Annotated in this window: 42 protein-coding genes (1 of these 42 only partly in view); 14 read left to right on the forward strand and 28 right to left on the reverse strand. The window is 57.1% G+C overall.

The features are described from left to right. On the reverse strand, positions 1–106 hold the 5' portion of the coding sequence (locus tag M3087_RS04190) for a calcineurin-like phosphoesterase C-terminal domain-containing protein (RefSeq protein ID WP_249093961.1). The gene continues 1,850 nt to the left of window position 1, outside the view; only the first 106 of its 1,956 coding nucleotides appear in the window; it begins with the start codon at positions 104–106; its stop codon lies beyond the left edge, outside the window. Between the two features lie 343 nt (positions 107–449). Between M3087_RS04190 and M3087_RS04195 the strand changes: the two genes are divergently transcribed. Then, a complete protein-coding gene (locus M3087_RS04195) occupies positions 450–1,544 on the forward strand; it encodes a tyrosine-type recombinase/integrase (protein ID WP_022384970.1) in 1,095 nt (364 codons plus the stop codon). Positions 1,545–2,236: 692 nt separating this feature from the next. Next, positions 2,237–2,497, forward strand: coding sequence for a hypothetical protein (locus tag M3087_RS04200; protein ID WP_249093962.1), 261 nt, complete (start codon positions 2,237–2,239; stop codon positions 2,495–2,497). A gap of 86 nt (positions 2,498–2,583) precedes the next feature. Here M3087_RS04200 and M3087_RS04205 read toward each other — a convergent pair whose 3' ends face one another. Together M3087_RS04205 and M3087_RS04210 are read right to left on the reverse strand one after the other, a co-directional pair. Beyond that, positions 2,584–6,282: a cell surface protein gene (locus M3087_RS04205; RefSeq protein ID WP_249093964.1), complete on the reverse strand. Its 3,699-nt coding sequence runs from the start codon at positions 6,280–6,282 to the stop codon at positions 2,584–2,586. A gap of 110 nt (positions 6,283–6,392) precedes the next feature. Beyond that, complete coding sequence (locus tag M3087_RS04210; protein WP_249093967.1) at positions 6,393–6,908, reverse strand: helix-turn-helix domain-containing protein; 516 nt, start codon at positions 6,906–6,908, stop codon at positions 6,393–6,395. A 349-nt stretch (positions 6,909–7,257) separates the two neighbouring features. Here M3087_RS04210 and mutS point away from each other — a divergent pair, with 349 nt between their 5' ends. Beyond that, entirely contained in the window at positions 7,258–9,876 is a 2,619-nt protein-coding gene (mutS, locus tag M3087_RS04215) for a DNA mismatch repair protein MutS (RefSeq protein ID WP_106483906.1), read from the forward strand. Between the two features lie 232 nt (positions 9,877–10,108). On the opposite strand, the gene M3087_RS04220 is transcribed toward mutS, so the two are convergent. Continuing rightward, positions 10,109–10,942, reverse strand: coding sequence for an alpha/beta hydrolase (locus M3087_RS04220; RefSeq protein ID WP_249093969.1), 834 nt, complete (start codon positions 10,940–10,942; stop codon positions 10,109–10,111). A gap of 220 nt (positions 10,943–11,162) precedes the next feature. On the opposite strand from M3087_RS04220, the gene M3087_RS04225 reads away from it, so the two are divergent. From M3087_RS04225 to M3087_RS04245, 5 genes are all read left to right on the forward strand, one after another. Continuing rightward, the gene (locus M3087_RS04225) at positions 11,163–14,447 is read left to right on the forward strand and encodes a SusC/RagA family TonB-linked outer membrane protein (protein WP_410796842.1); all 3,285 of its coding nucleotides are present in this window, start codon (positions 11,163–11,165) and stop codon (positions 14,445–14,447) included. Positions 14,448–14,459: 12 nt separating this feature from the next. After that, entirely contained in the window at positions 14,460–15,851 is a 1,392-nt protein-coding gene (locus M3087_RS04230) for a SusD/RagB family nutrient-binding outer membrane lipoprotein (protein ID WP_022384978.1), read from the forward strand. A 20-nt stretch (positions 15,852–15,871) separates the two neighbouring features. After that, the gene (locus M3087_RS04235; RefSeq protein ID WP_022384979.1) at positions 15,872–16,768 is read left to right on the forward strand and encodes an alpha/beta hydrolase; all 897 of its coding nucleotides are present in this window, start codon (positions 15,872–15,874) and stop codon (positions 16,766–16,768) included. A gap of 40 nt (positions 16,769–16,808) precedes the next feature. Continuing rightward, positions 16,809–17,324 (forward strand): hypothetical protein, encoded by a 516-nt coding sequence (locus tag M3087_RS04240; protein WP_022384980.1) that lies wholly within the window; start codon positions 16,809–16,811, stop codon positions 17,322–17,324. Between the two features lie 160 nt (positions 17,325–17,484). Beyond that, positions 17,485–17,907, forward strand: a complete 423-nt coding sequence (locus M3087_RS04245; RefSeq protein WP_022384981.1) for a DoxX family protein — start codon at positions 17,485–17,487, stop codon at positions 17,905–17,907. Between the two features lie 90 nt (positions 17,908–17,997). Here the strand turns inward: M3087_RS04245 and M3087_RS04250 are convergent, their stop codons facing one another. Then, the gene (locus M3087_RS04250) at positions 17,998–19,218 is read right to left on the reverse strand and encodes a M16 family metallopeptidase (RefSeq protein ID WP_022384982.1); all 1,221 of its coding nucleotides are present in this window, start codon (positions 19,216–19,218) and stop codon (positions 17,998–18,000) included. A gap of 212 nt (positions 19,219–19,430) precedes the next feature. On the opposite strand from M3087_RS04250, the gene M3087_RS04255 reads away from it, so the two are divergent. Next, entirely contained in the window at positions 19,431–20,381 is a 951-nt protein-coding gene (locus tag M3087_RS04255; RefSeq protein WP_249093973.1) for a DUF3089 domain-containing protein, read from the forward strand. A 114-nt stretch (positions 20,382–20,495) separates the two neighbouring features. On the opposite strand, the gene tatC is transcribed toward M3087_RS04255, so the two are convergent. From tatC to M3087_RS04315, 12 genes are all read right to left on the reverse strand, one after another. Next, positions 20,496–21,269: a twin-arginine translocase subunit TatC gene (tatC, locus tag M3087_RS04260; protein WP_249093975.1), complete on the reverse strand. Its 774-nt coding sequence runs from the start codon at positions 21,267–21,269 to the stop codon at positions 20,496–20,498. After that, complete coding sequence (locus tag M3087_RS04265) at positions 21,256–21,465, reverse strand: twin-arginine translocase TatA/TatE family subunit (protein ID WP_022384985.1); 210 nt, start codon at positions 21,463–21,465, stop codon at positions 21,256–21,258. The genes tatC and M3087_RS04265 overlap by 14 nt, the downstream gene beginning before the upstream one ends. A 45-nt stretch (positions 21,466–21,510) precedes the next feature. Continuing rightward, complete coding sequence (locus tag M3087_RS04270) at positions 21,511–22,017, reverse strand: ECF transporter S component (RefSeq protein ID WP_249093977.1); 507 nt, start codon at positions 22,015–22,017, stop codon at positions 21,511–21,513. A 14-nt stretch (positions 22,018–22,031) separates the two neighbouring features. Continuing rightward, positions 22,032–22,460, reverse strand: coding sequence for a DUF1893 domain-containing protein (locus M3087_RS04275; protein ID WP_249093979.1), 429 nt, complete (start codon positions 22,458–22,460; stop codon positions 22,032–22,034). Then, complete coding sequence (locus tag M3087_RS04280; protein ID WP_249093981.1) at positions 22,457–23,833, reverse strand: aldo/keto reductase; 1,377 nt, start codon at positions 23,831–23,833, stop codon at positions 22,457–22,459. The genes M3087_RS04275 and M3087_RS04280 overlap by 4 nt, the downstream gene beginning before the upstream one ends. Before the next feature lie 32 nt (positions 23,834–23,865). Next, on the reverse strand, positions 23,866–25,401 hold the full coding sequence (locus M3087_RS04285) for a 4Fe-4S binding protein (protein WP_249093983.1): 1,536 nt from the start codon (positions 25,399–25,401) through the stop codon (positions 23,866–23,868). Positions 25,402–25,610: 209 nt separating this feature from the next. Next, positions 25,611–26,921 carry a DUF58 domain-containing protein gene (locus M3087_RS04290; RefSeq protein ID WP_249093985.1) on the reverse strand — a complete coding sequence of 437 codons (1,311 nt, stop codon included), beginning with the start codon at positions 26,919–26,921 and terminating at the stop codon, positions 25,611–25,613. Positions 26,922–26,932: 11 nt separating this feature from the next. Continuing rightward, the gene (locus M3087_RS04295) at positions 26,933–27,928 is read right to left on the reverse strand and encodes an AAA family ATPase (RefSeq protein WP_022384990.1); all 996 of its coding nucleotides are present in this window, start codon (positions 27,926–27,928) and stop codon (positions 26,933–26,935) included. A gap of 5 nt (positions 27,929–27,933) precedes the next feature. Next, the gene (locus M3087_RS04300) at positions 27,934–29,361 is read right to left on the reverse strand and encodes a DUF4350 domain-containing protein (RefSeq protein WP_249093987.1); all 1,428 of its coding nucleotides are present in this window, start codon (positions 29,359–29,361) and stop codon (positions 27,934–27,936) included. Continuing rightward, positions 29,358–30,005 (reverse strand): DUF4129 domain-containing protein, encoded by a 648-nt coding sequence (locus M3087_RS04305; protein WP_249093988.1) that lies wholly within the window; start codon positions 30,003–30,005, stop codon positions 29,358–29,360. The genes M3087_RS04300 and M3087_RS04305 overlap by 4 nt, the downstream gene beginning before the upstream one ends. 6 nt (positions 30,006–30,011) lie before the next feature. Beyond that, positions 30,012–30,947 (reverse strand): hypothetical protein, encoded by a 936-nt coding sequence (locus tag M3087_RS04310; RefSeq protein WP_249093990.1) that lies wholly within the window; start codon positions 30,945–30,947, stop codon positions 30,012–30,014. Further along, the gene (locus M3087_RS04315) at positions 30,910–31,890 is read right to left on the reverse strand and encodes a stage II sporulation protein M (protein WP_249093991.1); all 981 of its coding nucleotides are present in this window, start codon (positions 31,888–31,890) and stop codon (positions 30,910–30,912) included. The genes M3087_RS04310 and M3087_RS04315 overlap by 38 nt, the downstream gene beginning before the upstream one ends. Positions 31,891–32,054: 164 nt before the next feature. Between M3087_RS04315 and M3087_RS04320 the strand changes: the two genes are divergently transcribed. From M3087_RS04320 to M3087_RS04340, 5 genes are all read left to right on the forward strand, one after another. Next, positions 32,055–32,774: an RDD family protein gene (locus tag M3087_RS04320; RefSeq protein ID WP_249093993.1), complete on the forward strand. Its 720-nt coding sequence runs from the start codon at positions 32,055–32,057 to the stop codon at positions 32,772–32,774. Positions 32,775–32,901: 127 nt separating this feature from the next. Then, positions 32,902–33,186 carry a hypothetical protein gene (locus M3087_RS04325; RefSeq protein WP_249093995.1) on the forward strand — a complete coding sequence of 95 codons (285 nt, stop codon included), beginning with the start codon at positions 32,902–32,904 and terminating at the stop codon, positions 33,184–33,186. Positions 33,187–33,523: 337 nt separating this feature from the next. Then, positions 33,524–34,954, forward strand: a complete 1,431-nt coding sequence (locus M3087_RS04330) for a DUF4992 family lipoprotein (RefSeq protein ID WP_249093997.1) — start codon at positions 33,524–33,526, stop codon at positions 34,952–34,954. 138 nt (positions 34,955–35,092) lie between these two features. Beyond that, complete coding sequence (locus tag M3087_RS04335) at positions 35,093–38,413, forward strand: SusC/RagA family TonB-linked outer membrane protein (RefSeq protein ID WP_249093999.1); 3,321 nt, start codon at positions 35,093–35,095, stop codon at positions 38,411–38,413. 13 nt (positions 38,414–38,426) lie between these two features. After that, the gene (locus M3087_RS04340) at positions 38,427–40,685 is read left to right on the forward strand and encodes a RagB/SusD family nutrient uptake outer membrane protein (protein ID WP_249094001.1); all 2,259 of its coding nucleotides are present in this window, start codon (positions 38,427–38,429) and stop codon (positions 40,683–40,685) included. Between the two features lie 196 nt (positions 40,686–40,881). Here M3087_RS04340 and M3087_RS04345 read toward each other — a convergent pair whose 3' ends face one another. From M3087_RS04345 to M3087_RS04395, 11 genes are all read right to left on the reverse strand, one after another. Continuing rightward, positions 40,882–41,658, reverse strand: a complete 777-nt coding sequence (locus tag M3087_RS04345; RefSeq protein WP_249094003.1) for a radical SAM protein — start codon at positions 41,656–41,658, stop codon at positions 40,882–40,884. Positions 41,659–42,166: 508 nt separating this feature from the next. Further along, positions 42,167–42,439, reverse strand: a complete 273-nt coding sequence (locus M3087_RS04350) for a YciI family protein (protein WP_157948133.1) — start codon at positions 42,437–42,439, stop codon at positions 42,167–42,169. Positions 42,440–42,468: 29 nt separating this feature from the next. Further along, positions 42,469–44,472 carry a ComEA family DNA-binding protein gene (locus M3087_RS04355; protein ID WP_249094006.1) on the reverse strand — a complete coding sequence of 668 codons (2,004 nt, stop codon included), beginning with the start codon at positions 44,470–44,472 and terminating at the stop codon, positions 42,469–42,471. 249 nt (positions 44,473–44,721) lie between these two features. Further along, complete coding sequence (locus M3087_RS04360) at positions 44,722–45,327, reverse strand: DUF4294 domain-containing protein (protein ID WP_249094007.1); 606 nt, start codon at positions 45,325–45,327, stop codon at positions 44,722–44,724. Positions 45,328–45,355: 28 nt separating this feature from the next. Then, positions 45,356–45,889 carry an RNA methyltransferase gene (locus M3087_RS04365; protein WP_106483928.1) on the reverse strand — a complete coding sequence of 178 codons (534 nt, stop codon included), beginning with the start codon at positions 45,887–45,889 and terminating at the stop codon, positions 45,356–45,358. Positions 45,890–46,513: 624 nt separating this feature from the next. Next, entirely contained in the window at positions 46,514–47,449 is a 936-nt protein-coding gene (nadA, locus tag M3087_RS04370; RefSeq protein ID WP_249094009.1) for a quinolinate synthase NadA, read from the reverse strand. A gap of 248 nt (positions 47,450–47,697) precedes the next feature. After that, the gene (locus M3087_RS04375; protein WP_249094011.1) at positions 47,698–48,279 is read right to left on the reverse strand and encodes a non-canonical purine NTP diphosphatase; all 582 of its coding nucleotides are present in this window, start codon (positions 48,277–48,279) and stop codon (positions 47,698–47,700) included. A 106-nt stretch (positions 48,280–48,385) separates the two neighbouring features. Further along, complete coding sequence (locus M3087_RS04380) at positions 48,386–49,291, reverse strand: YitT family protein (protein ID WP_199881848.1); 906 nt, start codon at positions 49,289–49,291, stop codon at positions 48,386–48,388. Positions 49,292–49,355: 64 nt separating this feature from the next. Further along, positions 49,356–52,193: a leucine--tRNA ligase gene (leuS, locus tag M3087_RS04385; RefSeq protein WP_249094013.1), complete on the reverse strand. Its 2,838-nt coding sequence runs from the start codon at positions 52,191–52,193 to the stop codon at positions 49,356–49,358. 809 nt (positions 52,194–53,002) lie between these two features. After that, entirely contained in the window at positions 53,003–53,671 is a 669-nt protein-coding gene (locus tag M3087_RS04390; RefSeq protein WP_369860849.1) for a DUF3826 domain-containing protein, read from the reverse strand. Positions 53,672–53,691: 20 nt separating this feature from the next. After that, a complete protein-coding gene (locus tag M3087_RS04395) occupies positions 53,692–55,434 on the reverse strand; it encodes a thrombospondin type 3 repeat-containing protein (RefSeq protein WP_249094015.1) in 1,743 nt (580 codons plus the stop codon). Positions 55,435–55,756 lie beyond the last annotated feature (322 nt).

The raw sequence follows: 55,756 nt of genomic DNA on the forward strand, positions 1-55,756 counted from the left end.
TGAGGGGATTCATGGAACCGGCCTCGTTGCCGCAGCCTGCCATGCCCGCACTCACGAGCAGCAGGCACACGCCGAGCCGCGTCCAGTCAAGAAGTCTTGTTCTCATCATACTATTCTTTAAAAGGTGTTAGAGTTTCCTGAAAGCACGCGCAAAAGTAGGGTGAGGGTATGACGGAACGATGTCCGGACGGTTACATTTCGGGGACATTTGCGTTACAAGCACGGACCGCTCAACGGGTTCCGTCCCCATCCTCCGGAAGTCGGTTTTCCGGTGCGGATGCGTCCGTCCGCCCCTCACCCTGACAAGCGACGGGTACACCGATTCCTCCGTCCATCGGAGCGACTTCTCGCATAATTCCCATATCATAAACGCACGAAAGCCCCCGATGCCTCCTCCGCGTGGGAGGGGACGGGCAGGGGCGGAACAATCACCTAATCAATTTACCACTATGGGAATTACTGTTGAAAAACGGAAGCTGGCAGGCGGACGCGTGGCGCTCTACCTGAACTTCAGCTTCGGACACAAACGCTGGCGCGAGTCGCTCCACCTGACACTGGAGGACCCCGTCGACACCGCCACACGCAAGCTCAACCGCGAGAAGATGAAGATGGCGCTCGCCGTACGAAGCCGCCGCGAACTGGAGCTCATCACCGAGCGCAGCGGCATCCGCACCACGAAGGGGAACGCGCACACCGACCTGCGCGACGTCTGTACCGCCTTCATCGCCCAGTACCGGCGCAAGGACATCAAGATGGTGCAGGCTGCCTTCGCACAGCTCGTCCGTTTCACCGCCAACCGTCCGCTCTACACCTGGCGCATCGACCGGACGTTCTGCCTGAAGTTCTACGACTACCTGCGCGAGCACCTCTCGGGGCACACACCGACGGGCTACTTCAACAAGTTCAAGCAGTGCCTGGACTTCGCCGTGGAGCAGCACTACATGGAGGTCAACCCCGCCGCACACGTCCGCCTCGTGCAGCAGAACGAGTTCACCAAGGCGGTGCTCACCCAGGACGAGATACGCCGCCTCGCCACCGTGCCCTGCCTGCACGCCGAAGTGAAGCGTGCCTTCCTCTTCGCCTGCATGACGGGGCTGCGCTGGTGTGACGTCGTGGCTCTGCGGACGGAGAGTGTCGACGAGGCAGGACGCATGCTCCACCTGGTGCAGCAGAAGGTGGAGGGACACTCCAGCAAGGCGGTCCTCCACCTGGCACTCAACGACTCCGCCCTGGCACTGCTCCGTGCCCGTCGTCCTGCGACAGACGGACGCCTCTTTGTCCTCCCCTCGTACTCCTACGCGGGCAGGGTGCTCAAGCGGTGGATGCGCAGCGCGGGCATCGACAAGCACATCACCTTCCACTGTGCCCGCCACTCGTTCGTGACGAACCTGCTCCTCAACGGGGCGAACATCAAGACGGCATCCGAACTGGCAGGGCACTCCACCATCCGCCACACGGAGAAGTACATCCACATCGCCGACGAGCTCAAGCGGAAGGCGGTCGACAGCCTGCCTACACTGGAGCTTGACCCGGAGTGGGAGTAACAGGTCCGGTCACCGGATGGTCACCTGCCCCGACGTTGCGGCAGTCCATCCTGCTCACCGGTAAAGGGTTCTCCGAAGGGGTGTGGTAGTGGGTACGGCTATTGCCCGCATCTGCACAGCCGCCTGACCCCTGCTACACGGAAGTCCCTCTGCAAGGACGTTGCAGCCCGTTGTCCCTTCCCGCCGGTCCTTCCTCTGATACATCCTAATCCCATCATTCATAGGAGCCAAACAGAGAATTAGTATCATATTTTTACAATTCATATACGTTAGATTAGGGGAATTATCGGATGCACGCATCATCCGATGTAAGAGAAAGCGAAAGACCCTGCACACTTCCGACTTTGGTCAGTGCATGGTCACCCGACGAGAACGGGCAGCGCGGGCTGTCCGTTCTGCTGCCTTTGACACTATGGAAGGATAAACCGCCGTTTTCCTTCCACATTTTCCCGATTGGACGTTTTCAGCTAACGCGTACTTTTGAAAAAACGGGCAAACCAGCGCGTAAAGGTTAAATCCGATTTGCAATTTCCTTCCTTATCGCCCATTCATTTTTGCTTTATTCACACGAAACACTTCTCTTTGACGTTCCAAACAATATTGTTTCACCCGTCAAACACTTGTGTTTGGTTCGTCAAACAATATTGTTTCACGACTCAAACAATATTGTTTCGCGATTCGATGTAAAGAATATGGAAAACCAATTCCAAAATAATGACATTGGCTCTCCAGAAGGTCTGCGGACGCATCATTTTTCAAACTATTATATGGCACATCTTTTACCCCTATACCTTGCCTGTTTGCACACCACGCACACTTCCGGGCAGACACAACGAAACGGAACAGCCTCCATCGGCGACAATGTGTATTTAGCGAATCGCCCGAGAAGGCCCTTCCCGGTCACCAACTCGTATTTTGGTGCAAGGAAGGCCTTTCTCGGGCGATTCGTTTGACACTTTGACATTTTGACAAATCGAACAAAGGGCGACCCCCTTGCGGGAATCGCCCTTCGTATGAATAGTCAGAATAAGTTCAGAACTTATTCACCAGCACCTGCGGGATTGACTGTGATAGTCAAAGTAGTTTCAGCTACACCCCATCCGTATTCGATAGAAGCCGGGATGTTGATCTTATAGCTGTAACCAACCGGAGTACCTACGTTCTCGTACTTAACGGTGTTGCCTACTTGAGTCAATGTTACAGTTGACGGAAGTTTGCCACCATTGTAGTCGAGGTCGGTAGTTGCGTTTGCAGTATCAAGCTTCAAGTCGCCGAATACACCGTAGAAGTCCCAGTATGCACCGTAAGAGGTTACTACCTGAGTATTTTCCTTGGCGATCCACTGCCAGCAGCCTACGATATCACCAGCCTTGCCTTCGTAGTTCGGTTTCACAGCTGTGTGAGCCTTTTCTACAATGACCTTAGGAGCGTAAGACTTCGTGATTGCCGGATAGTACTTGATAGACTCAATAGCTTTCACAGTTGTAATAGTAGCTACAATTTCATCTGTGTAGTTGTAAGCATCAGCAACGTGACCAGCGAATTGATATTCCAGACCAAATTCACCTTCAGGTCTTGTAGAATACATACCTTCGGTTACCAATGCATTCAAAGCTTGTTGTACAGCAGCTTCGCTATCATATCCACTAACTTCGTAGGTCTTTTCAACAGTCTTCTCACCACGATAGATGACACCGTTTGTCAGAATCCAATTGTAAGTAACCTTAACGCTACCGCCATAAACCTTTTCACCAGAGAGGATTTCAACATCCTTCAACTTGATATCCCAGTAAGCAGGCTTGATGGTTTTTACCCAACCCGGGATTACAATAGTCTTGTGAGCGCTGCGGTTGTGTTTCCAGAAGCCCCATTGAACGAGTTCAGTAGTAGTTTCAGGAGCAGTGATGGTGTAACCTCTCCAGTCGGTCAACATCTGGTAACCGCCGAAGTCAACCACGTCACCACCCGTCTTGGCATCCATTACGGTCTTGCCTTCAGGCATGTTCAAGCTAACCGGAGTTACGAACTCAACGTTGAAGGTGTTAGCAACTACAACGTCACCGTTATCAAATTGAACTACGTATTCAACAATTGCATTCAAACCATCTTCGCTGTTGAGGGCTGCCTTGATGGCTTCGTTGTCCTTCTTAAGCGTGATGATTTGGTCAGCAGCCGTGTTGCCTTCGATTTCAACACCACCGGTGGTCATCTTCTTCTCACCGTTGTAGATACCAGCCAAGCGGAAGTATTCAGCGTGGCACTCAGGCAGTTTCTCGTCGAACTTCACAGTTGCAAATGCATCAGAAAGTTTGGTCTGGAACTGACAGTTGCTAGCATAGTCGGTTTCGCTGGCAGGACGATTTACATTCGATACGAATGCAGTCTGAGTCTCGTTCCAGTAAACCTTATTGATGGTGAATTCAGGATTCAAAACCGGCAATGTCACATTTACAGTCATGGTCAATGTGATATATTCGGGGAATTCAGAAGCGGCAAGTTTGTTCTTCAAAGTTACAGAACCGATGAATACGGCACCGTCACCAATAGGACCAACTTGGTCATGTTGAAGAGTCCAAACAACTTTCTTAGTTGCTACACCGGCAGTTGCGCTACCATCTTTTACAGTAGGCATTTCACCATACCAAGGTTCACCGTCTTTCGTTACTTGACCACCAATAGTCTTATCGAATTCATACATGTTCCAGAATTCTTCGTGGCTCAAGGAAACATCACCTCTAGAAGACTCAATCTGACGGTAAACGTTTTCACGCATCCATTCCTCATCAAGTTCGAAGGTTGTTTCATCGTTTTCACATCCTAAGATCAGGTCTTTAACAATACCAGCAGTATAATTATCAGCCTTTTCAGCAACAACCTGTACTTTCACGAAACCACGACGAACAACGCGACCAGCCTCGTCAACCAATTCTACGCGGAGAATCGGGGTACGGCCGATGCTTTCACGACCGAAGCCGTCAGTGATAACGAAGATACCGTTTTCAGCATCCTTACATTGAACGACAGTCTGCTGGTTGGTAGTCGTAGAACCGGTAGTTACCTTGTATTCAGTTTCAGCAACAGCGAAACGATAGCTCAACTTGTAAGCCTCGATGTCCAATGCGTTGTGGAGGTCAGCATCATCGTCTTCCTTGTTCAGACAAGTAGCAATCAGCTCTTTCAAGTTGAATTCCTTGTCATAAATCATTTCGTAACGAACCGGTTCAGCCTGAGCCATAGTTACAACAGAAGCGAAGTGAGCCTTGTCACCTACAGTTTCCAGAGACTCCTTGTCAGCGATGAAGAGTTCTCTCTGGTCAACTACATCGTCATATACACGAACATACGGAGAAGTGATGACTACGTTGCTTTCGCCTTCGTCAACAGCATCACCCTTCAAAGTAGCTTGCAGGGCAACCGTGTTCACCTTGTCGAGCGCATTGCCATCGCTGGTGTTCGGAGTGTCAAGACGACGGAGCTGGAAGTCAACCGTACCCTTTTCTACGTTAGCCACGGGAGTGCCTTCAATCTGAAGCAAGTTCGTAGCGGCTACGTTCGAGCGGGTAGTGATCACTTCTACCTGACGGTCGATATATTGATAGTCAGCGTTGTCGAGGTTGAAGCTGGAAGGATTGAAGTGATAGCTTGCAGTAGCGAGGGCAGCGGTAGAATATTGAGCCGGCATGAAGTCTGCGTGCATACCGTTGTTACCGCTCATGTCAACTTTCACTTCTGTCGTTGTACCATCCGGATTTTCATACGTGATGGTTTCAACATCCTTGTATTCGTCGAGAAGGTCATATTTCTCATCGAACTTGCTCATATCACCATATTCGAGTGAGTTGAATACGATAGCCTCTACACCGTCAACGAATGCATTGGGAGCAAACGTGATGCTGTTCAGACGGGCAGCAACCAGGATGTGAAGCTGAGCCAAGTCACCGTTGATTTCAGTGATGTCTGAGCGGATGCCGGCAACATCGTTCTTCAACGTGTTGATGTCAGCTTTGGCAGCATTCAGGTCAGTTGTGTTAGCCTCAACTTTGCTCTTCAACGTGTTGATTTCAGCCACAGCGTTATCGATACGGCCGCTAACTTCAGTGATGTCAGCCTGCAAACCATTCTCAGACAACAGTGCAGCATAGTTCTCCAACGTTGCTTTTTGTACCTCCAAGTCAGTAGCACCGGCAGTCAAGGTAGCCAAGAGGTCCTTGATGTTGTTGATTTCGTTGGTGTTGCTGGTGATGCGGAGATCCAGGTTGTTGGTGATTTCGTCAGCCAATCCGCTTTCGATACCTTCGATCTTTCCAGCGAGATCAGCCAGTTCCTGAGCCAGTCTGGAATCCAGTTCATCCAATGCCGTAGCATCAGCCTTTGCGCCCAGAAGCTCTGTCACTTCTGCCTTGTAAGCTTCCAAGTCAGCAGCGGCAGCAGCGATGGCATCAGCCTTAGCCTGTTCTGCAGCCGATTGTGCAGCAGCAGCCTGTGCCTTAGCTTCGTCTGCAGCAGCAGCGGCAGCTTTAGCCTCGGCAGCAGCATTGTCTGCGGCGGTCTGAGCAGCTTGTGCGGCTGACTGCAATGTGTTCAGTTGCGTCTGTAAAGTCTCACCGAGAGTCGCGTTTTGGTTGATCAGCTCGCGAAGCTCATCAATGTCGTCATCGTAGTCTTTACATGACGTAACCACCCCTGCTGAGAGCAAGGCTGCGCTGAACAGGAGTGCATTCATAAACTTTTTGTTCATAATAACTAAAACTTTAAATTTAAAGATTTAACAATTAATTTAGTTCTCATTCTTACTTATTCGTGGTTGCTACCGGCTGAGGGAATTGCCGGTTGCCCGGATTGTCGGAGTCAGGTGTGAGCGTACTGTGAGGATGGGAGTCCCGGCTGTGCTGTGCTCTTCGAGGTCCGTCCGTCGGACACTTCTTCCAACTCCTCCAATCTGTCGGGGCGACGCTCCAGGACATACTGGTAAGGCGTGATACCCTCATATTTGCGGAAGGCGACGTAGAAGGTGCTCTTCGACGAAAATCCGCAGATGAAGGGGATGTCCTTGAGCTTGTACGTGTAACACGTCAACATCCGCTTGGCATACTGCACCCGGTACCAGTTGAGGAGTGATTTAAGGTTACATCCGAAGATTTGATTGACGGCGTTTGACAGATAGGTAGTATTCGTACCCACTATTGAACTGAACTTTGCCAATGACAGGTTACGGTCCAGATAAACGCGCTTCTGGTTCAAGTAATGGAGCATTTTACGGCATACTTCACCCCCTTTGCCTTCCGGGATGCTTTCGGGGAAGGAGGGAACCTCCACTCTGGAAGAGTCAACCGTCGTTTCTGCACTCATTTTTAGCCGTGACATAAGATAAAATTTTATGGCAGCAAATGTATAGCATCTGCTAACATCCGACAACATTTTTCCTAAGAAATAAAACCTATAACATCAAAGTTTTTAAGAAGTTGGAAAAATCATTAATCAGGATAAAAGATAGATATTACATAATTATTATATATACATAATATATTACTATTACTCCGTGTGGGCACACGGACGAAATTTGTCAATGAACGGTGGGGGAGGGAACGGCAGACCGGGAATCATTACCCGTGACAGGCAACAGGACACAACGGGGCTTCGCGAAAGAATTGCCGGTTGTCAATTGCCAATTGTCGATTGTCGTGTATCTTTGCGCTAAAAACAGATACTATACATGGCAAACGACGTGGTTCTTACGCCGATGATGAAACAGTACTTCGAGTTCAAGGCACAGCATCCCGATGCCGTCCTGCTGTTCCGTTGCGGCGACTTCTATGAAACCTATTCGGAGGATGCCATCATCGCCTCCGAGATACTGGGCATCACCCTCACCAAACGTGCCAATGGCGGACAGTCGAAAGTGGTCGAGATGGCGGGATTCCCCCACCATGCGCTCGATACCTACCTGCCCAAGCTCATACGCGCCGGAAAGCGCGTGGCCATCTGCGACCAGCTCGAAGACCCCAAGCTCGCCAAGAAACTGGTGAAGCGCGGCATCACCGAACTGGTGACCCCGGGTGTGTCCATCAACGACAACGTACTCAACTACAAGGAGAACAACTTCCTCGCCGCCGTGCACTTCGGCAAGCAGGCGTGCGGGGTGTCCTTCCTCGACATCTCCACGGGGGAGTTCCTCACCGCCGAAGGGACAACCGACTACGTGGACAAGCTGCTGGGCAACTTTGCTCCCAAGGAGGTACTCTTCGAGCGCGGACGCCGTCCGATGTTTGAAGGCAACTTCGGGTCGAAGTTCGTCACCTTCGAGCTGGACGACTGGGTGTTCACCGAGCAGACCGCCCTGCAGAAGCTCCTCAAGCACTTCGAGACAAAGAACCTCAAGGGCTTCGGCGTGGAGCACCTGAAGATGGGCATCATCGCCTCGGGCGCCATCCTGCAATACCTCGAAATGACGCAGCATACGCAAATCGGCCACATCACCTCGCTGGCACGCATCGAGGAGGAACGCTACGTGCGGCTCGACAAGTTCACCGTGCGCAGCCTGGAGCTGGTGAGTTGCATGAACGAGGGAGGCACAAGCCTGCTCGACGTCATCGACCAGACCCTCTCGCCGATGGGGGCACGCATGCTGAAGCGTTGGGTGGTCTTCCCGCTGACGAGCAAGAAGGCCATAGACGAACGGCTCGACGTGGTGGACTACTTCTTCCGCGAACCGGAGTTCAAACAGCTGGTCGAGGAACAGCTTCGCCTGGTGGGCGACCTGGAACGCATCATCTCGAAGGTGGCAGTCGGACGGGTGAACCCACGCGAACTGGTGCAGCTGCGCACGGCACTGCAAGCCATCGAGCCGGTGAAGCGTGCCTGTGAGAAGGCGAAGAACGACAGCCTGCGCCGCATCGGCGAACAGCTCAACGTCTGCGAGGTGATGCGCGACCGCATCGCCCGGGAAATCAATCCCGACCCGCCCGTCCTGCTCAACAAAGGAGGCGTCATCGCCGACGGGGTGAACCAGGAGCTGGACGACCTGCGCCACATCGCCTTCTCGGGCAAGGACTACCTGGTGCAAATCCAGCAGCGCGAAAGCGAGGAGACGGGCATCCCCAGCCTGAAAATCGGCTACAACAATGTCTTCGGCTACTACATCGAGGTGCGCAATGCACACAAGGACAAGGTACCCGCCGAGTGGATACGCAAGCAGACCCTTGCCAACGCCGAGCGGTACATCACGCAGGAGCTGAAGGAATATGAAGAGAAGATACTGGGAGCGGAGGACAAGATACTCATCCTGGAGAACAAGCTCTACACCGACCTCGTGTCGGCACTGACGGAATACATCCCGACCATCCAGGTGAACGCCAACCAGATTGCCCGGCTCGACTGCCTCCTCTCGTTCGCCAACGTGGCGGCAGCGAATCACTACGTGCGTCCGGTCATCGACGAGAGCGACGTCATCGACATCCGCCAGGGACGTCACCCGGTCATCGAACGGCAGATGCCCGTAGGGGAGAACTACGTGGCAAACGATGTGCTGCTCGACTCACAGAGCCAGCAGATTATCATCATCACCGGTCCGAACATGGCGGGTAAGTCCGCCCTGCTGCGACAGACGGCACTCATCACCATCCTGGCACAGATAGGCTGCTTCGTCCCGGCGGACAGTGCCCGCATCGGTCTGGTCGACAAGGTATTCACCCGTGTCGGTGCGAGCGACAACATCTCGGTGGGCGAGTCGACCTTCATGGTGGAGATGAACGAGGCATCGAACATCCTGAACAACCTGTCGCCACGGAGTCTGGTGCTCTTCGACGAGCTGGGACGAGGCACGTCGACCTACGACGGCATCTCCATTGCCTGGGCCATCGTGGAGTACATCCACGAACATCCGAAGGCAAAGGCACGGACCCTCTTCGCCACGCACTACCACGAGCTGAACGAGATGGAGAAGACCTTCCCACGCATCAAGAACTACAACGTCTCGGTGAAGGAAGTGGGCAACAAGGTGATTTTCCTGCGCAAGCTGGAGCGTGGCGGCAGCGAGCACTCCTTCGGTATCCACGTGGCAAAGATGGCGGGCATGCCCAAGAGCATCGTCCACCGTGCCAACGAGATCCTCAAGCAGCTGGAGCGCGACAACCGTCAGCAGGGCATCGCCCACAGCACAGTGCCGAAGGTAGAGACCGCCCCGTCAGGCGTACAGCTGAGCTTCTTCCAGCTCGACGACCCGGTGCTGAGCCAGATACGCGACGAGCTGCTCCACCTCGACGTGAACAACCTCACGCCGCTCGAAGCGCTCAACAAGCTCAACGACATCAAGAAGATACTGAAGGGGAGGTGATGGGATATCAAGTCAGAGGCACAAAGACACGGAATGATGACTTCGGTTCATATTCTCCGTATCTTTGTGCCTCTGTTTTATAAGTCTTTCAGCCACTTCTTACCACGTTTGGTGTGAATCCAAATGGCAAAGATTCCTGCAACAATCAGTGCAATCGTGTATACCATACTAAGCATTAACATAAGCTTCTCATTTTAGTATTCTATTACCTAACCAAGCAAATCGGACTTGTTCAACGGGACATAGGAGCCTTCAGCCAGTCGACCGCCAATGAAACGGCGTAGGAGAGGTTTGCACCGAAACCATGATTCTCGCCGGGAATGAGGTTGAGGGTACAAAAAGTCATCTCGCGTTGGAAACGTTCGCCGTAGGTGTAAGGCACCACACGGTCGTCCATACCGTGGATGACGAGGGCAGGACCGTCATAGCGTGCCGCCGTCTCATAGACAGGCAGACTGATGGCTGTTTGGATATAGGCACGTCCGAGTCTGACACCCGACGGTAGCTGCACATATTCCGGGGCATGCCACGGGTCGTACATGGCGCCCATCGTATTGCCACGCAAGGCATCGTCGCGCAGGACGGCGGCAGGAGCCATCATCACCAGCCTCTGCACGACACGGCTTCCCAACCGTCCGGCAGTCATGGCTGCGACGACACCTCCCTGGGAATGCCCGAGGAGAGAGATGCCGTCGGTCTGCGGGAGCTTGCGCACACAGGCAATGACCGCCATCGCATCGTCGATTTCGTTGAGGACGGTCATCTCCTCAAACTTGCCTTCGCTCCGTCCGTGAGCATTGAAATCGAAGCGCATCACCCCGAAGCCTTCCTCCAGCAGACGGGCTGCCAGTGCCCGATGGAGCGGTTCCTCCATGTTACCCGTGAATCCGTGGCAAATCACCACCACGTGACACTTTTCTCCCTGGGACAATGCAGGCAGCTGCAAGTGGGCAGCCAACCGCCCCATGGAACCTTTCACAAAGAAGGTAGAGTCGGTCTGTGCCGACGCTACGACGCCGCAGAGGACCATCACCAGAGCGGCAACCATGCTTTTGAGTCTCATCATAAATCGTTCGTTGTCTGTTTGCCTGCAAATGTAGCAAAGATGAAGTGGAGAAGGAAACAGACGCTGAAATATCTGTTGCACAACATGTAACAATTTTGATGCCTCCATGTAATCCACTTGATATAAGCCTGTCACACCGACATACTTCCTTTGCGGCATCCATTTAACACCTCTTATAAACAAACCCAACCTACTCATGAAAATGAAAAGAAGTCAGCGAATGCATCGCAACGGAACAGTTGTGCTGTCGGGCACGCTCCAAAGGCTTCTGTGTCTGTTCATCGTGTTATTCATCGCTACCGGGACCTACGCACAGAGCGTACTGACCGGCAAAGTGACCGACGCAGCACACGAACCTCTCATCGGTGCCACCATCGCCATCGAAGGACAAGAGAACAAAGGCACCATCACCGACATCGACGGCAACTACAAGCTGTCACTGCCTGCCGGAACCAAGCAGGCGGTCATCAAATTCCAGTACGTCGGTTTCATCACCCGCACCATCCGCTGGAAAGGCGAACAAACTCTGAATGTCACCCTTGAAGAAGAGTCGCAAGAACTCAACGAAGTGGTCGTGACCGCCCTCGGCATCAAGCGCGAGGAGAAGGGACTGGGCTTCTCCACCACCAAAGTGGACAACGACATGCTGAGCAGCGCCATGCCTGCCAGCTGGACATCGAGCCTGAGCGGCAAGGTTGCCGGACTGAACATCGTCACTCCGGGCGGACCTGTCGGAACGTCGCGCATCAACCTGCGTGGCGACGTGTCACTGAACCAGAATGGAAACAACGCCCTCATCGTAGTAGACGGCGTGCCACTGAGCAACACCATCACCAACTCGGGCTTCGCCTACGGTGCAGGAGCCAACACCGAGCTTCCGGTCGACTTCGGTACGGGATTCTCCGACCTCAACGTCGACGACATCGAGAGCATCCAGGTGCTGAAGGGCACCAGTGCCACTGCCCTCTATGGCTCACGTGCCGCCAACGGTGTCATCATGATTACTACGAAAACTGCCAACTCCGCTTCCAAAGGACTGGGCGTGTCGTTCAACTCGAACACCAGCTTCGAACAGGCGATGAACTTCCCCAACTACCAGTATGAGTTCGGACAGGGATACCCCGCCTTCAACAAGGACAACGAGCTTTACTACCTCTACTACCAGTCGGGCGGACAGCTCAACGGCATGAGTGACACGGGACACATCTCCGTTGCCGACTTCGGTCCGCGCTTCGACCCGAACAAATCATTCTACCAATACGACCCCGAAACGCAAGCCATGGGTGCGAACCCCACTCCGTGGGTCCCCTACAAGGACAACCGTACGGGACTATTCCAGACGGGCGTGACCTCGACCAACAGTGTCGCCGTGAGCAACAACTGGGGCAACGGCAACTCCGTCCGTGCATCCGTGACCTACACCGACAACAAATGGATTCTTCCCAACACGGGTTTCAACCGTACCGTGGCTTCCGTAAGTGCACGTACGCAAATCTCACGCAATCTGAGCATCAACCTGCGCTCCAGCTATACCCACCGCAAGATTGACAATACGCCGGGACTGGGCTACAACAGCAACTCCATCTCCTACTGGCTCATCTTCCAGAATGCCAACATCGACCTCGACTGGTTCAAGCCGCGCTGGTACAGCGGACAGGAGAACCTGCGTCAGCTGATGCCCTTCACCACCTATCTGGCCAACCCCTACGTCATCCTCTACGAGTCGACCAACTCCTCAAAGAAGGACGAATTCATCAATAGCCTTACCGCCAACCTGACGCTCTCGCCCAAGTTCGACCTCATGGTCCGCTCGGGCATTCAGATGTACGCCGACGAACGCGGACAGCGCCGCCCTATCAGCGACATCGTGTTTGCCGACGGCTACTACAAACAGGAGAAGGTGACTGACTATGAAATCAACAGCGACGTCCTGCTGACCTACCACGACTCCTATGCCAACGGGCTCTCCATCAATGCTTCCGTGGGCGGTAACCTGATGCGCCGCAACTACTCCTACCTGGGTGCATCGGTGACGGGACTTGTCACTCCGGGCATCTACAAGCTGTCCAACGGCGTGTCAAGCCCCTTCGTCACTTCAGAGCGTATCCGCAAGGCTATCAACAGTGTCTACTTCTCGGCAAACTTCAACTGGAAGAACCTCCTCTTCCTCGACGTGACGGGACGTAACGACTGGTCGTCGACCCTCCCGAAAGACAACCGCTCGTTCTTCTACCCATCCGTGTCGGCAAGTGCCAGCATGACGGATATCTTCACGCTGCCCGAACAGATCAGCTTCTTCAAGCTGCGTGCCTCCTGGGCACAAGTGGGCAACGACACCGACCCGTACAGCACGATGAAGTATTATGAGACGAGCAACTTCCCCGGCTCAGCCGTTAACCCGACAACGCTCTACAACACCGACTTCAAACCTGAAATCTCGACCAGCTTTGAGGTGGGTACGGACTTCCGCATGTTTGACAACCGCATCGGAATCGACCTCACCTACTACCAGAACGTGACGAAAAACCAGATTATCAGCTCACCGCTTGACGCCTCCAGCGGCTACACCAGTGCCATCATCAATGCCGGCAAAGTACGCAACCGCGGCGTGGAGGTCACCTTCAATGCAACTCCGGTCAAAACCCGTGATTTCACGTGGAACACCACCATCACCTGGTCGAAGAACAAGAACCGCATCCTCGAACTTGCCGAGGGCAGTGACGACTACCAGATCATCTCGCAGGTGGGTGCAGCCTACCTCGTAGGCAAAGTGGGCGGCAGCGTAGGTGATATCTGGGGCTGCAAGACCGTGCGCAACGAGAATGGGGACGTGCTCATCGACCCCGCCAACGGCCTGCCTGTACAATCCACCGAAATCGAATACGTCGGCACTGCCACCCCGAAGTGGAAAGGCGGCTTCTACAACGAGTTCCGCTACAAGAACTTCAAGCTGAGCTTCCTCATCGACGGACAGTGGAAGGGCATGGCTTACTCACAGACCCACCACAAGCTCACCGAACTGGGCAAGCTGGAACATACCCTCAACGGACGTCTGCCCGGCACACACTACTACATCGCCGGTGACGACCCGCGCCTGGCTGCTGCCGGACTGCCTGCCATCGGCGGTGTCTACATGATTGGCGACGGAGTCATTGACAACGGCGACGGTACCTATCGTCCCAACGATATCCCCGTAACCACCGAACGCTGGTACTACACCTACTACCGCCGTGCCAATGTCGAGGAGAATACCTTCGACACCTCCTTCCTGAAGCTCCGCGAAATGCGCTTCGAGTATGCCCTCCCGCAATCGTTCCTCGCCAAGACCCCCTTCAAGAAGGCAGTCCTCGCCCTCTATGGAAGAAATCTCTTTATCCTGAGTAACTTCCCTGCTTTCGACCCCGAAGTGGCAGCCCTCAACGGCTCCAGCATCGTGCAAGGCGTCGAGATGGGACAGCTGCCCTCCACACGCAGCTATGGATTCAACATCAACGTGGAATTTTAAACGCTTACGCTCATGAAACTGAAAACCCTGATACTCTCCTGCATGGCTTCAGCCGGTGTACTCACTGCGTGCAGCGACTTCGACGCCATCAACAAGAACCCGGACCTGCTGGAAACGGTCAATCCGGGCACCATGCTCGACCCCGTGCTCTACGACATGGCCATCTACAACTGGCAACGTTACAACAGCTTCACCGGTGAACTGATGCAATACTCCTCATCAAGCAGCTCGGGCGGATACAGCCGCTACTACTTCACCGAAAGCGCCGGAACGGGCGTGTGGAGCAATTACTATACGTGCCTCTCGAACATCAAGGAAATCGAGAAGCAGGCTGCCGTCTACAACGTGCCCAACTACCGTGCCATCGCACTCACGCTTCAAGGATGGGTGATGCAGATGCTCGTCGACACATTCGGCGATGTTCCCTACTCCGAAGCATGTCGTGCCGAAGAGGGCATCACACAGCCTGCCTTTGACGACCAGCGCAGCATCTACACCGCCATCATCGAGGGGCTGAAAGAAGCAAACGACCTCTACGACGAAAGCACGGCACTGACCTACAACACCTCGGGCGAGCTGCTCTATGGCTCTGACGTGGCAAAGTGGCACAAGTTCAACAACTCTCTGCTGCTACGTGTCCTGCTCCGTGCCGGAGAGACTGACCAGCTGAAGAGCATTCTGGAGAACCCGGACATGTATCCTGTCTTCGAGTCGAACGACGACGGTGCACTGCTCTCCATCAGCGGCACTTTCCCGCAGGAAGGCCCCGTGACCCGTCCGCAGGACTTCTACATCGCACGCAGCGCCACACAGTTCTTTGTCGACAACCTCAATGCCTGGGGCGACCCGCGTGTGGCACTCTTCACCACCCCGACTGAAGCGGGCGAATATGTAGGTGTCCCGAGCGGCTATGAGACAGCTCCCGACTACGACGTGTCGGGCCTCAACGTCGCCATTGCTACCGCACCGATGAAAATCAACCTGATGTCGTATGCCGAAGTGGAGTTCATCCGTGCCGAGGCTGCCCAACGCGGCATCATCGCTTCGTCAGAAGCCGGACCTGCCTACAATCGCGGCGTGCAGGCTGCCATCGAACAATGGGGCGTGGAGATGCCCGCCGGATACCTCGACAACCCTGCCGCTGCCTACGACGGCACTCTCGAACGCATCATGCTCCAGAAATACTACGCCCTCTTCTTCTGCGACCAGCAGCAGTGGTTTGAATACATGCGGACAGGACTTCCCGCCATCCCGCGCGGCGACGGTGTACCCGACGGCAATGAGATTCCCCATCGCCTGCTCTACCCTGCCTCGCTCCAACGCTCGAACATGAAGGGCTATCAGGCTGCCGTGGAACACATGGGCGGCGACGACTATGACATCAAACTATTCTGGCAACGCTGATAAAGAAAGGAGACAAGACTATGAGGCTTCTGTTTGTTATACTTTTCATGTTAGGCTCCTGCGCTCTCTTACGGGCGCAGGAGATTCCCTCGGAAGGCGGACGGGTCTACAACCTCACCATGCCGAGCACCCTCATGCAGGGTGACCGCAACTATTCCGTCTACCTCCCCGAAGGCTATGAGACCGATACCCTGCGCCGCTATCCGGTGCTCTACCTGCTCCACGGACTGGGCAACACGAACACCAAGGGGTGGGTCGAGCGCGGCAACGTCGAGGCCATCGCCAACCGGGTCATTGCCGAAGGGCGGGCCTGTCCAATGGTCATCATCATGCCCGATGCCGGCACCGACGGTCCGGGCTACTTCAACCGGGAAGGATGGCCCTACGAGGATTATTTCTTTCAGGAACTGATTCCCTACATGGAAAGCCATTACCGCATCCTGCCCGATGCCATGCACCGTGCCATTTCCGGACTGTCGATGGGCGGAGGAGGAACGCTGGTCTACGCCCTGCGTCATCCCGAACTGTTTGCTGCCGCCTGTCCGCTGAGTGCACTCGTCACGTTCCCCACCCGCAGCAACAACGACAGCGGCTGGATGGACAAGTATCCGCAGGTACGTGCCTGGGCAACGTCCGCCATGCAACCGGAGAACGCTCCGCTCGACCTTATCCGCAACGCCACTCCGGAACAGCTGTCAGCCATCTCCCGCGTACGCTGGTACATCGACTGCGGTGATGACGACTACCTTTATGAAGGCAACCTCGCTCTCTACATGCTGCTACGCGAGAAGCAGATTCCCTTCCAGTACCGAATGCGTGACGGAGCACACAACTGGCTCTACTGGCAGTCCGCCCTTCCCGACGTGATGACCTTCGTCTCACTTTCCTTCGGGGAGGCATCCTCCTTTATCCGATAAAAAAACATCCTCATCAAACAATCACTAAAACCACACAACAATGAAAACATTCATCGTATTCCTCAGCCTGACATGGGGCATCGCCCTGAGTATGAACGCAGCCAACACCTGCGGCCCCAATGACCCCGACAAGGTGGAGACCGCTGCCGGTTCCCACTTCTCGTTCACCGTCTATGGCAACATCCCCGAAGCACAGGTAGACTACGCACAGAGCCACTACCTGGGACAACCCGTAGAAGGCAAATGGAACACCTTCCTGAAAAACTATACCTTGGTGAGCGAACAGAGCATCGGCTTTGCTTCAACCAACGTACAGTTCAACAAGCCCGTCATCTACAATGCCGTGCAAAAGGTAAACAAACACCTGAAGAAAGCCGTCAAGAAAGGGCTGCTCAGCAAGGAAGAAGCCACACAAATCCTCTCACACGTGCTCGACTGTGCCAACGTCGTCTGCTTCGAGCCGGACACCGAAGCTTTCGAGGAAGCCATCTCTGAAGCTGATACACGCGAAGACATCATCCGTGTGTTCGAGAACACAGAGCTGGTCTTCAAGTAAACAACATTCGAAGAACTACGCATAAACCCCTAACCGGTCATCAGACTTAAGCGGTCTAATGGCCGGTTTGAGTTTCATTTCTTGACCTTCATCAATGCACACATTCCTGTCCGTAGCTTATCTTTGCAGCCGTAACAAGTTAATAAAAGGAGAAATACGTATGAAACTGAACAAAGACTTCCTGCGCTGCAACGACCTCGGACTGCTCGTGCTGCGCCTGACAATGGGCGGGCTGATGCTCTTCCACGGTGTACATAAACTGACTCACGGGGTGGGCTTCATCGGCGACATGCTCGCCGGGATGGGGCTGCCTTCCTTCATTGCCTACGGTGCCCTTCTGGGCGAAGTCGTGGCATCGCTGATGCTCATCATCGGACTGTGGACACGCCTCGCTGCCGTCGTCTTTGCCGGCAACATGGTGGTTGCCATCCTCATGGTACACCTGCCGCAATTCTTTGCGGTCGACCCCATGACGGGAGGATGGACTGTCGAACTGCCCATGCTCTACCTGCTCGGAGCCGGTGCACTCTGCCTCACCGGAGGCGGACGTTATGCCCTCACACGGGGTAGCGTGCTCGACTGAACCGTCCCTGTCAGACGGAAAAGAGGGAAGAACGGAACATACATGCCTCTGGGGCCATGTTCCGTTCTTCCCTCTTTGTGTTGTTCAGTCCTATGTATAAATGAGGGTCGACAGCGTCGACTCGTCAAACATCTCGTTGGCTATGTCTAGCAGCTCGGACGAAGTGAGTGCCTCGATGCGGGCATACAGCTCGGCACTGTCCTCGTAACGCCCGTAGTGGAGGAACGTCTTCCCCATGTCGAGTGCCAGGTTCTCGAAGTTGTCGCTCGCCACGGCAATCTGTCCGATGATCTGCTTCTTGGCTGCTGACAGCCGGGCGTCCGTCAACCGGACGTTGCGCAGGCGTGCCAGTTCCTTATAGACCAGCTCCAGGCAGGTACCCACGTCAGCAGGGTCACAACCGAAGTAGATGCTCATCACCCCCGTGTCGGTGTACGACGTCAGGTTGCTCTCCACGTTGTAGACCAGTCCGCGACGCTCGCGCAACGCCACGTTCAGCCTGCTGTTCATGCCCGGTCCTCCCAGGATGTTGTTGAGCAGGTACAGTCCCGTGCGTCGGTTGCTGTGTGCGTCGTAACTCCGTCTGCCCAGCATGACGTGTGCCTGGTGGGTGTCGCGCCGCAGCGTCTGTGAAGCAGGTTCGTAGGGAGGTAGCGGAAGGGTACGTCGGTTGGGCGTGCCCGGCTCCCGGTCTCCCGTCAGCTTCTCCAGCGTACGCACCACCCGACGGAAGTCCACATTGCCACGCAGGAAGAACACCATGTTGGAAGGCGTGTAGAAGCGGCGTGTCCATCCCAGCGCGTCGGCTGAACCGAAACCACGCAAGCGGACCGGGTCACCCAGAATGTTGCGCCCCAGCGGATGTCCGTGGAAGAGCAGCTCCTCGAAGTCGTCGAATATCAGCTCCGACGGACTGTCCTCGTAGCTCTGTATCTCGTCGAGAATGACCTCTACCTCGCGTCCGATTTCCTGAGACGGGAAGACACTGTGGAAGGTGATGTCGGCAAGCAGCTCTGCTGCCCGGGCAAAGTCGTCGGCGAGGAAAGCCGTATAGATGGTTGTCTCCTCCTTGTTCGTGAAGGCGTTGAGGTCTCCCCCGACGCGCTCCATCCGGTTCAGGATGTGCCAGGCACGACGCTTCTCCGTCCCTTTGAAGATGAGGTGCTCCACGAAGTGCGCCATGCCCTGTTCGTTATCCGCCTCGTCGCGCGTCCCGGCATCAATGGTAAAGCCTCCGTATGCCACGGGGGTAGCCGATGGTGCCTGAATGATGCGCAGTCCGTTGGGCAAAGTATGTTGATTCAGTTCCATGCTCTTTTCGTTCGGATCAGGTTTCAGCCTGCAAAGGTAACGCTTCCGCCGACAACGGGCAACGGAGGTCCGGCAAATCTTGACCGCCGGACAAGTGTTCCCACCACAAGGAGCAATCCTGATCGCATACTTTTTCTTTAGATTCGATAACTTTTGTTTGCACTTTCCGAAAGATATGACTACCTTTGCAGGCGAATAGTGAAGAAACACTTATGAAACAGCTCTCTCACATCCTGCTCACTGTCATCTTAGTGTGCATGGGGTGCTCGGACAAGACCGCGCACTACCTGATGCCGTCGGCACCTGACTATGGCGAAGAAAACGCCTGGTACAAGGAGCTGAATGCTCCGCAGGGGGACAACAACTCCACAGCCGACGTGTTCTACATCGCTCCCACGTGCGTGTGGGACTGGCACGACAGCCAGGGAAACACGATGCACTTTGAAGACGTCTACAACGCCGACCAGCGCGAGGCACTGCGTCCGTCACTGGAACTGGCAGCTGACATATTTGCCCCGACGAACAACTTCTATGCTCCCTACTACCGCCAGATTACATTGGAATCGTGGATGGAAGGGGAGGACACTGTCGAAAAACGGTTCCCCTATGCCATGAGCGACGTCAAACGTGCCTTTGACCACTACCTTGAACACGACAACGGAGGTCGTCCGTTCATCCTGGCAGGCTTCAGCCAAGGTGCCAAGGCGGTGGTCGAACTGCTCAAGGACATGCCAGCCGACGTACACAGCCGCATGGTGGCAGCCTACGTCATCGGCTACAACGTGAGCGAACGTACGGCGAGCTACTTCAAGACCATCCAGGCGGCACGCGATTCCATCGACACGGGCGTCACCGTCTGCTACAATTCCGTGGCAAGCCCTAAAGCGGTCTGTCCCGTCCTGGGAGAAGGCTCCCTGTGCATCAATCCCGTGAACTGGAAGACGGACGGCAGTCCTGCCTATCTCAACGACACCGTCACCGTCCGTGTGGACACGAAACAGCACGTACTGCTCGTCGAGGGCTTCAACCCACAACAATACTACCTGCCGTCACTCGGCTCCATGTTCCCCGTAGGCAACTACCATCTCCAGGAACTCACGTTCTACGCCGACTGCCTCCGCCGCAACGTGGAACAGCGCGTGCGCAGCTACTACCGCCGGTAGGTAAACCGGAACCTGATGTAACGCTTTACAAATTGTTTCCCCACACCCACGCATGACAATGAGTCCCCATACGAAATGTGTTCGGGGGATGTATGTATGAACGGTTGTGGGGAATCAATCTTTCACCAGGAAAGTACTCACCTCGTAGAGGAGGCAGATAGGGAGAGCGACGATGCAGAGGGTGAAGATGTCGGATGTGGGAGTGATGATGGCGGACACCACGAGGATGACTACCACAGCATGCTTGCGGTAACGGCGCATGAACGTCCGACGGAGGATGCCCAACTTGCCGAGCACCCAGCACACGATGGGCAGCTCAAAGAGGATGCCCAGGAGGAAACACATGACAAGCAGCGTGTCCATGTAGGATTGCAGGGTGATGAGGTTCTCCACGTCGGGACTGACCTGATAGGTACCGAGGAAACGGAACGTCAGGGGAAAGATGAGAAAGTAGCACAGCGCCACGCCGAGCAGGAACATGACGTAACCGGACACCACGGCACGCACCCCGTAACGACGTTCCTTCGGGTAAAGCCCGGGGGAGACGAAGCGGAACAGCTCGTAGAGACAATAGGGAGAAGCAGCCATGAGACCGACGTAGAGCGAGGTTTTGACGTGAATCTTGAATTGCTCCGCCAGCCCCGTATTGATGAGCTCGACGTGGAACGACGACGGTGAACCATCTGCCAGCCAGCTGTTCACGCCAGCCAGCAGACGGTAGAGGATAAAGTCATCGTGCTTCGGTGCCAGAATGGCGGCAAACACGGCATCCTTGAAGGCGAAGGCGACGACGGCACATGCCACCGTCACCACCGCCATGCGCAGGAGGGAGCCGCGCAGCACGTCGAGATGGTCCCAGAAGGTCATCGCGGAGTTATTGTCCGTCATGTTTCGGCTCTTCCGGGGTGGGTTTGTCGGTTTTCTTCTCGGACGGAGCATCGGGGTCCAGTCCGTTCATGCCGTCCTTGAAGCTGCGGACGCCTTTGCCCAGCCCTTTCATGAGTTCGGGGATTTTCTTGCCACCGAAGAGCAGCAGCACGATGAGGATGATGAATATGAGTTCGGGAGTTCCTATTCCAAACATGGTTTTTCGATTTTAAAGAATGAATAATGTATCGGCTTCAGATTCTCAACGGATGTATTTCACACACAGGTAGCCGCCCACGACTTGCAGCACCATGCCGGGAAGCCCGATGCGGAAGTCTTGCAGGGCAAGGAAAAGGTCGCCCTTCAACGCCCATTCGCCCAGGGTGCCCAGCACCTGGTAGCCCAGCACCACACCCAGAAGGAGAGGGAAGCTGACACGGGCAAAGCGGTGAGCGGTTCCTCCGGCGAGGAGGGCCAGCAGGCAGGACTTCAGCAGGATGGCGGGCAGGGCAGCCACAGGAGGCATGCCGAAGATCCACGAATTGACGAGTGGGGAGAGAACCGCCGTGAGCAGTCCGACGCGCCAGCCGAACTTGTATGCACCAACCAGGGTGAAGAAGTAGATGGGAAGCCACGTCACGCCACCTTGGGGGACGAGGTGGAAGAGTTGGGGCAGAGCGATGTTGCCTGCCACGAAGAGCAGGACGGCTACATAGGTCTTGATGCTGTCACAGGGCAGCGAGTAGAGTCGTACGTTTGTTGTTTCCATAAGTTTCTTTCGGTTTAAAAAGTCGTTTGTTTCCGGTGAATGAACGCGCGAATGGCGTCGACCATCTCGTCGATGTTGTCCAGCGGACGGCAAAGTCGTTCGACAGGGCACCAGTCCGTCCCGTCACGGTTCACGATGTGGTCGGTGAGGGTGTCATACGTCACGTCGATGCCTGCCCGGCTGAGCAGGTCGAGGGCGGGACGGGAAATCAGGTCGGTGTGCAGTGCCGCCACGCCTCCCTTGACGAGGAGTGCCGCGGCGCCCTTGCCCACCACCTTGTCTGCCACGAGTGCGCCGTGCAGGAAGGCGGGGTCGTTGTCGGTCAGGTCCATCAGGTCCGCCACTCCCCGACGTGTGAAGAGGCGGACGTCGTCGCCTTGTGCCACGACGAGGGTGCAGCCGCCTTCATGGAGGCGTCTCACGAGGGTGTCAAGGGGCGTCATAGGGTGTTCTGTTTGAGGCGTTCCACATAATCATCGATGCGATGCAGCTCGGCAGGGATGTCGATTGCCTGCGGACAGTGTTCGACACACTGACGGCAGCCGATGCAGTGGCTAGCCTGACGCAGACGGGGCACGCTGCGGTCATAGCCCACAAGGAAGGCTCGGCGGGCACGGCGGTAATCGGGGTCTCCGGACGTCGTGGACAGGTTACCCTCGTTGACGCACTTGTTGTAGTGTACCAGTACGCCGGGGATGTCTATTCCGTAGGGACAGGGCATGCAGTACTTGCAGTCGTTGCACGGGATGGTCGGGTACTGCTTCATCAGGTCGGCCGTCTGCTGGAGGAACTCGTGCTCCTCTGCGGTCACGGGCTTCAGCGGAGAGTAGGTCTTCAGGTTGTCCTGCAGGTGCTCCAGGTAGGTCATGCCGCTCAGGACAGTCAGTACGCCTGCCGGTGTCCCGGCAAAACGGAACGCCCAGGAGGCGACGCTCAGCTCAGGAAGGCGCTGTTTGAGGCGAGCCACGATGTGTTCGGGCACCTTGGAGAGGCGTCCGCCGAGAAGCGGTTCCATGATGACGGCGGGGATGTGCCGTTTCTCCAGCTCGGCATAGAGGTAGTCGGCGTTGACATTGTTGCCCGAGGCATAGCGCCAGTCGAGGTAGTTGAGCTGTATCTGCACGAAGTCCCAGTGTACCCGGTCGTGCATGGCGAGCACCTCGTCGAACACGTCCTTCGTGCCGTGGAAGGAGAAGCCCAGGTTGCGGATGCGTCCTGCCTTGCGCTCCTCCATGAGGTAGTCTATCATCCCGTTCTCAATGTAGCGCTTGCGGAAGGTCTCGATGCCTCCGTTCCCGATGGAATGGAGGAGGTAGTAGTCGATGTAGTCGACCTGAAGCTCCTCGAACGACCGTCGGTACATGGCGATGGAGTTCTCACGGGTGTAGTTGGAGAAGTTCGACAGCTTGGTGGCAACGAAGAACTTGTCCCGCGGATGCCGCTTGAGAGCGAGTCCGGTGGAACGTTCGGACCATCCCTGTACGTAGACGGGGGAGGTGTCATAGTAGTTCACGCCGTGTGCCATGGCGTAGTCAATCAGTTCGTTCACGGCGTCCTGGTCGATAACGTTGCCCCCCTTCTCCGGGGCAGGCAGGGTGGGCCAGCGCATGCAGCCGTAGCCGAGGAGGGACACGCGCTCGCCTGTCTTGGGGTTGGTGCGGTAGTCCATCTTGCCCACGGGCACGGTGCCGGCACCTGTTTCGTTGTTTCCCGCGCCTTTCGGTCCGCATCCTGCCAGGGTCGCCGCAGTGGCGGTGGCGGTGCTGATGCCGACAATCTTCAGGAAGTCGCGGCGGGACATATCTTTTTCGTTCATGTTCTTAATGGGTTGAGGGTTGATGTTGCATGCTAGACGGTCCGGTGGCGCACGTGTCCTTCCACATAGATGGCACTGAAGGGACGGGCGGGACAGAGGTTCTCACAGGCGCCGCAGCCGATGCAACGCTCGGTGTCGACCACGGGAATCCGGCGCGAATCGGGCCGCGAAGGCTCGGAGGGCACCATGGTGATGGCTCCGGTGGGACAGTGACGGGCACAGTTGCCGCACTCCTGACCGTCGGTGAGGGGGATGCAGTTCTTGCGTATCCACACGGCATGACCGATTTGCGTGGCGGACTTGTCGGCGGTGGTGATGGGGTGGATGGCTCCTGCGGGACAGACGTCGGCACACTTCGTACACTCGGGACGGCAGTAGCCGCGCTCGTAGCTCATCTCGGGCTGCATGAGCTTCATCAGGTCGGTCGAGGGACGGAGCACCTCGTTCGGGCAGACCGAGACACAGAGCAGGCACGCCGTACAGTGCTGGGCAAAGTTGGCCGCGCTGAGTGCGCCCGGGGGCACGATGGGGGTAGCACGGTGGGGGACCTGCTTGTCGATGATGGTGGCAAAGCCTCCGTCCACCTTCATCTCCTGTGCCAGGGCTGCCGAGCCGACGGCAAGTCCGGCGGCGGAGAGGAAAGAGCGCCGGGAGAAGGTCGTCCGGGTGCCTTCCGCCGTTCCGGCAGGGGCGGGGGCTTCAGCCGCCTGCAAGGTCTCCGTCCGGAGAGGGGCACGGAGGGGTGCCGGCTTGTGGCCGTAGGTGATGGCGCCCTGACGACAGACGTCCAGGCAGTCCATGCATGCCACGCAGCGGGTGTAGTCGATGCGGTGATTCTTGAAGTCTATGCACGATGCCTTGCAGGAACGGGAGCAGAGTCCGCAGGCGTTGCACTTGCCGGTGTCCATGACCGGCTTGAACCAGGAGAAGCGGGCGACGTAGCCCAACACGGTCCCTACAGGGCAGAGGGTGTTGCAATAGGTGCGTCCGTTCCGCCAGGCAAGGATGAAGAGGATGACGAGCGTTGCCAGAGCGATGAGGAAGGTGGGGAGGCTCTTCAGCCAGACACCCGTCTTATAGAAGGCGTAGCTGTCGGCGCGTTCCGCCAGATAAGCCAAGACATTGTTGCCCCACGCATAGAAGGGGGCGAAGAGGTTTTGGGCGATGCGTCCGAAGGCGCTGTAGGGAGCCAGCAACGCCACGAACGAGCCGACTCCTGCCAGTAGGGCGATGACGAACAGTGCCAGTACGCCAAGGCGTAACCAGCGTTTCTCGGGTGAGTAGGTGAAGCGGCGGCGGCGTTTCTTCGTGCGTCCGCCCAGCCACCCGGCAATGTCCTGCATCACGCCCAGCGGGCAGATGACCGAACAGTAGACCCGTCCGCAGACCAGGGTCAGCAGGAGCAGGGCAAGCACCACGCCCACATTCATTGCCAGCACGGCGGGCAGGAACTGCATCCGTGCCATCCAGCCGAACCACGCATGCACCGTCCCCGTGAAGTCGAGGAAAAGCAGGGTGATGCAGACGAAGAAGACGACGGCAAGCGTTAGTCTGAGTTTGCGTAACATAATGGATACTCGTTTAAAAGGATAAGGGTTAGTCGGTCGGGGACCGTATCACGTAGTGTGGCAAAGTTAGGTAAAAATCGTACGCTGGAAGTACCCGAATTACAGATTCTGCCACCCAAAGCACGGAAATGTGACGATTTCCCGGTTCGGGAGGTGAAAACAGGAGAGTCTGTTACTGCGGAAGGGACCGACGGGGAGCGTCAGCCGGCTCAGATGCCGCGCCGCTTCAGCTCGATGTACTTGTTGACCACGTCGACAGTGAGGCGGGAGGGGGAGGTGAGGAGGGCGGTGATGCCGTGCTGACGGAGCAGGGCGACAATCTGCCGCTTCTCGTAGACGAACTTGTCGGCGATGACGTGCCGGTAGTAGTCCTCGGTCGTCCGGGCAGGCGAGGTGGCATACGCCTTCACCTCGTCGTCCTCGAAGAAGACCACGAGCAGGCAGTGACGGCGTGCAAGGTTCTGCAGGTAGGGCAGCTGGCGGCGTACCTCGACGAGGGTCATGAAGTTGGTGTAGAGGATGGCGAGGCTGCGCTTGGTCACCCGCTTGTCCAGGTGGGCGCAGAGGGCGGAATAGTCGGTCTCCCGGAACGACGTGCTCTCCTTGAAGAGGGAGTCGGCGAGGAGGGTCATCTGTCCCTCCTGACGGGATGCCGGGACGAAGGTGTCGAAACGGTGGTCGAAGGTGACCAGCCCCGCCTTGTCCTCCCGGCGGACTGCCACGTAGGACAGCACCAGGGCGGCATTGATGGCATAGTCGAGGAGCATCATTCCGCCGAAGGCCTGCTGCATCACGCGCCCCTTGTCGATGAGGCTGTAGACCTGTTGCGAACGTTCGTCGCGGTAGATGTTCACCATGAGCTGGTGGCGGCGGGCGGTGGCTTTCCAGTTGATGGTGCGGTAGTCGTTGCCGGGGACGTACTCGCGGATGTGTTCGAACTCCGTCTGGTGCCCCACGCGGCGGATGCGCTTCTGTCCCTGCTCGACCAGGCGGTTGTGGATGGCCTGCAACTCATATTGCCGCAGCAGCAGGTACGAGGGGTAGACCTTCACGTCGACGGGCCGTCCGGTGGTGAACCGCCGCTCGACGAGCCCCAGCCGGGTACGGGCGAAGAGGCGGATGTGACCGAACCCGTAGATGCCGCGGCGCACGGGGTGCAGCGTGTAGGTCAGCGAACGGCTGCCGCGGGGAGGCAACGTCAGGGTGAACGAGAGGTCGCGCCGCTGGAAGATGGCGGGAATCTCGTCGATGACAGTCAGGCGCAGCGTCTGCCGGTAGGTGCTCGCCAGCTCCAGTGTCACGGGGTTCTCGTCGCCGTTGGAGAAGCGTTCGGCGCAGTGCCGCTCTCCCGTCAGCCTGCCGCCCCCAACGTAGAGGAGTCCGGCATCGAGCAGCGTCGCCGCCACCCACAGGCACAAGGCTGCCTGCCCCGCACCGAACAGAGGAGCAGCCCAGTAGCCGCTGCCCAGCAGCAGGACGACGGCGAGTGCCACGAGATAGAACCTACGGGTCAGAAACATGGGCGGAAGGGTTATTGGGGTACTTCTACCTTGTCTATGAGGCGGCGGACCGCCTTCACGTCCGACCATCCCTCCATCTCCGCCTCGGCGGTGAGCACGATGCGGTGTTGCAGGACGTAGGGCGCCACGAACTTCACATCCTCGGGAGTCACGAAATCGCGTCCTTGCAGGCAGGCGTACGCCTTCGACGCGCGGAGCAACCCGACGCTGGCACGGGGCGACGCGCCCAGGTAGACTGCCTTGCTGAGGCGTGTCTGACGGACAATCTGCACGATGTAGTTCAGGAGCGACGGCTCCACGTAGAGGCTGTCTGTCCTGCGGCGCAACTCCTGTACGTCGGCGCGGGTCAGCACGGGGGCGATGTCCGTCAGCTTCACCAGGTCATGCCGCTCCTGGTGGCGGCGCAGGATCTCCAGTTCCTCGTCGGCAGACGGATAGTCGACGGTGACCTTGAGCAGGAAGCGGTCGAGCTGTGCCTCGGGGAGCTTGTAGGTCCCTTCCTGCTCGACGGGGTTCTGGGTGGCAATGACGAGGTAAGGCTCCTCCATGGGATAGGTCACCCCGTCGACCGTCGCCTGGCGTTCTTCCATCACCTCGAAGAGGGCGGACTGGGTCTTCGCCGGGGCACGGTTGATTTCGTCCACGAGGATGAGGTTCGCGAACACCGGGCCGCGGTGGAACTCGAACACGCCTTCCTTCATGTTGAGTACCGACGTGCCCAGCACGTCGCTCGGCATGAGGTCGGGCGTGAACTGGATGCGGCTGAAGTCGGCGTCGATGAGGCGTGCCGTCAGCTTGGCAAGCAGGGTCTTCGCCACGCCCGGCACGCCTTCGAGCAGGACATGACCGTCGGCGAGGATGGCGGTGAGCAACAGGTCGACCGTCTGTCGTTGGCCGACGATGACGGAAGCTATCCGCTCCTTCAGCAGGCGGATGCGTTCCTGCAAGTATTCCGCACGGGGCGCATCATCGTGCGCGGCTGCGGGTTCCAGTTTTGTCTCTTCCATAAGCTTTATTGTTCCTTCCTGTCCTCTGTCGTGGGGAGGGGGTCCCGTGCGGGGAACAGGGAGTCTGGTTCATTCTGTGATTGTATGGTTTCTTTTCCGGCGGAAGGCGTCTGCCGTCCGGGTGCTGACGGGGCACCGGGCGAGGACACCGCGGCGAGCAGGTCATTCATCCGGTCGACCAGCCGTTTCATCTCCTCGTCGTCGGCACGCAGGGGGCTCTCCGCGCGGATGGCATCGAGGCGCGTCAGCAGTGCCAGGAGCTGTGTGCGGTCGGCTCCGGTCTTCTCCGCCAGGCGGTCGGCACGTTCATCGGCGGACGTCTCCGAGAGCAGGTCGACCCCCGTGCGGCGTTGCAGCTCGTCGGCGAAGTAGACATACTTCTTGCGCAGCAGGGCGGAGGGGGTCTCACGCTGGTAGTAGAGCGTGCCGATGAGCTTCACGAACTCCAGGCTGCGGTTCTCCGGAGGCGACATGACGGGGATGGGACGCTGACGTCGCCGGGCGGTGAAGCAGCACAGCAGCACGACGGTCAACAGCGACACGTAGAGCGCCCACTGCAGGGGCGGATGGCTCAGGAAGTAGCCAAACGGTCCCCGCGCCCGTCCATCGGCAAGGCTGTTCCAGTCCATGCCTCCCGAACTGAAGGCGTAGGCATCGGTCCGCACCAGCGGAGCGTCCTTCAGGCGGTCGGCGAGGCGCAGCACGTAGTCCTTGAGGTCGCGGTGGAGGATGCCGTAGTTCGTCAGGACGAAGGGCGAGCGCATGAGCGTCAGTTCACCCTTGCCGACGCGGAAGCTGACGGTGTTCATCCTCCGGGCGACGTAGCCGGAGTCCGCCGCATACACCCGGTCGTGGTGTTGCCATGCCAGCACGCGGAAGGGGTAACGCCCGAGGCTGTCCGTCGGCTGGAAGCCCGTCGACTGGAAGGAGGAACGCACCGGGAAGTCGCGCCGGGGATAGCGCCCCGGCTCTTCCACCCACTCCAGCGTGTCAATCGCCGGGCGGAGTGAGGGAACCCCGTCCAGCCCGTCCAGCACGAAGCCGTCAGCCTCGGTGATGCCCAGCGAGTCGAGCAGGGCGTCGCTGAACCAGTCGGCTGCCATCAGCACGCTGGCTCCCCGGTGCAGGCGGAGGAAAAGGGAGTCCACGTCCTCGTCGCTCAGCCAGCAGTATCCACTGACGAAGAGGAGGTTCTGACCGCCCACCGTGTCGTTCTCCAGGAAGTCGTCCAGAGTCTCCGCCACGGGGCGATAGCCGGCAGGGAGCGTGAACGCCATCACCGAGTCGAACACGGCACAGCCGAAGGGTCCGGTGTCCTTGTGGTCATAGGTCGCCGTCCAGTCGACAGGTCGCGGCTGTGTGAGCTGTAACCAGAGTCCCACCGCGAGGAGGGCGATGATGCAGCCGATGTAGATGAGCGTGCCGCGCCTCATGGCTCACCTCCTTCCGTGTGCAGGAGCCGACGGACGAGCGCGTCGCGAAAACGGCACATCCCGTCGTAGAAGGCGCGCGTGGCGGTGTAGTTGCCATAGCGCACGCGCAGGAAACCGTTGGTCAGCGCACGCAGGTCCTCGGCGCTGTCCGCCTCCCGCAGTTCGTAGACATAGTCGGTGGGGGTCTTGTAGCTCTGCCAGCTGATGAGTCCGGCATCGTCGAGCTGCCTGAGCATATATAAATAGGTGTAGCGCACGGCAGCCGTATAGTCCTCGCGCGACGTGGCACGGCGTATCTCCTCGGGAAAGTCGATGCCGTAGATGGTGTCCTCGTCCGTCGCTGCGGAGGGTTTTCCGGCACGTCCCACCCGGCGGAACAGCCCGGGGTGCTTCCACCACAGGTAGGCGACAATCAGCAGGAGGACCACGAGGGCGGCGGCGACGAACACCCAGTTGACCTCCGAGTCGGTCAGTGTCCAGTCGAACCACTCGCTGAGCTTCCAGTCCAGCCAGGAGCGCAGGCGGTCCCACCACGTGCCTTCCGCCGCATGCAGGGCACGCTCGTAGTCATACGCCGGGTCGGTCCACCAGCGGGCAAGCCGGGCGGTGTCGCAAGTCAAGGTATCGGTAGCTGCCGGGTGCATGCGGTATCAGAGCTTGTCGAAGTTCTCGATGTCCTCGTCCACGGTCACGGCGTCCATCTTCTCGCGGATGTGCCCGTACTGGTAGGTCGCGCCCAGCAGCACGACGACCGTCGAGAGGTAGGAGGCGTAGAGCATCAGGACGGACGTGAAGTACTGCAGCACGTCGAACAGCATGCCGCCGTCAGCCACCTGTCCGCTGGCTCCTACCAGGAAGGCACGGACGATGAGCACCACGTACATCGGCACGGAGAGGAGGCCGCCCAGCACGCTCGTCAGCAGGTAACAGACGAAGAGGATGAGGAAGGTGCCTCCCCAGCACTTGAAGCCGTTGCGCATGCTCCACAGGAAGGTGTTCCAGATGCCTGCCGACCGCTCGTCGAGCATGTAGGCGGGATAGAATATCATGAGCGGGACCAGCCCTGCCAGCAGTAGGGGAACCGTCACGATGAGCGTGGCGACTGACAGGGAAGCGAGCAGGACCATCAGCACCAGATACAGCACCATCAGCAGGATGATGAAGCCGAAGCACGTGGCGCTCCGCTTCAGGCAACGCAGGAACTCGGCTGACAGCGCACTCCAGGTGACGCCCCGCAAACCTTTCTCCCGCCTGTCATAAGTGATGAACAGGGCATAGAACACCGCGTAGAGCAGGATTCCGCCCAGCAGGGAGAACACGATGAGGAACAGGTAGGGGAGTCCCAGGAGAGCCAGCATGCCATTCTCCTCCGCTCCGGACGAAGCGTAGAGACCTGCCTTGAACGCGTTGTCCATGTACGCGCTCATGCTGAAGCCCTGCAGGATGGCTATGGGCAGGAGGAATGCCGTGAGGTACTTCAGCAACGGTTTCCAGTTCTCACGGATGAACTGGAACGTGACGGTAAATTTCTCTCCGAAGTCGCGCCGTTTATACAGCACGATTCCGGATTCTCTCATTGTTTCCATAAATACGTTTTTTTGGTAAGTAGATATAGTAGTATGCGATAAAGGCAGCTGAAAGTGCGATAAGCCCGAAGCGCAGGACGGCAGGGGCATGGGTGTGGCGCGTGAGGAAGCTCTCGATGAACCCTGCCACGATGAAGACGGGGACGGTGCCCACCACAATCTTCATCCCGCGCCGTGCGGCACGCCGGAAGGACACCAGGCGCGGATAGGTGCCGGGGAAGAGCCACCCGTTGCCCATGGTGATGCCCGCCGCTCCGGCAATGATGACGGCGGAAATCTCGAGCGTCCCGTGCAGCCAGATGGCAAGCATCGACTCGCCGAGCACCCCGTGCTGGGCAAAGAAGGTCTGGAAGCAGCCCACCATCACGCCGTTGGTGAAGAGCAGCCACCCCGTGCCAATGCTGGTGAACAGCCCCGCGGCAAAGCAGAGGAACGACACGCGCACGTTGTTGATGGTGATGGCGAGGAACATCGACCCCTCTTCGCCGCCGCTGTAGACCGCCATGGGGTCACCCTTGGCAATGTTGCGCAGCGTCATGTCCACATACCCGTCGCCGAGGATGGTGCGTGCGAAGTTTTCATCGCCCAGCTGGGAGACGACGCCCACGAGCACACTCGTCAGGAAGATGAGGAAGGCATGGAGCAGTTCGCGCCGCGCCCCGTAGACCGCCAGCGGCACCTCGGTGTGCCAGAAGGTGAGTATGCGGCTCCACTTCTCCCGCTTGTTGCGGTACAACTCGTTGTGGAGCGAGGACGCCAGGTTGTTCAGGTAGAGGGTGATGCGCGAACGGGGGTAGTGGGTCTGCGCGAAAGCCAGGTCCGACGTGAGGTCCACATAGACATCCGCCAGGTGGTCGGGCGACTGCGAGGCGGCACTCTCGACCACCTGCTCTGCCCGGCGCCACTTCTCTATATTCTGACGTATGAAGACGACTTCTTTCACGGTTCCGGCTTTTTCTGGATGATGGAGTGGACAAATGTATGGGTTTTATTATACATTTGCAAACCACGGGGCATAAGTTTGTGCATCCGTCCGCATTTTGTCCGCCTGTCCTGCCGACAGCGGCATGACACCCGGCGGCACCCGTCCCCTAAACAGATTATCCTATGTCACACGACATCATCACCGGACAATACGTCCGCATCGAACAGACCCCGGCGAGCATAGGCACACGGCTGCTCGCCCTGCTCATCGACGACGCCCTGATTGCCGTCGTCCTCATCGGCCTCTCCACGCTGGACCGGATGCTCAAGCTGACGGGAGCGGCAGAGACCGCCGTCATCCTCCTTGCCCTCGCCTTCCTCGCCTTCTACTCGCTGCTCTGCGAGGTGCTCAACAACGGGCAGAGCGTGGGCAAACGCCTGATGCACCTGCGTGTGACCCGGGTGGACGGGAGCGAACCGACCATCGGCTCCTACCTCCTGCGCTGGCTGCTCTATCCCGTCGACGTGGGCTCCGGCGGCGCCATCGGCCTGATCTCCGCCCTCTCGACGAAGAATCACCAACGTCTGGGCGACCTGGCAGCCGGGACCGTGGTCATCAAGGAGCAGGACTACCACCATCTGCACGTCAGTCTCGACGAGTTCGCCTACGTCAGCGAGGACTACCGGCCCACCTATGTGCAGGCGGCCGACCTGTCGCTCGAGCAGGTCAACGTCATCACCCGTACGCTCGACACGCGCGGCAAGGACCGTGACGACCGCATCCTCCAGCTGTCGCGCAAAATCATCGGGACACTCCGTCTGCCGGCTGACACCCGTCCGGGAGAACCGCTCCTGCAGACGCTCCTGCGCGACTACCAGTACTACGCACTGGAGGAGCTCTGAGCAATGGACAATGGATAATTGACAATTGACAATGGGGGCCTTCGTCCCCTCTTCCAACAAATCTTGACAACCGGAGTCCATCTATCCCTACCTCTTTTCGTGGGAAAACAGGCGTTGCGCCGTACGGATGGGTTCCCACGTTCGTACGGACGCGTCGCCACGCTCGTACGGACGCGTCCGTACGGTCGTAGTCACGCGTCCGTACGAAGCCAGGAATATCCCCCTACGAAAGCCACTGACTGTCAATTACTTGCAAAACGCCATTCCGGCAGCGTTCAACGGACGCATCGGTCCTTCAGAAAACACGACATCTCATTTCAATAATATCGGACGTTACGAACGCTCCGGACTGGGTCGCAGGCAGGCTGCAACGGGAGAAATCACACCGGTGGACGGACTCGTGGCAAAGTGACTATTTGTTCGCTGTTTTACATTTATTCACAGCCAAAAGAGTCTCTTCGGGGCAAAACACGGCCTTTATACAACATTTCTCTACTCTTTTGAACCAAAAATACTCCCGTACCACCCTTTTTCGTCCTAACTTCGTAGTGCTGTCAGAGGGACGACCGACGTGACCGGACGCCACGATGTACCTCCTACGCAAATACCCAAAACCGATGTTGCGAAATTACTTACTCTACCATCACATATTTCCAAACATCCGGGCGTCTCACGGCGCATGAAGGGAATCCCCCTGACAGTTTTGTTTTCAGACTCTGACGGACTTTATTTAACTTAAATATAATTGTATGAAAATGAATCGTTTCTTATCTCTGAGGAGTATGTGTGGTGTGACGGCTGCGTGTACGACGCTGCTCCTTGGTTCCTGTATCAACGGGTACGACGACGACTGGACCTTCTCGTCGGGCGTGTCGGGCGTCACCCTGACGTCGCCGGCTGCCGACGGGGTGAAGTTCACCCAGAATCCCGAAGGTACGGAGGTCACTGTCGAGTGGCCCGTGGTCATGGGTGCAGGCGGCTATGAGTTCACAGCCTACAACGTCGACGACCCCGAAAATCCCGTCCCGGTAGGCCGTCCGGACACCATCGACGGCTGTTCGAAAAAATTCGCCCTCAAGGAGGACACCAGCTACAAGTTCTACATCCGCTCGCTCGGCAACGAGGAGGCTGGCAACAAGGCTGCCGAGAAGGCGACCGAACTGTCGTACTCCACGCTCCTTGCCACCTATGCGGAAATCCCCGACGGAACCGACCTCACGGAGTGGTTCAAGCAGAACCCCATCCCTGACAGCAGCGAGGAGCTCGCCTACAACCTCGTCCCCGGCGGACACTACACGATGAGCGGAGAGACCGACTTCGGCAGCCACCGCATCACCCTGCGCGGCAACAAGGTGAAGCACCCCATGGTGACCTGCGGTGCGGACGGGACCCTCGCCACGGCGGCAGGCTTGAAGGTCAAGTTCATCGACTTCGACTGCAACGCCAACACCTCGGGCGCCTTCCTCGCCCTGAGCACGACTCCTGACGAATCGACCAAGGTGGCAAGCGGCGAGTATGTCATCAAGGACCCCATCGCCCTCCAGTCATGCCGCATCCTGGACGTGAACAAATACCTCATCTACGACAACAACAAGCAGAAGTACGCCGTGGAGAACCTCTCGGTGAACGATTGCTACATCCGCATCAACCAGACGGATGTCCTCGTCCTCTTCAAGAAGAGCAGCACCATCAACCTTACGCTCAAGGAGAGCACGCTCTACAGCACGGTGAAGGCAGGGAAGTTCTTCGCTCAAATCAACGGGTCGCGACCCGACAAGATTACCGGCTACGTCGGCGGCTCGTTCAACATCAACTCCTGTACGCTCTATAACGTCTCCAACGGCAAGGACTTCGTCAACTGGAACCAGTACCGCGGACGCAACACGATGACACTGAACATTGCCAAGAGCATCATCGTGGACAGCGGCAACACCGGGGACAACAACTTCACCAACAAGATTATGGGAAACGCCAACATGGTGCACAACTTCCGCCTGAACACCTACTGGTGGAACGGTGCCGCCGGAACGGACAAGTTTGACACCTCCACGCTCACGACCGAACCGTTCGTCTACAACGGCGACGGACAGTTTACCGTGACGGGCGCCGACCAGCTTGCCAACCGCACGGGCGACCCTCGCTGGCTGCCTGCCGACACGGAGGACGACTCCGCCGAGTGAACGGACAGGGCTGTCACCCTACCTTATATATAACAGACAGAAGTTCCGCTCGCGCCCGACGCCCCGGCAGACCCGGCATTCCTCCGACGTCTTCCAGCCGTCCCGCCCGCGGAAACAGAATTAAAGACCTGAATTCTTATGCAAACAAGATATATTCTCTACAGTGTATGCCTCGCGGCAATGTGCGCGTCCTTCTCTCCCCTGGAAGCACACGGAAGCAATGCCCCGGCAACCCAACAACAGCACACAAGGACCATCAAGGGTACGGTGGTCGACGAGACGAGCATGCCCGTCATCGGTGCATCGGTCAAGGCTGAAGGCACCACCGCAGGTGTCATCACCGACATCGACGGACACTTCACCCTGCAGGTGCCTGCCAATGCCAAACTCGTCATCTCCTACATAGGCTATATCTCCCAGACCGTCGCTCCGCAGGACGGCATGAAGGTGACCCTGCGCGAGGACATGATGAAACTCGACGAAGTGGTCGTCGTGGGTTACGGTACTCAGAAGATGAAGAACGTCACGGGTGCCATCGAAGTCATCAAGCCCGACGAAATCAAGGACCTCTCGGTGGGCAACCTCAGCGCCGCCCTGGGCGGACTCATCAACGGACTCAGCTCCAGCGGTGGCTTCGGCCGTCCCGGTGAGGCTGCGACCCTGCAAATCCGCCAGGCAAAGGTGGCTTCCGCCTATGCCGGCAAGGGTGGAGAGACCAGCGCGTCGCCGCTCTATGTCATCGACGACTTCGTGACCGACGAAGAGGCGTTCAACAACCTCGACGCCGACGAGGTGGAGAGCATCACCGTCCTGAAGGACGCTTCGGCTGCCGTCTACGGCGCCCGCGCCGCACAGGGTGTCGTGCTCGTGAAGACCAAACGCGGGCAGGTGGGCTCCCCGAAGATTTCCTACAGCGGACAGTTCGGTGTCACCGACGCCGTCTACCGCACGAAGATGCTGTCCGCCTATGACCAGGGCGCCATCTGGAACGCCATACGCGCAGCGCGTACTTCCACCGACGAAGAGTCGTCGGAAGTGCAGAAGGACCTCTTCCAGGCAGACGAACTGGCTGCCATGCGCGGCCTCAACTATGACCTCCTCGACCAGGAGTGGAAGGCTGCCTTCACCCAACGCCACAGCCTCAACATCAACGGCGGTACGGAGAAAGCCACCTACTTCGCCGGCATCTCCTACTTCGACCAGGACGGTAACATCGGCCGCCTGAACTACGACCGCTGGAACTTCCGTGCCGGGGTGAACGCCAACATCAGCAAGTGGTTCAAGGCTTCGCTCCAGCTGTCGGGCGACTACGGCGAGACCAACAAGGCAAAGAACGGACTCTCCGGCGGCGGCACCGACCTGGACTTCAACACGCTGCTGACCCATCCGCGCTGGGTGCCCGACTACGTCGGCGGGATGCCCCTCGTGCAGTCGGGCATGCAGAATGAGCCTCCGACGGACCTGAACCTCTACAACTTCAGCGCCGTACAGAACTCGCCCGACAACATCGAGAACCAGTCGTCGAACATGACCATCAACAGTTCCGTGGAGTACGACTTCGGCTGGAGCAACCTCCTCAAGGGCCTGAAGCTCAAGGCTACCTACTCCAGGAGCATCAGCAACGACAAGGGCAATGAAACCGGTACGAGCGTGACCGTCTACCAGATGCTCAACCGCACCGGCAGCGGAGCGCACCTCTACACCGGCGCTGACGCCGATTACTCGGAAAACAACCTGCGCCCCATCGAGGTGAACAACGGCAACAACCTCAGCCGCAGCAACATCAAGAGCGACAACTACCAGGTGAACCTCACGGCAAGCTACGCCCGCGAGTTCGGCCTGCACAACGTGAGCGCCCTGTTCTCCATCGAGAAGAGCGAGGCGGAGACGGAGGATGTGCTCGCCCGTGTCAGCGACCCCTATAAGTTCACCGACGGCTCCTCGAAGTCAGCCTACGGCTCTCCCTACGCCAACTTCGGACGCAGCGAGTCGGGCATGCTCTCCTACGTGGGACGTCTGAACTACTCGTATGCCGACCGCTACCTCTTCGAATTCCTCATCCGCTCCGACGCGTCGACCAAGTTCGCCCCGAAGAACTACTGGGGCACCTTCCCGTCGTTCTCCGCCGGATGGGTTGTGTCGGAAGAAGGTTGGTTCAAGGACCACGTGAAGTTCATGGACTTCCTCAAGGTGCGCCTCTCCTTTGGTATCCTGGGTAAGGACAACATCCAACCGTGGCGGTGGACCCAGCTCTACAACGTCGACCAGGGCAAGGGAGCCGTCTTCGGCAACAACAGCCAGATGAGCGACAAGGGTCCGGGCTCCAAGACCGGCGATGCCCCCAACCCCGACGCACACTGGGACAAGAGCTACAAGACGAACCTGGGCTTCGACATGCGCTTCCTCAACAGCCGCCTGTCGGTGAACCTCGACGCCTATCTGGACAAGAACCGCGACATGTTCATGAACCGTACGGGAGCCTCCAACTTCCCGTCCACCGTGGGTACGCAGCCGACGGCAGAGAACTTCGGCGCCATCGACGCCTGGGGTGTGGAACTGTCACTGGGCTGGCGCGACAACATCGGCAAGGACTTCAAGTACCACGTGAAGGTGAACACCGGCTATAGCGACAACCGCATCAAGAAGATGGCATGGCCCGACCGCATCGAACTGGACGGCGCCCGTCCCAATGAGCGTTCCGACCGCGGCACGTGGGGCTATGAGTGCATCGGCATGTTCCGCAGCTACCAGGAGATTCAGGAGTACTTCACGACCTACGGCATCACCAACTACCTGGGCAACACCATCAAGGACGTGCACCCCGGTATGCTCATCTACCGCGACATACGCGGCGCACAGAACCAGGACGGCACCTGGCAGCCGGCAGACGGCATCATCAACGACAACGACCGTATCGAAATCTCCCACCGGGCTAGCAACACCTACGGCTTCACCGTGAACCTCGGCGCCGAGTGGAAGTCCCTCTCGCTGAGCGCGCAGTTCAACGCGAACTGGGGCGGCTATGACCTCGTGGACAAGTCGGCATACTACCTGAAGAAAGGCTACAAGGACGTGCTCTACACCAACATGCCCTCGTTCTGGAGCGACATGTTCGTCTATGAGGACATCAAGGACGCCCAGGGCAACGTCACCGTACCCGCCAACCGCGACGCACGGTTCCCGAACCTCCGCTACATGGATGTGAACAGCCAGGCGTCCACGTTCTGGAAGGTGAGCGCAACCTCCATCAGCCTGCGCAACATTACCCTTGCCTACACGCTGCCCAAGGACTGGACATCCCTTGTGGGCATCGAGAGCTGCCGACTGAACTTCACGTGCCAGAATGCCATCAGCTTCACCAGCCCCTATCCCGACCACTTCATGAACCCGTGGGCAGGAGCATACGGCAAGTATCCCAACCTGCGCAAATACACGTTGGGCGTAAACATCTCATTCTAAAAACAACGACACTATGAACAACTACAACTATAAGGGCGCCGCCGCCCTCCTGTGTGCAGCCCTCTGCCTGGGCAGCTGCAGCGACCAGTTCCTGCAGGACAAGAAGTCCTACGGCAGTTTCGGCGCCGCTACCATCTATGAAGACTACGACGGTGCAAAGACACGCATCGACTACCTCTACAACCTCCTGCTGCCCGTCTCCGCCAGTGGCATAGACTACGACACGCCCAGCACGGGTGTGGCGGACATCTACTCGAAGTCAACCGAGGAGTTCGCCGGACTGTCCGCATTTGTCAACCCGGAGACCATCGTCGACTATACCAACGTGCAGGACCTCATCTTCCGCGAGACCAAGAACGTCAGCCCCTACGGACGCATCCGCGAGTGCAACTACATCATCGAGGGAGTGGAGGGCAGCAAGTCCCTCAACGAGGAGCAGAAGCACGAACTGCTCGGCCAGGCGTACTTCTTCCGCGCCTGGTGCTACTACCGCCTGGTGAAAGTCTACGGCGGTGTGCCCATCATCGACCACGTGCAGAATCCCATCGTAGGCAATGACGGCGGAAACGAACTCGTCGTACCCCGTTCGACCACGAAGCAGTGCATCGACTTCATCTGCGCCGACCTCCAGAAGGCCGCCGACTACCTGCCGGCAGCATGGCCCTATGCCGGGGAAGACTTCGGACGGGTCACCGCAGGGACGGCGCTCGCACTGAAGGGACGCACCCTGCTGCTGTGGGCGAGCCCGCTCTTCAACCGCGCCGACGACAAGCAACGGTGGGCAGACGCCTACGAGGCAAACAAGGCTGCCATCGACAAGCTCGACGAGAGCGGTGTCTTCGGCCTTGCCTACGAGGGAAACCCCGGCGTGAACGCCACGAACTGGGGCAAGATGTTCGTCAACTACACCGGCTCTGACGGCTCGAAGTCCGAAGCGGTCTTCGTCACCCTGTACAACAAGATTCCGTGGGTCGAAGCATCCGACTACCATAAATACAACAACTGGGAACACACCGTCCGTCCGAAGAACGCCATGGGCGGCGGAGGACTGACACCGACGTCCGAAATCGTCGACCTCTTCCCCATGGCAGACGGCAAGCGCGCAGGCGAGTCGGCCTACACGTACGACAAGCAGTGCTTCTTCCTCAACCGCGACCCGCGTTTCTACCGCACCTTCGCCTTCCCGGGCGTACGCTGGCGCTTCACGGGCAACCCGTCCGCCAACAGCAAACCTGCCGGGAACAACGGACAGGTGTTCGACTATCCGTACAACGGTGAGGACTATGCCTTGTGGAACTATGCCTGGTACGAGGACGAGAGCAACGAGCAGAACCCCGGCAAGAGCGGCTTTACCGCCGACGGACTTGCCGGCTCACATACCGGCGTGTATGTCAACAAGCGCAGCGACGACCTCGATGTGAACGAGACGCCGCTCTACACCTTCAACATCCAGGCAGCGTCCAACGGCGCCCCGTCCGGCTTCAAGCAGTCTGCCGCTCCCTACATGGAGATACGCTATGCCGAGGTGCTGCTCAACCTTGCCGAGGCTGCATGCGGTACGGGCGACGCCGGACACATGAACGAAGCCTACGAGGCGTTGAAGCGCATCCGCTCGCGTGTCTATCCGTCAGAGCTGGCAGCGAAGGATTACGGACTCGATGCCTCCATCCGGAGCGACCGTGCCCGTCTGTTCTCAGCCATCCTCTACGAACGTCAGCTGGAACTTGCCTACGAGGGCAAACGCTTTGACGACATGCGCCGCTGGATGCTCTGGGACGGCGGTCAGGGTCAGGAGGCCCTGAAGGCATCGTGGAAGCTCACGGGCTTCGGCGGGAACACCTGCCAGTACCTGGGCGTGGCTCCGCTCAACGGCACACGCCGCCACACCATCGAGGTCTACACGGCGAAATTCACTGCCGAGGAAAAGAACGGCGCGGACCCGCTCTACACCCTGCGTCCGTCTGCCATCAACCTGACCCGTGCCGGACTGACGGCAGAGCTGACAGGCAACGCTGCCGAACCGGTGAAGGAACTGACCGACAAGAACGTCCTCTCGCTGGTGAACTTCTACCGCAACAACCAGCTGACGCGCAAGGACTACAACGCCGACGGCAACTCCGTGGAGAACGTCATCCGCTTCAAGCCCAACTGTTACTTCATCGGCTTCAAGCAGAACATGATGCAGAACAACACGACACTGGAACAGACCGTCGGCTGGACCGACATCAACCGTGGCGGTGCTGACGGTACGTTCGACCCTCTGGCGGAGTGAAAAGGGGGAAAGACTTGAAATAATACGTAAGATGCCTCTTACGTTTGTATGACAAAAGTTCAAAAAGTAGAAAAGCCCTGTCTGTGAAGATGGGGCTTTTCGTTTGTTGGTCAACGGACGCCGGAAGGCGGGAATCCGGTCCGTCCGTGCAAGTAGCTTGGCTCTCCGGACTTGCAGACAAATGCCTGCCGGGTGCTCAATAGGAGACGGAGACCTCCATGCCTGCTTCCCGGACGAGGGCGGCTATGCGGTCCAGCTCCTCGGGAGTTGCCTTCTGCAGGTTCTGGTCGGGTGTCTCCCGGTCGATGGTGTAAATCATCACCTGACGGGGAGCAATGTCGCGCACGGCATCGAGCCAGGGGAGGACGTAGTGGTCCGTCGTGTTGTCCACCGAAAGTCCGTCGTGCGTGCCCTTCATGAACATGGTCTGGATGATGAGCTGCCCCTCGAACGCCTTCATCCGGCTGATGATTTCGTTCACATCATAGGCTCCCGTCGGCCGGTCCACCCGGCGGATGTATTCAGGGTCGACGGTGTCGAGCTTGAGGATGTTGTTGTCGATACGTTTGAGTGCCTCCACCACTTCGGGACGAAAGAGCATGGTTGAGTTACTGAGCACGCTCACCTTCGCTTTCGGGAAGTAACGGTCGCGCAGCGCCAGCGTGTCGTCGATAATTCCGGCAAAACGCGGATGGGCGGTCGGCTCTCCGTTCCCGGCAAAGGTCAGCACGTCGGGTGCCGGTCCGTTCGCCTGCATGTCCTGCAGACGGGCCTCGAGCGCCTCCCGCACTTCCTCCCTTGTCGGTCTTCGCTGACGCGGACGGAAGTCGGCATTGAATCCACACTCACAATACACACAGTCGAACGTGCACACTTTGCCGTCGGCAGGCATCAGGTTGATGCCCAGTGAGACTCCCAACCTGCGGCTGTGTACCGGTCCGAAGATGGGAGCAGGATAGATAATGGTTGACATAGTAGCATCAGTTTATTAAGTTCGCGGAACAAAGAAACGGCTTTTTCAGGAAAAGTCGTGCAGGGGAGGGAGGGAAAATGCGTATTTACCTTATCCATCTCCAAACAGACATGAAACCTGATTTGAAGAACTACCTTCCCTTTCTCCCTTTTCTTCCTTCCTCATCCTCTCACCAACACCTTCCTCAACCCCACACCGACGCCTTGCGCATCTCCTTTTGCCGAGATGAGCAAGACGGTAGTGACGCTTTGAGCAAGACGACGCGGCGAGATGAGCATGCCAGAAACAGGGCTTATGCACGGAGTGACAACGGATTGCTGAAAAGGGAGACAGGGGGAAGCGCATCTCCTTGTGACGAGATGAGCAAGAGGGGAGTCTGATGATGGGGAAAAAGAGGGGTAAGGGGGAGTTTTGCAGGCGGATTGCTGCGGAAGGCGATACAAAAATAGACATTTCCCGGGATAAAACCAAGGAAATGCCTACATCCGCCGTACCTCAAGTTCGAGCCTCAGAACCTTCCGTAGTGGATATTGATTTCCCGGACGACATAGTCCTGCGCTCCGGCACGATGGAAAGGCTCGTTCGCGTAGAACGCCTCGACCTCCTCCTGCGTATCCGCAAAGACAATGTTCACCACGCCCGTCATGTCGGCATAGAGCGCACTCATCACGATGCGTCCGGCATCCATCCACTGCTGCGTGTATGCCATGTGGGTCTGAAGCAACTCATCGTTGATTTTCTCGGGAGCGATGAGGACTCCCGTCACTAAAAACTGTTTCATGTTGAATCGATATTTAAAGTTCATAAGACTTAAAACGTCACCTTCAGTTGGACATACAGGTCCTGCTTGTTCCTCCCCTCGATTTCCTGCGTTCCGGAGCCGATGCGGTCGCGGTCAAAATAGCCGGTATAAACATACTTGACAATGACTGTCAACAAACTGTTGATATCGTACCTTCCCCACAGGTATCCGTGGACACCCTCTCCCTCGTATGCAGGGAACGAGTAGGTGTAGAGCAAGCCGCGTTCGTAGGCATAAATCCTTGTATCATAACCGTCTGTATGAAAATAGCCTCCACCTGCCTCGCACTCCCATTCTCCGGCAGAAGGCTTCAGGTCGATTGCCTGTGTCAGCTGGTAGCCCTGTTCATTTCCCTTGTCCGACGCCCCGTTTTGAACATAGTCCAGCGTCGTTTTCAACAGGCACGCCGACGTTGCCTGCCACCGCCATTGTCCCTTGCCCGTATGCCGACGGACGGTAACCGGTCCTTCCGCTGATTCCTTCCGGTCCGCCAGGACATCCCGTTCACGCTGCTTGTAGCGATAGCGCAACAGCCAGTCGCTCTTCTTCCCACACTTCCCGACGAGTTGCACGAAGGCTTCCGTGCCCTTGCTGCATGGGAAGGAGACCCGGTAGCGCGGAGCCGGAAAGCGGAACCAGTCGGTGTATGCCGTCAGTTTCAGGTCTCTTCCCGGCAGCCATTCCAACCCGGCGTACAACCCGTCTTCATTGCGCACCTGGCTCCCTTCGCCGAACGAACGTGCAAAGATGCCCTCATAGTCCTTCGCATAGTGTCTGTGGAGCAGGAGCAGGTGGAGTGCCGTCAGCGGACGGTAAGCCAACGTGTGGAGTGCCGCCACCGCTCCATTCCCGCTCACTGCCGTCTCTCCCGCGAACGACCAGCGGTGCAGGTCCAGCCGGTAGTCGGCACCGACGGCTGCGAACTGCCGCCCGCGAGGGTCATGCTGCTGGTAGTAGAACTGTGGTTTCAACACCTTGTCGAAAACGGTATAAACACCTGTCAGTCCGATGTGCCAACGGACAGCGTCGTATGATAAATGGATTCCTGTCAGCTGATTATGTACGTCGTGTTTCTTCTCCATCTCGGAGCGTGTACGGTGGAGTCCGTCAGTTTTCAACGCAGTTATGAACCCATGCTTCAGGGTGGCATCCTGACGACGGAACGAGTAGAAGGCTGCCAGTCCCCAGCCTCCCTTCTGCCAGGCGACCGCCAATCCGCGCAAGTAATCCTGCTCATTGGTCGAGGCATGCCGGGTGATGCCTTCGCTGCGGCTGCCTGCTCCGTCCATGACGGTCTGTTTTCCCGACGCGAAGCGTGTGTTTACGACCAGCCCCTGCCCGAAACGCAGGCGGTAGTCGCCCAGCGCCACCGTGTGCAGGGGACCGACATCGTGCAGGAGCACGTAGGCGGAAGCATAATCATAGCCTTTGTTGCCTGCCGCGAAGAAGGGTTCTCCGGCATCATTCTCCAGGGTGAACCCTGCCGTCAGCCGTTCACCGGACGCCAGACGGTAGCGCAAGGAGTGGTAGAACCGGCTGCCCAGATAACGCCGGTTCGGATAGCGTTGCAGCACCTCGGGCGGATAGGTGTAATAGCCTTTGCGGTAATAGAAAGGGATATCGACACGTGCCACTGCTTCCTGTCGTCCGTGTCGCAACACCTCGCGCCAGGGGAAGGAGACGGCACCTTTCTCCTCCACCGGACGGCAGACGACAAACAGCGACAGCATGGCACGTGTCTCGTAGTCCACGCCTGCGACCAGCTGCAGCTCGGAGAAGTCCATCAGGGGACCATACGTATGAAGGTAAGTCAGGATATGGCTGATCTGAACCGGGGAAAGAAAGGGAAGCTGTTCGAGCTGTTCCCGTGTCGCCGTGTTGAGATTGAACGGGTGTGCATGGAGTTCGGCAAGTTCGTCCCATTGGTCTGCGGACGTCTCTTCGTCCACCGTCAGCCGTTCGAGGAAGTCCTCCCACTTCATGGTCTGTGCGCACAGCTTATCAACAGACATTGACAGCAACAGCACACTTATCAACAAGCCTTTCAACAGGAAGGCGGACGGTCGTAGGAATCGGACTGAAAGCTCTCTATTCATGAGGATTAGGTTAAAGTGGAAGTACCCGGATTGGCAATGTCATGCCCGGTTATGAACGTCACGATGCGTTCATGTTGACCAAGCACTGTTCAAAGTTAGCCTTAGTCCGTAAGATAGCAAAAGTTTCAGGGCTGAATTTCAAGTGCGGGCGCACTTTCCGGCGGGTCAGAGCTGTCCGCTCTCCACCATGAGGATGACGCGCTCGGTCAGCGCATCGTCTGCGTCGGGGTCATATTCCTTCTTCAGGCTCGCGCCGAACATGGAGGCAAAAGTCTGGTAGAAGCCTGCACGGAAGGGACCGACAAAGGCTTTCACGAGTTCATAGCTCGTCTGGTTGCACTCCCGGTCGACCAGTTTGATGAGCAGCTTTCCCTGGGAGAAGGTGAGCTTTTTCATCATGGGGGTGTATTGTTCCTTCAATCCTTTCTCCACCCGCTTGATGTGTTCTTCGCGTGCCTTTCCCTCGGGCAGCGTCTGCATGTATTCGTAGGTCTCTATCAGTATCTGGTTAATCATCCGTGCCAGAGGCAACGTGCGCTTCACGTCGCGGACGAGTTTATAGTATGCCCGCTCGCTCCGCCGGCTTTTGAACGTCAGGGGCGGATAGACACGCAGCGGATAGAAGTCCACGCGTGTGATGCTGTCGCCCTCGTACACCGTCCGGCTGACGGTAAGCCGTGCCGGGGGAGGGACGTTCCTCTTCTGTGCTGCTGCCGGAATCGCGCAAGACAGGAGGAGGATGAAAGCCATCTTTTCAGCGATTGTTGCCATAAGGTTATAAACAGTTTGTTGATATACGTCAGCCGATGAGCAGCTTCCTGGCGAACTCCCAGATGATGATGCCTGCCGTGACGGACACATTGAGCGAGTGCTTCGTCCCGTACTGGGGTATCTCCAGGCAGCCGTCGCAGGAGTCTACTACCTCCTGACGGACGCCCTTCACCTCGTTGCCCAGCACCACGGCATAACGTCCGTCCGGCTCGGGAGACCAGCGGTCGAGCATCGTACTGCCTTCCGCCTGCTCCACGGCAAGGACCGTATAGCCGTCCTGCTTCAGCCGGGAGACAGCCTCCAGCGTATCTTTATAATAGGTCCATGCCACACTGTCTTCTGCTCCCAGCGCGGTCTTGTGTATCTCCGGCTGGGGAGGGGTTGCCGTGATGCCGCACAGGCAGATGCCTTCCACACGGAACGCGTCCGACGTGCGGAACACCGAACCGACATTGTGCAGGCTGCGCACGTCATCGAGTACGACCACCAACGGCATCTTCTCGGACTCCTTGAACTCGTCCACCGTCAGACGGTTCATCTCGGTTATCTTCAGCTTTCTCATGAAGGATGATTTGTTTATCTGATGCAAAAGTAACATCTATTCCGGCAATAAGAAAGGATGGACTGCAAAGAATTGACCGACGGACCTGAAGCTCCCGTCCTCCTGTCGATAACCTGTCAAAAGCGTGTTCAAACCCTGTCGAAATAATGTGCACACAATGGGGGAGAAAAATGTTGGAGTTCTCGGCGGAATGTCTATACCGGCACGGAAACGGAATGAGCAACTATTTCCGGCAGAAGTTGCAACACATGTTTCAACAGCCTTTTCACACACCTGACGGCTGCCGACAGCCTAAAACTTATTGACAACAGGAGTTATCGACGCTTTGTCAATAAGGGAAGGATAGTAGCTCAGTATCAAGTCCTTTCACCATTTATACTGTGTCGATAAGCTCTTCATAACCTCGTACCGGATGCTTATAACTTCCTGTGCAAGTAAAAGGCTCACTTTCTTCCGACACTATCAACACTCCATCATTATCATCATATTTCTTCTTCAAAGAAAGAATAAAGAATAATAATAAGATGTTATGTCGATAACGGGGGAGTGGAAAACAAAGCTCCACGGAGGGAGCACCCGGTCGGGGTGGCAGCGTCCGTGGAGCAGAGAGGGGGAAGGGTGGGGTCAAAGCCCGAGGCGGGCGGAGATGTCCAGCATGCGCTCGATGGGGAGGAGGGCACGCGCGGCAATGTCGGGAGACACCTCGATGGCGGGGGACTCGTCGCGCAGGCAGGCATAGAGCTTCTCGAGCGTGTTCAGCCGCATGAAGTTGCACTCGTTGCAGGCACAGGTCCCGGCGTTCGGAGGGGCGGGGATGAACTCCTTGTCGGGGCACTGCTTGCGCATCTCATGCAGGATGCCGGACTCGGTGGCGACGATGAAGCGCCGACGGTCGCTCTTCACGGCGTGGCGCAGCAGGGCTGCCGTGGAGCCGACGACGTCCGCCAGCTTGAGGACGGCACCCTTGCACTCGGGATGGGCAAGGACCTCGGCATCGGGATAAGCTGCCTTCAGCTCCACGATGCGCTCCACGGAGAACTGTTCGTGCACGTGGCAGGCACCGTCCCAGAGCAGCATTTGGCGTCCTGTGACGGCGTTGATGTAGTTGCCCAGGTTCCGGTCGGGACCGAAGATGATGGGCGTGTCCTGCGGAAAGCTTTCCACAATCTGACGCGCGTTGCTCGAGGTTACTACCACGTCAGTGAGTGCCTTGACGGCAGCGGACGTGTTGACATAGGAGATGACCGTGTGGTCCGGATGTTCGTGTACGAACTCGGCAAAGCGGTCGGCAGGACAACTGTCGGCGAGCGAACAGCCTGCTGCCAGGTCGGGGACAAGCACTTTCTTGTCGGGACAAAGGATTTTGGCTGTCTCGCCCATGAAGTGTACGCCGCACATCACGAGGATGTCGGCATCGCAACGGGATGCCCACTGTGCGAGGGCGAGGCTGTCGCCCACGAAGTCGGCAAGGTCCTGGATCTCGCCTTCCTGGTAGTAGTGTGCCAGGATGACGGCATTCTTCTCTTTACGTAACCGGTTGATTTCTTCTTTCAACATCATGATAAGTTTGTGTTTGTCGGGGCGACCCGGACGGACCGTCCCGTGGGGTTATGGATAGGGGGACGCACGACGGGGTACGTCCATTTAGTGTCGGGAGGAAGGATACTTCCGTTTATCAACAACTGTCTACAAGACTTTCAACAGCCGACAAATGATTGACAGACAGCTTTTCAACAGTTACCGTCCGTGCGCTGTTAACAGGTTTGCTGACAGGGGATGTCGATAAGGACGGACGCTGGATGGAGTCGTCAGCCCCTCCGCAGGAACTCCACCAGACGCTCCACGGCACGCGCACGGTGGCTGATGTGGTTCTTCACGTCGCCCAGTTCGGCAAAGGTGCGGTCGTAGCCTTCGGGGATGAAGACCGGGTCGTAGCCGAAACCTCCGTCGCCGTGTGGTTCCGTGGCGATGGTTCCGCAGACGATGCCTTCGAACTCATGCACCTCCCCGTCGAGGATGAGGGCGATGACGGTGCGGAAACGGGCACGTCGGTCGGTCACCCCTTCCATGCGGGAGAGTAACTTCTTCATGTTCGCCACGGAGTCGTGTCCTGCTCCTCCGGCATAGCGTGCCGAGTAGACGCCCGGTTCGCCGTCGAGTGCGTCCACTTCCAGTCCGGTGTCGTCGGCAAAGCAGTCCATGCCGTAGTGTTCGTGGATGTAGCGCGCCTTGATGAGGGCGTTCTCTTCGAGGGTGGTTCCCGTTTCGGGGATGTCGGTGTGGCAACCGATATCGTTGAGGCTCATCAGGCTGACCGACGTGCCGAGCATCGCGGACACCTCTTCCAGCTTGTGGGCATTGTTGGTGGCAAATACAAGTTTCTTTTCCATGATGGGTGTGTCTGGTTGAACAAAAAGCCGCAGACCCCCAAGGCAGGGAGCTGCGGCTGTCAGAATACAGGTTTAGTATGTACAGTATGAAGTCATTGAAAGCAGGTTATTTCACTTTTATCTTGTCGAAGCCCTCGCCGAACACGCCGATGACGGCACTCTGGGAGATGAAGGCATTCGGGTCTATCGCCTTGACCAGGCGGAAGATGTTGGTCGACTCGCGTTTCTTCGCCAGTACGACGATGACCTTGACGCCGTTCTTGCTGTACCAGCCGGTGCCGTCGAGCAGCGTCACGCCGCGGTGTGCCTGGAAGACGATGGCATCGGATATCTTCTCATACTCCTTGGAGAAGATGAGGAACTGCACGGACTGGCGGGCGTTGTTGACCACGTAGTCGATGCAGAGCCCGATGACGACGAGCGTACAGTAACCGAATGCCATCTTCTCGATGGTGTAGCCGGGAATGAACGAGGAGGAAGAGATGATGCAGATGTCGCAGAGCATCGTCATGCGTCCGAAGGTCACGTCGCGGTACTTGTTCACAATGGCGGCGATGATATCCGTTCCGCCCGTGCTGCCGTTGTGGGTAAACGCCATGCCCAGTCCGATACCGCAGAGGGCGGCGCCGATGATGCACGCCATGAAGGGTTCGTCGCCCACGAGCGAGAGAGCCTGTCCCTGGTCGTCGACAATGATGCGCTGGAAGAACCACAGCAGCACGTAGAGCACGGCTATGCCGTAGATGGTCTTCACACAGAACTTCCACCCCAGTATCTTCAGGGCAAAGATGAGCAGGACAATGTTGATGAGCACGTACGTGTTCTGGATGGGGATGTCCGTCGCATAGTACACGATGGCGGAGATACCCGTCACGCCACCCGTAGTGATCTTGTTGGGGATGAGGAATCCCGCCCACCCGAAGGAGTAGAGAATCAACCCCAGTGTGATGAACAGATAGTCCTTCATCTCTGTCCACATGTTGGTGATGCGAATTGGTTTGAATTTGTTCATACTATACTTGATGTTTAAAGATTGTAGTTACATAAGATGTCGGGTCTGTTCCCCCTTGTCAGGTCTACCCGAGTACCATATTGATGATTTTCTTCGGTACGATGATGACCTTCCGGATGGTCTTCCCCTCCAGGTACTTCTGCGAAGCCTCATGCTCGCGCACCGTCTGTTCGATGGTGGCATTGTCGGCATCGGCAGGGAAGTCGAGCGTGAAGCGTGCCTTGCCGTTGAACGACACGGTGTACCTCACTACATCCTCCTTCAGGTATTCCTCGTTGCAGACGGGCCATTGTGCGTCGCAGACGCTCGTCGTGTGTCCCAGAGCCTCCCACAGCTCCTCGCAGAGGTGGGGTGCGAAGGGGGCAAGCAGTACCACGAGGTCGGACAGGACAGCCCGCTTGTTGCACTTCAGCTGGCTCAGCTCGTTGACGCAAATCATGAACGCGCTCACCGAGGTGTTGTAGGAGAAGTTCTCTATGTCGACCGTCACCTTCTTGATGAGCTTGTGGATGGACTTCAGTTCGTCGCGCGTCGGTTCGCCGTCTGTCGGAAGGAACTCGTCCTTGCGGCTGTAGAAGAGCGACCAGAGCTTCTTCAGGAAGCGGTGTACACCGTCGATGCCGTTCGTGTCCCAGGGTTTCGACTGCTCCACGGGACCGAGGAACATCTCATACATGCGCAGCGTGTCGGCACCGTATTTCTCGACAATCATGTCGGGGTTCACCACGTTGTACATCGACTTGCTCATCTTCTCCACTGCCCATCCGCAGACGTACTTGCCATCTTCGAGGATGAACTCTGCCGTGGCGTATTCCGGACGCCAGGCCTTGAAGGCTTCCAGGTCGAGCACGTCGCCCGAGACGATGTTCACGTCCACGTGGATGGGGGTGACGTCGTATTGGTCCTTCAGTCCCAGGGAGACGAAGGTATTGGTATCCTTGATGCGGTAGACGAAGTTGCTCCGTCCCTGAATCATGCCTTGGTTGACGAGTTTCTGGAACGGCTCTTCCTTCACGCTCACGCCGAGGTCGAAGAGGAACTTGTTCCAGAAGCGCGAGTAGATGAGGTGCCCCGTGGCGTGCTCCGTTCCGCCCACGTAGAGGTCTACGTTCTGCCAGTAGGCGTCCGCCTGACGAGACACCAGTTCGTGGTCGTTGTGCGGGTCCATGTAGCGCAGGTAGTAGGCGGACGAGCCTGCAAAGCCCGGCATGGTATTCAGTTCAATGGGGAAGACCGTCACATTGTCAATGCGGCTGTTCTCGGTGACGCAGCGGTTCACCGTGTCCCAAGCCCAGCGCGTGGCGTGGCCCAACGGCGGCTCACCCGTCTCCGTGGGGAGGAACTTCGCCACCTCGGGCAGTTCCAGCGGAAGGCAGTCCTCGTCGATCATGTAGGGCATTCCGTCCTTGTAGTATACGGGGAAAGGCTCACCCCAGTAGCGCTGGCGGCTGAAGATGGCGTCGCGCAGACGGTAGTTCACCTTCACACGTCCCAGGTTGTGCTCCTTCACGTACTCCTTCGTGCGTGCGATAGCTTCCTTCACCGTCAGTCCGTTGAGCACCAGTCCGCATCCTCCCGTAGCTCCCTCGCGCGGCGAGTTGGTCATGATGCCCTCCTTGGCGTCGAAGCTCTCTTCACTGACGTCGCAGCCTTCGATCAGCGGACGGATTTCCAACCCGAAGTGCTTGGCAAAGGCATAGTCGCGGCTGTCGTGCGCAGACACTGCCATGATGGCTCCCGTACCGTATCCGGCAAGTACGTAGTCGCTTATCCACACGGGGATGGCTTCGCCCGTCATCGGGTTGACGGCATACGAGCCCGAGAACACACCCGTCACGCGGCGGTCGGCGATGCGTTCGCGCTCGGTACGCTTCTTGGTTGCCTCCAGGTAAGCCTCTACCTCGGCACGTTGGCTGTCGGTGGTCACCTGTGGCACCAGTTCGCTTTCAGGAGCGAGCACCATGAACGTCACACCGAAGATGGTGTCGGCACGCGTGGTGAAGATGGTGAATTCCACCTCGCTGTCCTTGATGCGGAAGCGCATCTCCGTACCCTCGGAACGTCCGATCCAGTTGCGTTGCGTCTCCTTGAGCGAGTCGGTCCAGTCGAGGGTGTCCAGTCCTTCCAGCAGACGCTGTGCATAGGCTGACACGCGGAGGCACCACTGGCGCATCTTCTTCTGCACCACGGGGTATCCGCCACGTTCCGACACACCGTCGACCACTTCGTCGTTGGCAAGCACCGTTCCCAGCTGCGGGCACCAGTTGACCATCGTCTCGCCGAGGTAGGCGATGCGGTAGTTCATCAGTGTCTCCTGTTGCTGACGCTCGTCCATGGCTCGCCATTCGTCGGCTGAAAAGCTCAGCTCCTCGCTGCACGCAGCGTCCACGCCCTCGGTTCCGGCAGTCTCGAACGCCTTCACCAGTTCGCTGACGGGGCAGGCGCGGTTGAGCCGGTTGTCGTAGTAGCTTTCGAACATCCGTTGGAACGCCCACTGCGTCCAGTGGTAGTACGACGGGTCGCAGGTGCGCACCTCGCGGCTCCAGTCGAAGGAGAAGCCGATTTTGTCGAGCTGCTCGCGGTAACGGTTAATGTTGTTCACCGTGGTGATGGCGGGGTGCTGTCCCGTCTGTATGGCATATTGCTCGGCAGGCAGTCCGTAGGCATCATAGCCCATGGGGTTGAGCACGTTGAAGCCCTGCAGGCGTTTGTAGCGTGCGTAGATGTCCGAAGCGATGTAGCCGAGTGGGTGTCCCACATGCAGTCCCGCTCCCGAAGGATAGGGGAACATGTTGAGGACGTAGAATTTCTTCTTTGTGGAGTCTTCTGTCACGCGGTAAGTCTGTCGTTCGACCCACCGTTGGTGCCATTTCTTCTCAATCTCTCTGAAATTGTATTCCATTGCGATGTATTTGTTTTGGTGTTACGTTCTTGTTCAGCGGAAGCGTTGCCGTCAGCCGACGATTCCGCCCCTTCTTTACTAATAATGTGCAAAGATAGATGTTTCGGGCGAAGAATGAAGTTTCTCTCCCCCGGAAATAATCTAAATGGCTACTTCTGTGGCATTTCTCTCCCTTTTCCGCCCCGTTTGTCCGTTGTCAGGCGGACGCATCCTCACCCACCGTGCAGGTCTGTCTGTACGAAATGACAGATATGCAGGAGCTGCTGAATGTAAGGATATTTAAAAATCAGGTACAATTTCCGTGTTCGAAAACGGTCTTTTGGGTCTCTTTGCTTGATGTAGGTCAATAAAACGGGCTTTTTATGTTGAAAAGCATGTTTTCGCTTGTTGATAATTCCAAATGCCCTTATCTTTGCATCGTGATTAAAGGTTATAAGGATAACAAACGAACAAAAGACGCTCTGCGAAGAGCAAGTTCAATAGGTAGTAAAAGGTAAAAAGATTTCGATTTTTAATCAAGTGCTTGAATGTTGTGCATAGGGATTTACAACATTTTTAGTTACTTGTCAATTTTCACGTAGTGAAGTAAGAATTTACTAGAATTTGAGAGATTTGAAATGATTAAGGAGAACTCCCGGGCTTGCGAGAAGTCCGGGAGTTTTTGTTATGTACGCTCGGCATGAGTCCACAAAAAAAGCCGCCCGTAGTTTCACAACCGGGGCGGCTCGATAGTCTAACTAATCAATTATAACATTTAAAGATCTGTGCTTATTTCCTATTAGTTGTAGGTTGAATAGCCTGTGTTTGTTTTACAGCTTCCCTCCGCGGGCCTTGACGCGCTCATACCATGCTTCGCGCTCCTTGGTCAGGTCGTAGCCCTGCTTGGAGAGGTAGTTGTTGATGCGGCCCTTGTACTTGCCGAAGGCTGCATGCTTCTTGTTGGAGTTCTCGGCATCCATAGCATACTCGCGTGCCTCCTTCAGCCAGGCGAGTATCTGTTTCTTCTCGTAGTCCTTCAGTGTCGGTATCATGTCACACTGTGCGTCGTAGGTCACTTTGACCACGCCGTAAGTCATGCCGTCCTTCACTGCCTCGATTTGTGTGTCGTCGAGGAAGAGCGAGAGTCCGGACTCCAGTTCGAAGTGGTGGCGGAAGAGTTCGCTGTCCTTGGCATTCTCGGCTGCCTGTACTGCAGCATTCTTGGCATCGCCGGTCAGCTTCTCCTTGGCTTCCTTGACAGCGGCATCCCGTTTCTCGTAGATGTCGTTGAGCAGGAAGTAGCGGTTGGCAATGATGTTGCGCACGTTGAGTGCCACATCCCCGTCGGTGAGTGCCAGCTTGTCGACAATCTTCTGCGAACGTTCACAGATGGTCTTCACGTAAGCCGCGTCACGACCCTCTTCGTTGAGTTCCACTCGCTGTGCCGATGCCGTTGCGGCGATGCACAGCAGAAGAAAAAGCAGTAAGGAGTGTTTCATCTTTTTCATCCGTTGCAAAATTACATCAATTTTCCTTTTTCAGCCAAAGTATCGTAGTTGTTTTTCAAGTCAGTCCAGTCGATTTTGTTCTTTGTGCTGATGCCGTTGATATATTTTTCGATGTTGGTGTAGCCGTCGCCGGTGCAGTCCTCGTTGGCGTCGCTCGGGTCATTGGGGTTCAGTCCGTTGGCCTTTTCCCATTCGTCGGGCATACCGTCGCCGTCGGTGTCAACATACGGGGTACCCTTGTACTCGGGGAATCCGCCCATCTGTGCCGGTGAGGTGATGATACCGAGCTTGTAGGAGTCGTTCGCCATACGACGGTATTTGAACAGTCCGTCCTCGTTCTGCGATTTCTCGGCCAGTCCCCATACGTCGCCGTAAGGATTCTCTTTCGGCAGTTTCTCCACGTAGTAAGGTTTGCCGGTGCGCACTTCGTCGATGATGCGTTGGTCGATGATGTCGCGGCAGGGGATGTTGGCACCCACGTTGCGGAGCACATAGTCGTATGCGTCACGGGTGTTGAGGATTGTCAGGTGAGGCATCTCGAAGGGAGCCTTGGCACGCATCAGCTCGGTGTATCCCTCGGTGTTCTCCTGGTCCTCGATCTGGATGCCGCCGTCCCAGTTGTCGCGGGTCACACGCTCGTTGCCCTCCATGATGTTTCCTTCAGCGAAGACACGTCCGTAAACCTTGTGGTCGAGCTTGCTTCGTCCCGACTCCGGTTTGAGGATACGGAAGGCGATGGCGCCCTCTTTCGGGGTTGCAGGACCCGGTTTGTAGTAGTTGTTGATGAAGTTGTACATCGCCGTGTAGTCGCCGCCGTCTGAAGAGCGGTGTACCCAGTTGAAGACTACGTTGTTGACGAAGTTGAACACGCCGTTCCATCCCACAGACGGGTTACGTCCGGAGTTGCTGGCCCAGAGGTTGCGCATGAAGGCGCAGTTCTCACCGCCGAGGGTGCTTCCGAAGGCATGGTTGTAGGTGTCGAGTGCCTTGGCGGAGATGGTATTCTGGATGGTGACGTTGACGGTGGGGAGTTTCAGTTCCGTTGTTTTATATTGTCCCTCGCTGGGGTCGTACATGTGACGGTAGAAGGAGATGTTCTCGTCGAGTCCCCAGGAGCAGGAGCAGTGGTCGATCATGATGTTGCCCACGGGGTTGCCGCCGAAGGAGTCGTCACGGTGCCACACCATGGTCTCACCCCGACGGAAGCGCATGTGTCGGATGACCACGTCGTGTGTATCCACCCAGAACGATTGTCCCGAAACGACTACGCCGTCACCGGGAGCAGTCTGTCCGGCAATGGTGATGTAGGGGGCACGTACGATGATGGGAGTCTCCAGCTTGATGATACCCGACACGTTGAACACGATGATGCGTGCACCTCCCTGGTCGCATGCGTCACGGAGTGAGCCGGGTCCGCTGTCGTTGAGGTTGGTCACGGTGATGACGCGTCCGCCTCGTCCGCCAAAGCTGTACATACCTCCACCTTCAGCACCGGGGAATGCCGGAATTTTTGCCTGCGGAAGGTCACAAGGTCTTGAAGCCCAGGGCACATAGGGGCGTCCCTCTTTGGCTTCTTTCATCACGATGGGGAGTGCTTTAGCCCAGGCAGAGTCGGCATGTGCGTATGCCTTTGTAATCATCTCTTTGTACTTTGCCTGTGCTTCGGGAGTGATTTGGGGATATTGTGCGTATGCTGCATTGGCTGTACCGAGCAAGCCTGCCAGCATGAATCCCCATGCTACTGTTTTTTTCATAGTCATTATATTATCTATCCGGTATTGTTTTTCTTGATTTGTGTAAATAGACTGCCAGGAGTGCAAAAGGTTATACGGCGGATGGTGTGTATTTTAATTTTTTAATAGAAGGGGAGTGAGTGGGGAGTGAATCGGTAGGTACTATTTCCCGGCAAACACTGTTGTCCGACGGATGGAACACAAGTGTTTGATTCATCAAACACATTAGTTTGACTCACCAAACACAAGTGTTTGATCTGGCAAACATAGTAGTTTGACATACCAAAGTATAATACTTTGGTAGGCTAAGTATAATACTTTGGTAGGCTAAGTATAATACTTT

The organism is Mediterranea sp. ET5 (assembly GCF_023337025.1).
Taxonomy (GTDB): Bacteria; Bacteroidota; Bacteroidia; order Bacteroidales; family Bacteroidaceae; genus Phocaeicola_A.

Bases quoted from the DNA above. Each gene is read 5' to 3' on its own strand.
- M3087_RS04195 (WP_022384970.1), top strand. From the start codon at position 450: ATGGGAATTACTGTTGAAAAACGGAAGCTGGCAGGCGGACGCGTGGCG.
- M3087_RS04200 (WP_249093962.1), top strand. From the start codon at position 2,237: ATGGAAAACCAATTCCAAAATAATGACATTGGCTCTCCAGAAGGTCTG.
- M3087_RS04205 (WP_249093964.1), bottom strand. From the start codon at position 6,282: ATGAACAAAAAGTTTATGAATGCACTCCTGTTCAGCGCAGCCTTGCTC.
- M3087_RS04210 (WP_249093967.1), bottom strand. From the start codon at position 6,908: ATGTCACGGCTAAAAATGAGTGCAGAAACGACGGTTGACTCTTCCAGA.
- mutS (WP_106483906.1), top strand. From the start codon at position 7,258: ATGGCAAACGACGTGGTTCTTACGCCGATGATGAAACAGTACTTCGAG.
- M3087_RS04220 (WP_249093969.1), bottom strand. From the start codon at position 10,942: ATGATGAGACTCAAAAGCATGGTTGCCGCTCTGGTGATGGTCCTCTGC.
- M3087_RS04225 (WP_410796842.1), top strand. From the start codon at position 11,163: ATGCATCGCAACGGAACAGTTGTGCTGTCGGGCACGCTCCAAAGGCTT.
- M3087_RS04230 (WP_022384978.1), top strand. From the start codon at position 14,460: ATGAAACTGAAAACCCTGATACTCTCCTGCATGGCTTCAGCCGGTGTA.
- M3087_RS04235 (WP_022384979.1), top strand. From the start codon at position 15,872: ATGAGGCTTCTGTTTGTTATACTTTTCATGTTAGGCTCCTGCGCTCTC.
- M3087_RS04240 (WP_022384980.1), top strand. From the start codon at position 16,809: ATGAAAACATTCATCGTATTCCTCAGCCTGACATGGGGCATCGCCCTG.
- M3087_RS04245 (WP_022384981.1), top strand. From the start codon at position 17,485: ATGAAACTGAACAAAGACTTCCTGCGCTGCAACGACCTCGGACTGCTC.
- M3087_RS04250 (WP_022384982.1), bottom strand. From the start codon at position 19,218: ATGGAACTGAATCAACATACTTTGCCCAACGGACTGCGCATCATTCAG.
- M3087_RS04255 (WP_249093973.1), top strand. From the start codon at position 19,431: ATGAAACAGCTCTCTCACATCCTGCTCACTGTCATCTTAGTGTGCATG.
- tatC (WP_249093975.1), bottom strand. From the start codon at position 21,269: ATGACGGACAATAACTCCGCGATGACCTTCTGGGACCATCTCGACGTG.
- M3087_RS04265 (WP_022384985.1), bottom strand. From the start codon at position 21,465: ATGTTTGGAATAGGAACTCCCGAACTCATATTCATCATCCTCATCGTG.
- M3087_RS04270 (WP_249093977.1), bottom strand. From the start codon at position 22,017: ATGGAAACAACAAACGTACGACTCTACTCGCTGCCCTGTGACAGCATC.
- M3087_RS04275 (WP_249093979.1), bottom strand. From the start codon at position 22,460: ATGACGCCCCTTGACACCCTCGTGAGACGCCTCCATGAAGGCGGCTGC.
- M3087_RS04280 (WP_249093981.1), bottom strand. From the start codon at position 23,833: ATGAACGAAAAAGATATGTCCCGCCGCGACTTCCTGAAGATTGTCGGC.
- M3087_RS04285 (WP_249093983.1), bottom strand. From the start codon at position 25,401: ATGTTACGCAAACTCAGACTAACGCTTGCCGTCGTCTTCTTCGTCTGC.
- M3087_RS04290 (WP_249093985.1), bottom strand. From the start codon at position 26,921: ATGTTTCTGACCCGTAGGTTCTATCTCGTGGCACTCGCCGTCGTCCTG.
- M3087_RS04295 (WP_022384990.1), bottom strand. From the start codon at position 27,928: ATGGAAGAGACAAAACTGGAACCCGCAGCCGCGCACGATGATGCGCCC.
- M3087_RS04300 (WP_249093987.1), bottom strand. From the start codon at position 29,361: ATGAGGCGCGGCACGCTCATCTACATCGGCTGCATCATCGCCCTCCTC.
- M3087_RS04305 (WP_249093988.1), bottom strand. From the start codon at position 30,005: ATGCACCCGGCAGCTACCGATACCTTGACTTGCGACACCGCCCGGCTT.
- M3087_RS04310 (WP_249093990.1), bottom strand. From the start codon at position 30,947: ATGGAAACAATGAGAGAATCCGGAATCGTGCTGTATAAACGGCGCGAC.
- M3087_RS04320 (WP_249093993.1), top strand. From the start codon at position 32,055: ATGTCACACGACATCATCACCGGACAATACGTCCGCATCGAACAGACC.
- M3087_RS04325 (WP_249093995.1), top strand. From the start codon at position 32,902: ATGGGTTCCCACGTTCGTACGGACGCGTCGCCACGCTCGTACGGACGC.
- M3087_RS04330 (WP_249093997.1), top strand. From the start codon at position 33,524: ATGAAAATGAATCGTTTCTTATCTCTGAGGAGTATGTGTGGTGTGACG.
- M3087_RS04335 (WP_249093999.1), top strand. From the start codon at position 35,093: ATGCAAACAAGATATATTCTCTACAGTGTATGCCTCGCGGCAATGTGC.
- M3087_RS04340 (WP_249094001.1), top strand. From the start codon at position 38,427: ATGAACAACTACAACTATAAGGGCGCCGCCGCCCTCCTGTGTGCAGCC.
- M3087_RS04345 (WP_249094003.1), bottom strand. From the start codon at position 41,658: ATGTCAACCATTATCTATCCTGCTCCCATCTTCGGACCGGTACACAGC.
- M3087_RS04350 (WP_157948133.1), bottom strand. From the start codon at position 42,439: ATGAAACAGTTTTTAGTGACGGGAGTCCTCATCGCTCCCGAGAAAATC.
- M3087_RS04355 (WP_249094006.1), bottom strand. From the start codon at position 44,472: ATGTCTGTTGATAAGCTGTGCGCACAGACCATGAAGTGGGAGGACTTC.
- M3087_RS04360 (WP_249094007.1), bottom strand. From the start codon at position 45,327: ATGGCAACAATCGCTGAAAAGATGGCTTTCATCCTCCTCCTGTCTTGC.
- M3087_RS04365 (WP_106483928.1), bottom strand. From the start codon at position 45,889: ATGAGAAAGCTGAAGATAACCGAGATGAACCGTCTGACGGTGGACGAG.
- nadA (WP_249094009.1), bottom strand. From the start codon at position 47,449: ATGATGTTGAAAGAAGAAATCAACCGGTTACGTAAAGAGAAGAATGCC.
- M3087_RS04375 (WP_249094011.1), bottom strand. From the start codon at position 48,279: ATGGAAAAGAAACTTGTATTTGCCACCAACAATGCCCACAAGCTGGAA.
- M3087_RS04380 (WP_199881848.1), bottom strand. From the start codon at position 49,291: ATGAACAAATTCAAACCAATTCGCATCACCAACATGTGGACAGAGATG.
- leuS (WP_249094013.1), bottom strand. From the start codon at position 52,193: ATGGAATACAATTTCAGAGAGATTGAGAAGAAATGGCACCAACGGTGG.
- M3087_RS04390 (WP_369860849.1), bottom strand. From the start codon at position 53,671: ATGAAACACTCCTTACTGCTTTTTCTTCTGCTGTGCATCGCCGCAACG.
- M3087_RS04395 (WP_249094015.1), bottom strand. From the start codon at position 55,434: ATGAAAAAAACAGTAGCATGGGGATTCATGCTGGCAGGCTTGCTCGGT.